The 57,671-nt window shown below is 71.9% G+C and carries 35 protein-coding genes and 1 tRNA gene (2 of these 36 running past the window's edge); 19 read left to right on the forward strand and 17 right to left on the reverse strand.

Features of this window, described 5'->3' with window-relative positions; translation table 11 throughout:
* Window positions 1-1,518, forward strand: partial view of a biosynthetic peptidoglycan transglycosylase gene (locus tag WMF36_RS12925; RefSeq protein ID WP_437579894.1) — the 3' portion only. It extends 852 nt beyond the left edge of the window; the window shows 1,518 of its 2,370 coding nt (coding positions 853-2,370); the start codon falls outside the window, past its left edge; its stop codon occupies window positions 1,516-1,518.
* A gap of 24 nt (window positions 1,519-1,542) precedes the next feature.
* Here the strand turns inward: WMF36_RS12925 and WMF36_RS12930 are convergent, their stop codons facing one another.
* The 3 genes from WMF36_RS12930 to WMF36_RS12940 form a co-directional block, all read right to left on the reverse strand.
* Entirely contained in the window at window positions 1,543-2,085 is a 543-nt protein-coding gene (locus tag WMF36_RS12930) for a nucleoside deaminase (RefSeq protein ID WP_437490116.1), read from the reverse strand.
* Between the two features lie 34 nt (window positions 2,086-2,119).
* A tRNA-Arg gene (locus WMF36_RS12935) sits at window positions 2,120-2,193 on the reverse strand.
* A gap of 832 nt (window positions 2,194-3,025) precedes the next feature.
* Window positions 3,026-3,442 (reverse strand): hypothetical protein, encoded by a 417-nt coding sequence (locus WMF36_RS12940; RefSeq protein WP_437579895.1) that lies wholly within the window; start codon window positions 3,440-3,442, stop codon window positions 3,026-3,028.
* 228 nt (window positions 3,443-3,670) lie between these two features.
* Here WMF36_RS12940 and WMF36_RS12945 point away from each other — a divergent pair, with 228 nt between their 5' ends.
* The 5 genes from WMF36_RS12945 (at window position 3,671) to WMF36_RS12965 (ending at window position 11,474) form a co-directional block, all read left to right on the forward strand.
* Window positions 3,671-4,525, forward strand: a complete 855-nt coding sequence (locus WMF36_RS12945; protein WP_437579896.1) for a redoxin domain-containing protein — start codon at window positions 3,671-3,673, stop codon at window positions 4,523-4,525.
* Between the two features lie 34 nt (window positions 4,526-4,559).
* On the forward strand, window positions 4,560-5,963 hold the full coding sequence (locus tag WMF36_RS12950) for a VWA domain-containing protein (RefSeq protein WP_437579897.1): 1,404 nt from the start codon (window positions 4,560-4,562) through the stop codon (window positions 5,961-5,963).
* Window positions 5,964-5,979: 16 nt separating this feature from the next.
* Window positions 5,980-7,512: an acyl-CoA carboxylase subunit beta gene (locus WMF36_RS12955; protein ID WP_437579898.1), complete on the forward strand. Its 1,533-nt coding sequence runs from the start codon at window positions 5,980-5,982 to the stop codon at window positions 7,510-7,512.
* Between the two features lie 118 nt (window positions 7,513-7,630).
* Complete coding sequence (locus WMF36_RS12960) at window positions 7,631-10,069, forward strand: S8 family serine peptidase (RefSeq protein WP_437579899.1); 2,439 nt, start codon at window positions 7,631-7,633, stop codon at window positions 10,067-10,069.
* 148 nt (window positions 10,070-10,217) lie between these two features.
* On the forward strand, window positions 10,218-11,474 hold the full coding sequence (locus tag WMF36_RS12965) for a pyridoxal phosphate-dependent aminotransferase (RefSeq protein ID WP_437579900.1): 1,257 nt from the start codon (window positions 10,218-10,220) through the stop codon (window positions 11,472-11,474).
* Here WMF36_RS12965 and WMF36_RS12970 read toward each other — a convergent pair.
* The 4 genes from WMF36_RS12970 to WMF36_RS12985 form a co-directional block, all read right to left on the reverse strand.
* On the reverse strand, window positions 11,461-13,089 hold the full coding sequence (locus tag WMF36_RS12970) for a L,D-transpeptidase (RefSeq protein ID WP_437579901.1): 1,629 nt from the start codon (window positions 13,087-13,089) through the stop codon (window positions 11,461-11,463). The two genes, WMF36_RS12965 and WMF36_RS12970, sit on opposite strands and share 14 nt — an antisense overlap.
* A gap of 75 nt (window positions 13,090-13,164) precedes the next feature.
* A complete protein-coding gene (locus WMF36_RS12975; RefSeq protein ID WP_437490124.1) occupies window positions 13,165-13,323 on the reverse strand; it encodes a hypothetical protein in 159 nt (52 codons plus the stop codon).
* A 184-nt stretch (window positions 13,324-13,507) separates the two neighbouring features.
* On the reverse strand, window positions 13,508-14,242 hold the full coding sequence (locus WMF36_RS12980) for an AgmX/PglI C-terminal domain-containing protein (RefSeq protein WP_437579902.1): 735 nt from the start codon (window positions 14,240-14,242) through the stop codon (window positions 13,508-13,510).
* A gap of 86 nt (window positions 14,243-14,328) precedes the next feature.
* On the reverse strand, window positions 14,329-15,165 hold the full coding sequence (locus WMF36_RS12985) for a metallophosphoesterase family protein (RefSeq protein ID WP_437579903.1): 837 nt from the start codon (window positions 15,163-15,165) through the stop codon (window positions 14,329-14,331).
* A gap of 242 nt (window positions 15,166-15,407) precedes the next feature.
* On the opposite strand from WMF36_RS12985, the gene WMF36_RS12990 reads away from it, so the two are divergent.
* Window positions 15,408-16,931, forward strand: a complete 1,524-nt coding sequence (locus WMF36_RS12990) for a cyclic nucleotide-binding domain-containing protein (RefSeq protein WP_437579904.1) — start codon at window positions 15,408-15,410, stop codon at window positions 16,929-16,931.
* Window positions 16,932-16,949: 18 nt separating this feature from the next.
* On the opposite strand, the gene WMF36_RS12995 is transcribed toward WMF36_RS12990, so the two are convergent.
* The 3 genes from WMF36_RS12995 to WMF36_RS13005 all read right to left on the reverse strand — a co-directional run bounded on the left by WMF36_RS12995 (window position 16,950) and on the right by WMF36_RS13005 (window position 20,054).
* Window positions 16,950-18,950 carry a DUF1565 domain-containing protein gene (locus WMF36_RS12995; protein ID WP_437579905.1) on the reverse strand — a complete coding sequence of 667 codons (2,001 nt, stop codon included), beginning with the start codon at window positions 18,948-18,950 and terminating at the stop codon, window positions 16,950-16,952.
* 255 nt (window positions 18,951-19,205) lie between these two features.
* On the reverse strand, window positions 19,206-19,556 hold the full coding sequence (locus WMF36_RS13000; RefSeq protein ID WP_437579906.1) for a hypothetical protein: 351 nt from the start codon (window positions 19,554-19,556) through the stop codon (window positions 19,206-19,208).
* A gap of 150 nt (window positions 19,557-19,706) precedes the next feature.
* The gene (locus tag WMF36_RS13005; protein ID WP_437579907.1) at window positions 19,707-20,054 is read right to left on the reverse strand and encodes a hypothetical protein; all 348 of its coding nucleotides are present in this window, start codon (window positions 20,052-20,054) and stop codon (window positions 19,707-19,709) included.
* Window positions 20,055-20,140: 86 nt separating this feature from the next.
* On the opposite strand from WMF36_RS13005, the gene WMF36_RS13010 reads away from it, so the two are divergent.
* Window positions 20,141-20,512 (forward strand): hypothetical protein, encoded by a 372-nt coding sequence (locus tag WMF36_RS13010; RefSeq protein WP_437579908.1) that lies wholly within the window; start codon window positions 20,141-20,143, stop codon window positions 20,510-20,512.
* A gap of 195 nt (window positions 20,513-20,707) precedes the next feature.
* Here WMF36_RS13010 and WMF36_RS13015 read toward each other — a convergent pair whose 3' ends face one another.
* On the reverse strand, window positions 20,708-21,139 hold the full coding sequence (locus tag WMF36_RS13015) for a hypothetical protein (RefSeq protein WP_437579909.1): 432 nt from the start codon (window positions 21,137-21,139) through the stop codon (window positions 20,708-20,710).
* 220 nt (window positions 21,140-21,359) lie between these two features.
* Window positions 21,360-22,097, reverse strand: coding sequence for a hypothetical protein (locus WMF36_RS13020; RefSeq protein ID WP_437579910.1), 738 nt, complete (start codon window positions 22,095-22,097; stop codon window positions 21,360-21,362).
* A gap of 111 nt (window positions 22,098-22,208) precedes the next feature.
* Here WMF36_RS13020 and WMF36_RS13025 point away from each other — a divergent pair, with 111 nt between their 5' ends.
* The 3 genes from WMF36_RS13025 (at window position 22,209) to WMF36_RS13035 (ending at window position 28,410) form a co-directional block, all read left to right on the forward strand.
* Window positions 22,209-23,267 carry a 3-oxoacyl-ACP synthase III family protein gene (locus WMF36_RS13025; protein ID WP_437579911.1) on the forward strand — a complete coding sequence of 353 codons (1,059 nt, stop codon included), beginning with the start codon at window positions 22,209-22,211 and terminating at the stop codon, window positions 23,265-23,267.
* 334 nt (window positions 23,268-23,601) lie between these two features.
* Window positions 23,602-27,834: a TOMM system kinase/cyclase fusion protein gene (locus WMF36_RS13030; RefSeq protein ID WP_437579912.1), complete on the forward strand. Its 4,233-nt coding sequence runs from the start codon at window positions 23,602-23,604 to the stop codon at window positions 27,832-27,834.
* A 108-nt stretch (window positions 27,835-27,942) separates the two neighbouring features.
* Window positions 27,943-28,410: a BMA_0021/BMA_0022 family TOMM bacteriocin gene (locus WMF36_RS13035; protein WP_437579913.1), complete on the forward strand. Its 468-nt coding sequence runs from the start codon at window positions 27,943-27,945 to the stop codon at window positions 28,408-28,410.
* Between the two features lies 1 nt (window position 28,411).
* Here the strand turns inward: WMF36_RS13035 and WMF36_RS13040 are convergent, their stop codons facing one another.
* Both WMF36_RS13040 and WMF36_RS13045 read right to left on the reverse strand, forming a co-directional pair.
* Window positions 28,412-29,572, reverse strand: coding sequence for an amidohydrolase family protein (locus tag WMF36_RS13040; RefSeq protein ID WP_437579914.1), 1,161 nt, complete (start codon window positions 29,570-29,572; stop codon window positions 28,412-28,414).
* Window positions 29,573-29,610: 38 nt separating this feature from the next.
* Window positions 29,611-31,815, reverse strand: a complete 2,205-nt coding sequence (locus WMF36_RS13045; protein WP_437579915.1) for a TOMM precursor leader peptide-binding protein — start codon at window positions 31,813-31,815, stop codon at window positions 29,611-29,613.
* A gap of 137 nt (window positions 31,816-31,952) precedes the next feature.
* Here WMF36_RS13045 and WMF36_RS13050 point away from each other — a divergent pair, with 137 nt between their 5' ends.
* The 8 genes from WMF36_RS13050 (at window position 31,953) to WMF36_RS13085 (ending at window position 45,565) form a co-directional block, all read left to right on the forward strand.
* Window positions 31,953-33,065 carry a hypothetical protein gene (locus tag WMF36_RS13050; RefSeq protein WP_437579916.1) on the forward strand — a complete coding sequence of 371 codons (1,113 nt, stop codon included), beginning with the start codon at window positions 31,953-31,955 and terminating at the stop codon, window positions 33,063-33,065.
* 96 nt (window positions 33,066-33,161) lie between these two features.
* Window positions 33,162-34,541, forward strand: coding sequence for a hypothetical protein (locus tag WMF36_RS13055; protein ID WP_437579917.1), 1,380 nt, complete (start codon window positions 33,162-33,164; stop codon window positions 34,539-34,541).
* On the forward strand, window positions 34,538-35,926 hold the full coding sequence (locus WMF36_RS13060) for a hypothetical protein (RefSeq protein WP_437579918.1): 1,389 nt from the start codon (window positions 34,538-34,540) through the stop codon (window positions 35,924-35,926). Before WMF36_RS13055 ends, WMF36_RS13060 begins: the two co-directional genes overlap by 4 nt.
* Complete coding sequence (locus WMF36_RS13065) at window positions 35,923-37,647, forward strand: CHAT domain-containing protein (RefSeq protein ID WP_437579919.1); 1,725 nt, start codon at window positions 35,923-35,925, stop codon at window positions 37,645-37,647. Before WMF36_RS13060 ends, WMF36_RS13065 begins: the two co-directional genes overlap by 4 nt.
* An 18-nt stretch (window positions 37,648-37,665) precedes the next feature.
* On the forward strand, window positions 37,666-37,965 hold the full coding sequence (locus WMF36_RS13070) for a hypothetical protein (protein WP_437579920.1): 300 nt from the start codon (window positions 37,666-37,668) through the stop codon (window positions 37,963-37,965).
* 47 nt (window positions 37,966-38,012) lie between these two features.
* Complete coding sequence (locus tag WMF36_RS13075; protein WP_437579921.1) at window positions 38,013-38,813, forward strand: matrixin family metalloprotease; 801 nt, start codon at window positions 38,013-38,015, stop codon at window positions 38,811-38,813.
* A 296-nt stretch (window positions 38,814-39,109) separates the two neighbouring features.
* Window positions 39,110-43,228, forward strand: coding sequence for a TOMM system kinase/cyclase fusion protein (locus tag WMF36_RS13080; protein WP_437579922.1), 4,119 nt, complete (start codon window positions 39,110-39,112; stop codon window positions 43,226-43,228).
* Between the two features lie 108 nt (window positions 43,229-43,336).
* A complete protein-coding gene (locus tag WMF36_RS13085) occupies window positions 43,337-45,565 on the forward strand; it encodes a glycoside hydrolase family 3 N-terminal domain-containing protein (RefSeq protein ID WP_437579923.1) in 2,229 nt (742 codons plus the stop codon).
* Between the two features lie 63 nt (window positions 45,566-45,628).
* Here WMF36_RS13085 and WMF36_RS13090 read toward each other — a convergent pair whose 3' ends face one another.
* The 3 genes from WMF36_RS13090 to WMF36_RS13100 form a co-directional block, all read right to left on the reverse strand.
* The gene (locus WMF36_RS13090) at window positions 45,629-46,105 is read right to left on the reverse strand and encodes a hypothetical protein (protein WP_437579924.1); all 477 of its coding nucleotides are present in this window, start codon (window positions 46,103-46,105) and stop codon (window positions 45,629-45,631) included.
* On the reverse strand, window positions 46,026-51,803 hold the full coding sequence (locus WMF36_RS13095; protein ID WP_437579925.1) for an nSTAND1 domain-containing NTPase: 5,778 nt from the start codon (window positions 51,801-51,803) through the stop codon (window positions 46,026-46,028). Before WMF36_RS13095 ends, WMF36_RS13090 begins: the two co-directional genes overlap by 80 nt.
* A gap of 1,162 nt (window positions 51,804-52,965) precedes the next feature.
* Window positions 52,966-57,671, reverse strand: partial view of an nSTAND1 domain-containing NTPase gene (locus tag WMF36_RS13100; protein ID WP_437579926.1) — the 3' portion only. The gene runs 898 nt beyond the window's last position; only the last 4,706 of its 5,604 coding nucleotides appear in the window; the start codon falls outside the window, past its right edge; the stop codon is at window positions 52,966-52,968.

A 57,671-nucleotide genomic window follows, 5' to 3' on the forward strand; every position in this document is an offset into this window, starting at 1 on the left:
CTCAAGCGCAGGGCCGATATGCTCAACCTGGGACCGGGCAGCCTCGCCGTGCGACGGGAGGCAGGCTCGCTCGTGGTGGAGCTCTCGCCCGGAGAGGCGGCGATCGCGACCGCCGGCGCCGATGCCCAGCAAGCGCTCACCTTCCGGCTTCGCGTGCCCATCAGCGACGCAAAGGAGACCCCGCAGGAGATCGTCGCCGACGTGCAGGGGGGGCCCATCTGGCTCTCGACCCTCGGCGTCCACGAGGGCGACATGGGGCTGTTCGATGTGGCGCGGACCTCGATCGTGAGCCGCGCGCGGGTCGTCCTGTCGGCGGACGGTCAGACACTGGGCGTCGACGGCGAAGGGAGGCTGAAGAACCTCTCCCTGCGGAGCACGGCCCTGGCGGACGAGCCCATCGCCGGGCTCGATCTGGCGTGGCGAGCCAAGGCGAACGGCAAGCTCGACTTGTCCAAGCTCGTCGCCGAGGACGCCGAGATCGATCTGGGCGCGCTGAGGCTGATCGCGCGCGGCGAATACGAGCACGCTGGGGCTTCGCACCGGGTCCGAGGCAGCTTCGAGGTGCCTCTCTCGGCGTGCCAGTCGATGCTGGACTCGGTCCCCAAGGGGGTCGTGGCGAAGCTCCACGGCATGAGGCTCGCCGGCTCGTTCGGGATCGAAGGGAAGCTCCGCTTCGACACCGCCAGCCTGGATCGGACCTTCGCGCTGGACTGGGGCGTCTCCAACACCTGCCGCGTGACGGAGATGCCGCCGGAGCTGAGCGTCGACCGCTTCAAGCGCGCGTTCCGGCGTCTGGTCTACGGGCCAGGCCGCCAGCGCGTCGAGATCGAGTCGGGGCCGGGCACCGCCGAGTGGGTGCCCTACGAGGACATCTCCCGCTTCATGGAGGTCGCCGTGCTGACCACGGAGGACGGCGGCTTCCATCGGCACCACGGGTTCGACGAGGAGGCCATCAAGAACTCGATCCGCGAGAACCTCCGGAAGAGGCGGTTCGTGCGGGGCGCGAGCACCGTCAGCATGCAGCTCGCCAAGAACCTCTACCTCGAGCGGACCAAGAGCGTGGCGCGCAAGCTCCAGGAAACCCTGCTCACGATGTACCTCGAGCAGGAGCTCACCAAGGAGCAGATCATGGAACTCTACCTGAACGTGGTGGAGTTCGGGCCGCTGGTCTACGGCATCGGCGCCGCCGCGCGGCACTACTTCAACGCGTCGGCGGCGCAGCTCTCGCTCGGGCAGGCGCTCTACATCGGGTCGATCCTGCCGAACCCGAGCGTGCAGCACTTCAATGCCAGCGGCGAGGTTACGCCCGCGTGGAGCGGGTACCTGCGCAAGCTCATGCAGATTGCGCACAGGCGCCATCGGATCTCCGACGAGGAGCTCGAGAAGGGGCTGCAGGAGACGGTCGTGCGAGGCTCCCCCGCGCCCCATCTTGCGCCCCGGCAACCCACCGGGGACGGCAGCGAGGCCGTCGACGAGCGACCAGAAGAGGAGCAGGGCGGCGCCTGGATGGCGCCCTGACCCGCGCCCGGGCGGGCCTGGACGTCAGCGCCTCTGGGCAGCGGTCCGGAGCTTCGCGAAGAACGCGCGAAGCAGGGCGGCGCACTCGTCCGCGAGCACGCCCGACGTGACCGCAAAGCGATGGTTGAGCCGGGTGTCGCGCCCGATCGCGAAGAGCGTGTCGACCGCTCCTGCCTTCGGGTCCGGACAACCGTAAACGAGCCGCGCGATCCGGGCGTTGACGAGCGCGCCCGCGCACATGGGACACGGCTCCAACGTCGCGTAGACCGTCGCCCCTTCGAGCCGCCACCGACCCAGCTGCCTTGCCGCGGCCCGCAGCGCGTCCACCTCGGCGTGCCCGGTCGGATCCTGATCGATCTCGCGCCGGTTACGGCCGCGCGCCAGCACGACCCCCTCCGCATCGACGATGAGCGCTCCCACGGGCACGTCGCCGGCAGCTGCCGCAGCCTCGGCCTCCGCGAGCGCCTCGCGCATCCGCAGCGCATCGATGCCGCCGGCACCCTCGTCGCTGGCACCCTCCGATCGCGGTACGGCGGAGAAGAGCACATCGGCTCCGTCATCCATCATGACGGTCTCAGGATCTGTCACACAACCGATCAGGCGCGCCCAGGAAGATTCGAACTTCCGACCCCCGGCTTCGTAGGCCGATGCTCTATCCAGCTGAGCTATGGGCGCTCTGGTGAAGACAAGCAGCACGACGTGGCTACGCCACCGCACTCCTCGCGTCGCGCTCGTTTGCGCGAAGTGAGTGCCGGCGTTTATACGCCCCCGAGCGGCCTGTCAAAGGAAAAGTGATCGGAGCCTGAGGGCGCTCGCTCAGGTGCGTGACTTTCGCGGGCAAATGTCGCTCTTCTCGCCGCTCCCTCGGGTGGCTCTGCTCCCGCCTCGTGGCGGGCCATGTCCCCATGGCGGAGCTCGCCTTTGTCGTTGAGCCGTCCGCCCGACCGAGCGAGCGAGCGAGCGGTCCGCGCAGTACCCTCGTCGGCGACGCGCACGGAGCCGGCCGCCGGGGCAGCCGACCGGTGGACAAAAACAATGGCGCGCGGCGATTCCATCACGGAATGGCCGCGCGCTCTCACACGCTCTCGAAGGCAAGCGAAGCTCTGAAGCGCTAGAAGGGGCGAGCAGGCCAAGCAGACAGAACGGTAGAAGGCGTAAGCCAAGCAGCAGCTGAGCGATGGACGAGGCGAAAGAGCGCCAGCTGAACGACCAAGCGCAAGCTAATGAGGCCCGTCAGGAGGGAGGAGGACCGCGACACGCTGCAGCCCACAGCGAAGAACACGGTCAATTCCGCCTTGAGCAGCCTCCGTGCCATTTCGGCGCCTCGACCCCGGTGCGCGCTCGGCACGGAACGTCCTGCGGAATAGTCACGTTTCACCGCGGTTTCTTCGGTGGTCACGGAGTCCCCTCCGACGAGAGCTCGGGCGGCGATGTCGCGCTGGGCGCCGTGCTTCGCAATCTTTGCGGAGTTGAGCCACCGGCCACCGGCGGGGTGCGACGCACCGCGCTATCGCGGCCATCCGAAGAGACGATCGTGCGGGGCGTCTGCATGGCAACGCTTGCAGAGGGGTAAGGCGCCGCGGTGGGTGGACGTGCCCTGCGGTGTGAGGACGAGGTACTCCCAGTCGCCGCCGTCAGGGTCGTAGCCGGCCGAGCGCTTCACCATGGCGAGCAGCGTCACCGGCTCCGACGCGCCCACCGGGTAGTGGAGCTCGACGACGGCCGCGCCGGGCGGGAGAACGCGAGCCGGGCCGAGCGCCGGGTAGGGAGCGGCGGCTGCATTGATCCGCACCTCGGCTTCCATCTCGCCGGTGAAGTGCTGGGAACGAGCCCGGCCCGTGGCAGGCGTGAAGCTCGCGAGCTGGCCGGCAAGCTCCCAGGCCGACGGCGCCGCGGGCGCAGGCGCAGCGGGCGCAACGGTCAACGCGCGCGGCTCGGCGGCGGGACTGGAGCCGCGCCCGATCCACGCCGTTGCGCCCTCGGGGTGCGTCCGGGAACGCGTCGGCGCACACCCGAGCGGCAAGGGAGCCCACCCCCAAGGGGACCGCGCCTCCGTCGAGAGCATCGGCAAGGCCAGGGCCGCCGCAGCGAGCGCGCTCCACGCAGAGAGGCGGGGTCGGGACCGCACCGGTCGAGATGCTACACTGCCAGGATGCACCTGGCCCCTTCCAGGCGAGGCCGCGCCTGGCGCGCCCTCTTCGCTGCGACGCTGGTCGCGCTGTCGGGCGCCGCGCTGATGGGAGGTGCCTCACAGGCGGCCGCCGAGGAGGCGTCCCGCCGCGCCTGGCTGGGCGTGGAGCTGGAGCCCGGGCCGGCCGGGGGGGTGCTCGCGAAGCACGTCGTCACCAGCTCGCCGGCGGCCAAGGCCGGCATCGTGGACGGGGATCAGGTCGTCGCGGCGGATGGCGTCCCGCTCGAAGAACCGAAGCAGCTGGTCGCCCGTGTCGCGCTCGCGGGGCCGGGCAACGTGGTGAACCTCCGGATCCGGCGCGGCGGCCAAGAGCGGGACGTCGCGCCGACGCTGGTGCCGTTCCCAGGGCGCGATCAGATCCTTCGCCTCGACAAGATCGGCACCTTCGCGCCCGCCTGGAAGCCGCTCGCCACCGTCGCGGGGGCCGTTCCGGCGAACGTCGGGGCCCTGCGTGGAAACGTGGTGCTGCTCGATTTCTGGGCCACGTGGTGCGCGCCGTGCCGCCTGATGGCCCCGCAGCTCTCGAAGTGGCACGCGACGTACGCCGCGCAGGGACTGCGGGTCATCGGTCTGACGAGCGACAGCGTGGGCGTCGCGACGAAGACAGCGCAGGCCCTGTCCATGCGCTACGCGGTCGCCGCGGACGCCTCGGAGTCGACCTCCGCGGCGTACGGCGTCAACGCGCTCCCCACGATGTTCGTGATCGACAAGAAGGGCGTCATCCGCGATGTGGTGGTCGGGTACGACCCGTCCCGGCACGCCGAGATCGAGAAGCTCCTCAAGGCGCTGCTCGCGGAGCCTGCGCCGGCGCCGTAGCCGCCGTGGGGCCGCGCGGGACCGGTAGCTCCCCATGCTCCTCTCCATCGACGAATTTCTATGGGCGCTGCGGCGCGACGGCTTCGCGGTGTCGACGGCGCAGGCCATCGACGTCGCGCGCGCGTGCGCCCTCGTCGGGTTCGGCGACCGCGCGCGGCTGCGCGACACTATCGGCGCGGTGGTCGTCGAGCGCGCCGCCGATCTCCGCCGGTACCACGCCTCCTTCGACCGCTTCTTCTCTCCGGAGGGCGCGCACGTCGGCGACCTGTGGGCGCGCCTGCGGGAGCGCGGGTTCTCGGACGGGGAGCTCTCGGCCCTGCGCGATCTGCTGAGCGCGGCCGCGGAGCGGAGCGGCGCGTTCGGCGACGCGATCGGGTTCCAGGCGCTCGCGGGGACCGCAGGGGAGCTCGACCAGGCGCTCCGGTCGGCGGGGATCGCGCGCGCGCTCGCGCCGATGACGAGCTCGCTCCAGGTCGGGTTCTTCGCGCAGCGGGTGATGGATCAGCTCGGGGTACCGGCCGTCGCCAGCGCGCTGCGGAGGATCCGGAGCGCGCTCGAGGAGGCGCTCGGCGAGGATCGGGGGAAGGCCCTCGCCGAGGCGCTCGCCGCCGAGATGGAGCGGATGCGGCACCGCGTGCGCGAGCACGTGACGCTGGCGCTCCGGCGCCTCGAGGGGGAAGAGCCCGCGGCCCTCGGCCGCATGGACGTGCCGTTCGCCTCGCTCAGCGAAGGCGAGATGGACGAGGTGCGTCGCGCCGTGAGGGCGCTGTCCCAGAGGCTCCGGGGCGCCGAGAGGCTCCGGAGGCGCCGCGCGCGGCGCGGCAGGATCGATCCCCACCGGACGCTGCGGCGCAGCCTCCAGACCGGCGGCGTGCCCTTCCAGCCGGCCCGGCGGGCGCGCCGGCGCGACAAGCCGCGCCTCATGGTCCTCTGCGACGTGTCGGACTCGGTCCGCGTCGCCGCGCGCTTCATGCTCGAGTTCGTCTGCGCGGCGCAGGAGCTCTTCGACCGGACACGATCGTTCGTCTTCGTGAGCGAGCTCGCCGAGACGACCGAGCTCTTCGCGGCGATGCCGGCGAGCGCGGCGCTCGAGCACATCCAGCGCGGCGAGGTGGTGAGCCGCGCGCACAACTCGAATTACGGGCGCGCTCTCCTCGCCTTCGAGGAGCGGTACGGGCGTGACGTGGACCGGCGGGTGACCCTCGTGATCCTGGGCGACGGGCGCACGAACTACTTCGCGGACGAGGCGGAGGCCGTCAGGAGGCTCCGCGACCGGGCGCGGGCGCTGCTCTGGCTGTGCCCCGAGGGGCCCGGCGCCTGGGGGACGGGAGACAGCGCGATGCTGCGCTACGCCGCAGCGTCGACCAAGGTGCTGGTGGCCCGGACCGCGCGGGAGCTCGAAACGGCGGCGCGGGAGGTGGTCGCCCGGCGCGCTTAGGGCTATGGGTCGCGCCATGTCGCTCGATCAGAAGCTGAGGGAGCTCACGGCGCGCATCGAGAAGGGGGGCGCGCAGAAGTACCACGACAAGAACGCGGAGCAGGGCAAGCTGTTCGCGCGGCAGCGCGTCGCGCTGCTCCTCGATGAAGGGAGCTTCATCGAGGATGCGGCGCTCGCCAACGCGCTGGATCCCGAGCTCCCGGCCGACGGCGTCGTCACGGGCACCGGCACCATGGGCGGACGCCCCGTCTGCGTGATGGCGAACGACTCGACGGTGAAGGCCGGCTCGTGGGGGCGCCGCACCGTCGAGAAGATCCTGCGCGTGCAGGAGACCGCGCGGCGTCTCCGGTGCCCGCTGCTCTACCTCGTCGACTCCGCGGGGGCGCGGATCACCGACCAGATCGAGATGTTCCCCGGGCGACGCGGCGCGGGCCGGATCTTCTACAACCAGGTCGAGCTGAGCGGCCTGGTGCCGCAGATCTGCTTGCTGTTCGGCCCGTCGGCGGCGGGGGGCGCGTACATCCCGGCGTTCTGCGACGTCGTGTGCATGGTCGAGAGCAACGCGAGCATGTACCTGGGCTCGCCGCGGATGGCGGAGATGGTGATCGGCGAGAAGGTCACGCTCGAAGAGCTCGGCGGCGCGCGCATGCACTGCTCGGTCTCGGGGTGCGGGGACGTGCTCGTGAAGACCGAAGAGGAGGCGATCGCGTTCGCGAAGCGCTACCTCGCGCTGATGCCGCAGAGCTCCGCGGAGGCCTCGCCCCGCGTCGAGCCGAGACCGGAGAAGCCAGGGCAGCGGCCGCTCGAGGATGTGATCCCCGCCGACGAGAACAAGCCGTTCGACATCATGGCCGTGATCGACGCGGTCATCGACGAGGGCAGCTTCGTCGAGATCAAGAAGCTCTACGCGAAGGAGATCGTCACGGGGCTCGCGCGCATCGAGGGGCGCGCGGTCGGGATCGTCGCGAACCAGCCGAAATACAAGGGCGGCGTGCTGTTCGTGGACTCGGCCGACAAGGCCGCGCGGTTCATCTGGCTGTGCGATGCCTTCAACATCCCGCTGCTGTACCTCGCCGACGTGCCCGGCTTCATGATCGGGACGGTCGTCGAGCGACAGGGGATCATCCGGGCCGGCGCGAAGATGATCGCCGCGGTGAGCGAGGCGACCGTGCCGAAGCTGTCCGTCGTCGTGCGCAAGGCGTACGGCGCCGGGCTCTACGCGATGTGCGGGCCGGCGTTCGCGCCGGACGAGTGCATCGCCCTGCCCTCGGCGTCCATCGCGGTGATGGGGCCGAGCGCCGCGGTGAACGCCGTTTACTTCAACAAGATCCAGGCGATCCCGGCGGGGCCCGAGCGCGAGGCGCTCGTCCAGAAGCTGCGCGACGAGTACCGCGCCGACGTCGACCTGGAGAAGCTCGCGAGCGAGCTCGTGATCGACGCGATCATCCCGACGGCGAACCTCCGCCGCGAGGTGGCGCGCCGCTTCGAGCGATACGCCGGCAAGGTCGAAGAGCGGCCGCGCAAGAAGCACCTCGTCCCGCCGGTGTGAGCGGCGCGCCCGCGCGTTGCGCGTGGCTCCGCGGCGCGATCCGGAGAGCGCGCGGCGAGAGCGGCGTGCTCCGCAGGCCCGGCCGCGTGGGAAGAAGAAGGTGGTGTAGACTCGTCGCGTGCTTGCCCGCAGGCTCCCGCTCCCCCTAGCGCTGCTCGGCCTCGCTCTCGCGCCGGGTGATGCGCGCGCCGACGTCTCGGCCCCGGCGGTGGCGCGCCTGCTCAGCTCGCGCCTTGGCCGGCACCCGCTCGCGGATCCGCGCGGGCGTATCCCCGTGCTGGTGCCGCTGCCCGCCGGCGCCGACGCGCGGTCGCTCGGGCTGCTCCCGGTCGCGCCGGGCTTCGGGACCGTCCGGCTCGCACCCGGCGACGTCGGCGCCTTCGCCGCCGCGCACCCGGAGCTCTCGCTGCTCACGGGACCGCCGCGACAGCCCCTCCTCGATCGATCCAAGCGGTGGATCCGCCTCGAGCCGTACCGGAAGGCCACCGGAGCGGACGGCCAGGGGGTGATCGTCGGCGTGGTCGATACCGGCATCGACGTGACCCACCCGGATTTCCGGGACAAGAACGGCAAGACACGGATCAAATGGGTGCTGCAGGCCGGGCGCCCCAGAGGGCTGCACGAATCGCTCGAGCAGCACTACGGGTGCGATGATCCGGCGCAGTCCTCGTGCGCGATCTTCTCCGGCGCCGACATCGACGCCATGCTCGCGCAGGGGGATACGGGCATCCTCCGCGACATCGCGGGGCACGGTACGCACGTGGCCTCCATCGCGGCGGGAAACGGCGGGCCGATGCTCCCGAAGCTGTCGCGGTACGTCGGGGTGGCGCCCGCCGCGACCCTGATCATCGCCGCACCGTCGCGCCCCGGTGAGGGCTTCGAGGATCCGGACATCCTCAACGCGGTGAGGTTCATCTTCGATCGCGCCGAGGAGCTCGGCATGCCGGCGGTCGTCAACCTGAGCGTCGGCAGCGACTTCGGGCCCCACGACGGGACGAGCCCGCTCGAGGCAGGGCTCGCCGCGATGGTCGGCGACGCTCACCCGGGACGCGCGATCGTCGTGGCCGCCGGCAACAGCGGCGCGATGTACGAGCTCGACGGCGAAGGACCGATGGGGATCCACACCGAGGCGCACATCTCGAAGTACGGCGAGACGCGCGTGCCCATCCGCACGCCGAGCGCGTCGAACGGGCAGGGATACGTCTGGATCACCTTCATGCCCGGGGACGAGGTGTCGGTCGGCCTCGAGGGGCCGGGCGGCGAGACGTGGATCGGCCTGGTCGATCCCGGAGAAGACGCCGGCTACACCAGCGACGACGGCGAGACGACCGGCGCCGTGATCAACCGGCTCGCGAACGGGAAGTCGCCCATCACGGCGGGCACGAACAGCGCCGTCGTGGCCTTCAGCGGGGCGTGGAAGGCGGGCGAGTTCGCGATCCGCCTGCAAGGCCACGGGGACGCGCAACTCTGGGTGACGGGGCTCGGCGACGTCTCGGTATCGCACGATCTCGGGCTCCAGTTCACGCGCGGCATCAAGCAGGGGACGATCAACGTGCCCGCGAGCCACCCCGGCCTGCTCGCCGTGGGATGCACCATCAACCGCGTCCGCTGGGAGCCGTACGAGAGCTCCACGATCGTGCGCTTGATGAGCCTCGACGGCGAGGCGATCGAGGAGGGTAGCGCCTGCTACTTCAGCGCGACCGGCCCCACGCCGTTTGGGGTGGCCAAGCCCGAGATCAGCGCGCCCGGCGGCCTTGTCGCCGCCGCGATGGGGAGCGAGGTCGACCCGCGCGACCGACCCGGAGGGCTGTTCGATACGCCAGGGTGCCCCGACGACACGCCCTGCTTCGTCGTCGACGACTACCACGCGATCGCGTCGGGCTCGTCGATGGCGGCGCCGCAGGTCGCAGGCGCGATCGCGCTCCTCTTCCAGAACAACCCGAACCTGAGCCAGGTAGAGGTCACGGAGGTGCTCCAGGCCGGCGCGCGGCGCGCGGAGGACGCCGAGCCGTTCGACGCGCAGCTCGGGCCCGGCGTGCTCGATCTGGAGGGCGCGCGTCTCGCGCTGGAAGCCGCCGAGACCGGGGACACCGCGCCGGCGCTCGACAAGAGCTGGTACGTCCTGTCGAGCACCTACGCGAGACCCGACCCGTCCTGGCCGGTCTGGGGGACGATCGAGCTGCGGCGCGCGGACGGAGCCCCGGTGAGGGTCCCCGCCGACAAGCTCACGGTCGGGCTCCGCGGCGGGGTGATGCACACGCCGCTCAGAGAGGTGCGCCGCGGGCTGTGGAGGTTCGCGGTCGCAGCGCCGCGCGGCTCCGGCGGAACCTCGCTGGCCGTCGACGTGCTCTACGACGGCGCCTCGCTCGGCGCGCACGAGCTCCCGGTCGGGAGCGACGTGTGGATGGCGAACGGGGAGCTCGAGGCAACGAGCGGCGCGTGCGCCTGCGCTGCCGCCGGTGCGGACCGCGCGCCGCCGTCGAACCGCAGCATCGCCTTCGGGCTCGCAGGCGCCCTCGCAGCGGCGCTCGCGGCGCGACGGCGGCGCCGCGGTTGAGCGCCCGCCGGGCCGGCGCTCGACCGCGGCCCCAGGAGCTTGCGCGCGGCTGCAGTCCGGCGGCGTCCGTGTCACCGTGGCCGGGCGGGCGGCAGGGCAGGGCAGGCAGACCACGACGACGATGGATCAAGGGACCATGGAGAGACAGGTGAACGCAGATCGACCTCCCACGGCAGAGGCGGACGCGGGGCGCATGCCCGCGCCGAGGCCGCTCCGGTTCGCGGCGCGCACCGGCTGGGATCTCTCGGAGAACCGGCTCGCGTCCGTCCTCGTCGAGGCCCGCCGGGCAGGGCGCGCGCTCGTCGACTTCACCGAGTCGAACCCGACGCGATGCGGGATCATCGAGACGGAGCCCCTCATCGCGCGGCTGGGCGAGCCGCGCGGCTCCAGGTACGCGCCGCTGCCGCTCGGCGACCCCGCCGCGCGCGCCGCGGTGTCGCGCTACTACCAGGAGCGCGGGCTCGAGGTGGATCCGGCGGGCGTCGTGCTGACGGCCAGCACAAGTGAGGCGTACGGCTGGCTGCTCAAGCTGCTCGCCGAGCGGGGCGACGACGTGCTCGTCCCGGTGCCGTCGTACCCGTTGCTCGAGTACCTGGCCTGCCTGGAGGACGTCGCGCTCACGCCGTACCCGCTCCTCAAGGAAGAGGGGTGGCGCATCGATCTCGGCGCGCTGGAGCGCGCCGCCGGCGAACGGACGCGCGCGGTGGTGCTCGTCCACCCGAACAACCCGACCGGCTCCTTCGTGCGCCGCGACGACGCCGCGGCGCTCGAGGCGTGCGCCCGGGAGCGCGGCCTCGCGCTGATCGTCGACGAGGTCTTCGGCGACTACGCGCACGGAGACCTCGCTCAGGACCGCCTGCCGAGCTTCGCCGGAAGGCGGCAGGCGCTGACCTTCGTGCTGAGCGGGCTCTCCAAGGTGATGGCGCTGCCGCAGCTCAAGCTCGGCTGGATCGCGGTCTCGGGACCGCCGGAGCTCGCCGCCGCGGCGGTGGAGCGGCTCGAGATCATCGCCGATACCTACCTCTCGGTCGGCACCCCGGTGCAGCTCGCGCTGCCGGAGATCCTCGCCGCGCAGGCGCCCGTCCAGCGCGCGATCCTGTCGCGCGTGCAGGCCAACCTGGCGGCGCTCGACGCGGCGATCGCGGCGCGCGCCGGGGGCGCGGTCCGGCGGCTTCCGATCGACGGCGGATGGTACGCGACGCTGGAGGTCCCGCGCGTGCACGACGAGGACGGCTGGGTCGAGCTCCTCGTGCGCGACGAGGGGATCATCGTCCACCCCGGCTACTTCTTCGACATGCCGCGCGACGGCTTCCTCGTGGTCGGCCTGCTGCTCGAGACGGAGGTGTTCGCGGAGGCCGCGCCGCGGCTCGTGGACCGGATGGCGCGCGCGATCAGCGGTGAATGAGGACGACCGTGGAGCGGCCGGCGTCGCGAGAGGCCCGCAGGCCGTGCCACCCCTCCGGAACCGGCGGGTCGGTCCAGGCGAACATCTGCTTCGCGTCGATGGGGGAGAGGTTGACGCAGCCGCCGCTCTTCAGCTCGCCCCAGGCGTCATGCCAGTACGCGCCGTGCAGCGCGTGAGGGCCGTGGAAGTTCTGCACGAACTGCACCTCGGAGTGGACGATGTTGTCGTTCGAGCTCGACACCATCGTCGCCGTCACGAACTTCCCGTCGATGCGGAAGCGCCCCGTCGGCGTCGCCGCGGTCTCGATGGCGGGGATGCCCTTCTGCGGGACGCCGCCGCGCCCCGGTGAGATGAGCGTGGCGAAGACCGGGGTGAGCTCCTCGTAGGCGACGAACCAGCCGCCGAGCACGCTGATCTCGATCCACTTGCGCGGCGGTGAGGAGGGCTCGTTCTCGCCCTCGAGCGGCGAGCGCTTCGCCGCCTCGATCACCACGGCGTCGTCCGCGTGCACGTAGACCCCCGGCTCCTGCGTCTCGAGGAACCGCTCGCCGTCCTCGACCTCGGCGCGGCTCGTGAGTCCGACGGAGGCGAGCCGCGCGAACGACGCGCCCATGGGCTCGAAGCGGCCGCCGGCGCCCCGCTGGTACTTCGGTCGATCGGTCTTGCGGAAGAACGCGAGCGGGAGCGAACGCTCGCCCTTCAGCCACACACCCTGGAAGCTCGAGCGCGGGTACGGCCTCAGCCGATCCTTCGGCATGTACGCCTGGTCCGACGTCACCACCCAGGTCCGATCCTGCGCGTCGAACACCCGGGTGAACGCCACCGTCGAGCCGTTCACGATCCTGTCGCGCCCCTCGCGCACGAGGTCGCCGAAGGGAAACAGCGCCGGCGCGGCGACGCCCGCGAGCTTCAGATCGACCCCGACGAGGGCCTGGTCGATCTCCCCGATGGCTTCCTCGCTCAACCCCTCAGCGGCGCGTACCTTCGCGGCGTTCGCGAGGTGCTTCTCGATGTCCCACTCGGAGCGCCGCTGCTCTTTCGCGCTCGGGAGCTGCCGGTAGCGCGGCGCGCCGGTCGACTCCGCGTAGTCGTAGGGCCACGGCGAGTCGAGCCTGGGCGCGTGCGGGCGCAGCGCGGCGACGACGGGGTCGTCCGGGTCGACCGTGGCGCTGGCGCCGGCGCAGACGTAGCCCCGCGGCTCGACGGCGTACCACGCGTCGCAGCCCTCGCCCGGCGTCCGCGCGGCCTCGACGCTGCCGCCGCGGAGCGCGACGGAGCCGCCGAGCCCCAGGTAGCCGCTCCAGCCTCGTGTCGGGTACGGGCCGGGGTTGATCCAGGCAAACCGCGCCTTCGAGTGCATGCGCGCGCCTTCCTTCGCCGCGCTCGGCGAGGGCGTCGCGCCGGCCTCCGCCTGGACCGGGGCGGGTGCCGTCGCGAGGTGCACCGCCTCGACGACCGCGGCGCGCGGCGCCTCGGCGGCGGCGCGCGCCGCGTCCGCCTCGAGCGAGGCCGGCGCCGCCAAGGCGGGGCTCTCTTCGGAACAAGCGGCGGTGCCCCCCGACGCGATCACGCACGCCAGGGCGGCGAGGAGCAAGGAGGAAGTTGAGCTAGCCATGCAAGCGGGAGAGACTACTTGCCGGAAGCCGCCGCGGACAAGCCAGCGGCGCCCGCCTGTCCCAGGAGAACCGCCCTACAGCCTGCCGAGCACGGCCACGACGAGCAGGATCACCCCGACGAGCGCCACGGTGAGCATCATGAACCTCGTCAGCCGCGGCTTCAGCCACCTCCACAGGACGAGGCGAGCCACCTTCCACAAGAGCACCAGGATCTGCCGGAGGACCTTGCCCACGACCGGAGCGTAGCTCAGTCCCGTGGCGCGCGCCCCCAGCAAGGGCGGGAGATTTCGCGCCCAATGGACAGGCCCAGCGACAGCCCTCCGCGCCGGACGGGGCCGGGACACGGCGGCAGGCGGGGCGCTGGCTGGCCCCTCCGCCGGCGCTGGCCAGCGGGCGGGCGGCCGGCAGCGAGCGGCGTCAGTCGATGTCGACGCTCACCTTCGAGGCGTAGCTGCCAGGGGAAGGGAAGGTGATCTCGCGGAGCGCGCCGGCGACACACTCGGCCGCCTCCTCGCCCCGTTCGTCGGCGCTGGAGACGCCCACGCTGAGCGGCTTGCCGTCGGTGTCGATGTAAAGCGTCGCCTTGAGCTGGGTGCCGCCCGCCTGGCTCCGGCAGGAGTTGAGCGCCGGCTGCGCCTTCTTGTACGGCGTCCCGAGCTGGTCGGGCGTCCACGGCACCGGCGGGCGCTCGTCGCTGCTCGGCTCGAAGGTGAAGCTGTTCTCCGCCAGGCCCTCTCCGCCGACCGGCTTCGGCCAGCGCGTCGCCTTCAGGACGCCGAGCATGCACGTCTCGGTCTCGCGGTCTCCCAGGGTCGAGTCCTTCACGAACGCCCAGCGCGCCGTGCCCTCCTCGGTCACCCGGACCTTGAAGCGGATCTCGCCGCCGAGATAGGGGAGCCGCTGGACGCCCCTCTGGTAGCAACGCGAGAGCCGCGGAGCGGCGCGCTCGAACGCCGCCTGCACCTTCTCCTCGTTCATGCCGCCGATCTCGGACCGCGAGCTCATCGTCGAGCGCGACGTCTCGATAGGCTCGGCGTCGCGCATCACCGGCGCCGCGGGCGTGGGGTCGGCGCCGCCGCAACCCGGGAGGGCCGCGAACGCCGAGACAGCAACGAGGGGGACCGTGCCCCTGAGCAAGCCAATGAATTTCATGATCCGGCGAGGACTCTATACGAGCCACGTCTCCGGCGAAAAGAGGGCGGTGAGGGGCACCGCGCCTCCAGTGCATGTGAGAGATTCTACGCCAGCGCGAACGCCGACGCGCCGCGCCGAACGCGCGTCCGCTCCGAAAGAAGGCGCCCGTGACGCACACGGTAGAACCGCAGCGGAGAAGCTCCGTCGACGAGCGCCTGTGCGCCGAAGATGCGAGGGGGCGCGCCGGCGCGCACCGGCGCGTCATTTTCGCGGTGCGTGTGGCCGTGGATCACGTGAAGATGATCGTGCTCGTGGAGCAGCGCCATGAGCTCGGCGCTGTTGATCAGCCCGTCCAGCCACTGCATCGCGCCGATCGAATGCCGGAGCGGCGGATGGTGCTGGGCGAGCACGAGCGCGTCGCCGGAGCGGCGCGTCTCGGCGGCGAGCGCGGCGACGCGCGAGAGCTCGCGGGCCGCGATCGCCCCCGCCGAGCGGGTCACCGGCTGCATCATGGCCGTCGACACCGCGGTCACGAGGGCCCCAGGGAGGGCGACCGCCGTCTCACGCCCGCTCGTGGCCGCGAAGGGGCAGAGACAGCCTCGAAGGGCGCGCTCCCACGCGTCGCCCCCGGCATACGCGTCGTGGTTGCCAGGCACCAGCGTGACGCGGGCCGGGTCCCAGCCGCTCTCCGCCAGCACCGCGGCGAGCACCTCGAACTGGGCAGGCGTCCCGTCCTCCGTGAGATCGCCGGTGAGCACCAGGTGGTCCGCCCCGCTCCGCCATGCCTCGACCAGCACGGCCAGGGCGCGACGGCGGCGTTGCGCTGCGTCGATGGGGCGGCCGAAGCTAAGATAACGAAGCCGCCACCGCTCGGCGCCGCGGCGGCGGTCGTGATCCGCCTCGAGGAGATGAAAATCCGTGAGGTGGGCGATCGTCGTCATCGGCGCCATCGTGCGACCTGACCGACGTCGTTCCGGCGACATCGACGCAAGCTCTCGGCGACGCCCTCCGCCGCTGCGCGAGGCGCCCCGGAGCGCGCCGGGCGAGCGCGGCGCGCTCCCGGCGACCTCGACAGGACGCGCCCCCCTCCGCGCTGCCGACGACGAGGCGCGCCGTGACGCCCGCACGGCCCGCTCGCGACGCGGTTGTGACAGGGGCCGGCGGCGCTCTACCATCGGCCGCCATGCGGGGTGCCGCAACCATCTCGGACGTGCTCGTGCGGGTAGCGTCGTCGGGCGCCATCGGGATCGGCATCGCCGCCGCGCTGCTCCTCGCGCTGCGGCTGCTGATGCCGCCGGCGCAGCGCGGGAAGCTGCGCCTGCCGGTCGCGCTGCTCGGCCTCCACGTGGCAGCGCTGCTCGCCCGGCTCCCGCTCGATCCGACCTCGTCGCTTCGCGTGGGGCTCTCGGCCGTCGCGCTCTTCTTTCTCCTGACCGCGCTCGGTCGCGCCGCCTTCCTCCTCGTCGTCGACCTGATCTTCGTGGTGCGCCTCGGGCGGCCGATGTCCCGGATCATCCGCGACATCATCCAGGGGCTCGTCTACGCGAGCGTCGCGCTCATCACGCTCCGCGCGGCGGGGGTCGAGCCGGGCTCGCTGCTCACCACCTCCGCGCTGCTCACCGCGGTGATCGGCCTGTCGCTCCAGGAGACGCTCGGGAACCTGTTCGCCGGGCTCGCGATCCAGGCGCAGCAGCCGTTCGAGGTGGGGGACTGGATCCAGATCGAGCCGGATCCGAGGCTCATCGGGCAGGTCGTCGAGATCAACTGGCGCGCGACCAAGGTCCTCACGAACGATCAGGTCGAGCTGACGATCCCGAACGGCGCGCTCGCGAAGAGCACGATCCGGAACTTCACGAAGCCCACCGTGACCGCGCGGCGGACGATCGAGGTGCGGGGCCCCTACGACGTGTCGCCGCGGCTCGTGGAGCAGGCGCTGCTCGGCGCGGTGGCCTCCGCGCCGGGGGTGCTGCTCGCGCCGCCGCCCTTCGTGCTCGCCGCGAGGTTCGACGAGAGCAGCATCGGCTACCAGGTCTGCTTCTTCACCGACGACTTCGCCCGCCGCGACCGCGTCGATTCGGATGTTCGTCAGCGGATCTGGTACGCGTTCCAGCGCGAGGGCATCGCGGTCCCGTTCCCCACCCGCACCGTCCGGATGGCCGAGACGTCGACCGAGTCGCAGGCGCGCAGCGAGGCCGACGAGCGACAGCGCCGCCTGCAGTCGCTGCGCGTCGTCGACTTCCTCGCCGCGCTCCCGCCGCCGCTCCTCGACCAGCTCGCGAGGCTGTCGACGACCTGCAGCTACATGACCGGTGAGGTCGTGATCCGGCAGGGGGCCGCGGGGCACGAGCTGTTCATCGTGCAGTCGGGCGAGGTCTCGGTGATCGTGGGGCGCGAGGGCGGCAGCACGGCCGAGGTGGCGCGCCTCGGCCCGGGCAAGTTCTTCGGCGAGATGTCGCTGATGACCGGGGAGCCGCGCAGCGCGACCATCCAGGCGGTGAGCGATTGCGAGCTCGTGAAGGTCGACAAGGAGGCTTTCCACGAGATCCTGGCGGCGGCGCCGGGCCTCGCCGAGAAGATCACCGAGGTGCTGGTCGCGCGCCAGTCAGCGCTCGACGAGAACGTGTCGGTGCGCCGCGCCCGCGCCGGCGCGGAGGAGGCCAAGACGACCGCGCTCCTCGGCAAAATCCGGCAATTTTTCTCGCTTTAGTCACACGGCGGGGGCACGTCACGGGGCGGACGCGGCGCTGCTCGGGACGGGGAGAGCGCCGGCGGTGACACGATCGCTCTCCTGGTTGCCCTCGAAGGTGTTGTCCTCCGAGAGCTTCGGCGCCCGCGCGCCCTGCAGGACCAGGCCGAACCGGTTGCCCGTGGCGCGAGAGTGCGCGAGCGCGCCGTGGCTGTCGCTGAAGAGCAGCCCGGCGCGCGCGCAGCCCTCCGCCTGCACCGAGCTCACCTGCGCCGCCGAGCGGAGGACGAGGAGGCCGTCGCCGATGTCCGCCACCGATTCCTCCTGCCCGCCGACGCTCGGGGTGGAGAACGTCCCGCTCTCGACGCCCCGGATGACCGTGTCCTCCACCGTGCTCGGCGACGCGAGCAGCAGCATGCCCGCCACGCGGCTCTCCAGCACCGCCGACCTCCGGACGACGACCCCCGCCGCCCCGGCGCTCAGCAGGCCGACGCCGCCGGTGCCGTCGCGCTCCTCCGACAGCGCGCGCTCGATGAGGCTGTCCGTGAGCTCGAGCTCCGCCCCCCGGGATGCGCTCACGCCGGCGACATGGGCCTCCAGGACATACGTCGACGCCAGCGTGGCCCGCGCGCCCTGCACCACCACGCCGGCAGCGCGATCCCGGTGGATCGGGCGCGCGCGCGTGCCCGCGATGACCACGCCCCTGGCCGAGAACGTCCCGCCCGACACGAACACGCCCGCGTCGCCGGCCTGACGCACGAGGCTCGACGACAGCGAGAGCGCTCCGTCCCGCTGCTCGATGGCGTACCCGAGGCGGCCCTCCTCCGCGGCGGCCGCGCCCTGGAAGAGGGTCCCGGATACCTCGACCGCCGTGCCGGCGTCCGCGACCACGAGCTGCGCGTCGCACGCGCCGGACAGCACGCTGGACTCGAGCGTCGCGCGAGCGCCCTGCTCCACGATCACGTCGCCGGCCTCCGGCGCCCCCTCGGGCGGGGCGGCGATGAGGCTGCGCGTCGCCACGAGCTCGGCGCCGGAGCCCGTCACCAGCACGCCCAGGCGGTGGTGGACGAGCGCGTTCGCGTCGAGCCGGAGCGTGCCCGCGTCGAGGAGCACGCCGACCGCGTCGCTCGTCTCCGTCTGCAGGGCGGTGGCCTCCAGCAGGTTGCCCTCCGCGACCACCTCCGCCGCCTCGGAGGTGATCCGCAGGCTGACCGTGCCGTCGACCAGCGCGTTTTCCGTGAGCCGCGCGCGCGCCCCGGATGCGACCAGCACGTTCGTCCAGAGATCGCCCGTGCCCTCGCCCGCCCACGACGCCTGGACCAGGCTGCGCGACATGTCGAGGCTCGCGCCCGGGAGCGCGACCACGACGCCGTTGCCGCTCCCGCCCGTCACGCGGACGTCGCGCACCGATACCTCCGCTGCCTGGATGAACAGCCCGATGGAAGGGCTGATCACGCTCACGCCGCGCACGCCGGCGCCCTCGATATCATGAATCCAGACCGCGCTGACGTTGCCGCTCGCATCGTCCTGCTCGCCCCGGAGCACGACCCGGGACGCGCACCGCCCGACGAGCTCGATAGACTTCATGATCTCGACCGGCTCGTCGTACTCGCCCTCGGCCAGGACGACGCGCCCCCCCGCCTGCACCGCCGAGAGCGCCCCCGCCAGCGTCGTGAACGGCCTGTCCCGCGACCCGTCACCGTCGCCACCCGCGTAGGTCAGATCGACATGGATGTCGCCGGGCACCTCGGCGACTTGGCCCCACGGCCCCGCGCCGCAGCCGTCTGGGCCGTCGATGGAGATACACCCCTTCTGCGGGACCGCGAAGGTCCCTTCCGGGCATCTGGCCATGGTGGGATGACAGCCGTCGGCCTCCACGAACTCCGCCGCACAGCCGGGGATCCCGACTTCGACGCAACCCTCGTCCACCCTCGGGACCGTCCCGGGCGAACACTTCTCGAGCGCCGGACGGCAGAAGCCGTCCTCGCCGACGAAGTCGCCGGCGCAGCCCTGAATGCCCACCGAGACACATCCGTTCACGCCGCTGAGTTGCCCCGGTGCACACCCGGGTCCGCCGGCGTCGTCCCCCGGCAGGTGAGAATACGGCGGGAGCTCGGAGCCCTCGCAACCGAGGAGCGATGCGGCGCACAGGCTGACAGTGAAAGAGAAGAGACACAGCAGCGCTGAGAGTCCAAGCTTTGCGCACAACACCCCATCAACGTAGCAGATGAACCGACGCGCATGCCGGTAATGCGCCCTTTTCCTCGTCGCTCCCAGCCGCTCGAGACCGGACATTCACAGGCGTGACCCGGACAGCTGCACGTCAGCTCGCGCCCAGGCGCGCTCGAAGCGCTCGTGTGCGGCGGCTGCCTCCTCTTCCCTGCCCTGTGCGCGCAGGCTCTGCTCGAGGCCGCGGAGCGACCAGCCATTGTCGGGGTTCCGGGCCAGATCCTCCCGGTACGTCGCCTCGGCGTCGCGCGGGCGACCCGCCTTGAGGAGCGCCGCGCCGAGCGTGTGGCGGACCGGCTCGGGCCAGTCCGGTGGCTCGAAATAGAGCAGTGTGTCCTCGACGCGTACGGCCGCCTGGAGCATGCGAACGGCGGCGCCGGTCTCGCCGCGCTCCGACGCGATCTGGCTCTCCAGCACGAGCGAGGCGATCTCGAGCAGGTCCTGTGCGCGGTTCCTGCCGATCGTGACGCCGGCGCGCTCGGACGAGCTCGCCCGGAGCGCCGCCGCCTCGCGCGCAGCGTCGTCGGGGCGCCCCGTCGACGCGAGCGCGCGGCCGCGCGCATAGCGTCAGGTCCCCGTCGTGTAACGCTGCTCGGACGGCGGCGCCGGCACGGCGAGGACGTCCTCCCAGCGGCCGAACCGGACGAGCGCGAACAGCAGCGCAGGCCGGAACATCTCGAGCCTCGGCATGTGCCGGACGTTGTGGTCGGGCACCGCGGCGTCGAGCTCGCGGGCCGCGCGCTCGGCGACGGCGCTGCGCCCATCCATGCTCGCAGCGACCGAGAGGAAATGGAGGTTGTGGGGGAAGTACATCATCGGATAGATGCCCTCCGGCGTGAGCGCGGAGGTCGAGCCGGACGACGGGTCATGCAGGCGCGATTCCCGCCGGCCGGGAAGGCAGCGCACAGAGGACACGGCGTGCGCCCGGGCCGATCGTCGCGCCCGCTGCATCAGCGCGGTGCGCGATGGACGGACGGCGCGACTTGCGGCAACCTCGAGGCATGACGACGTGCAGGGATGAAGCTCTTCGCTGGGTTCACCGCTACGCGATTGGCGGCGCTGCGTTCGCCGCGCTCCCGCTCCCGATCTCGACGTCCACCGGGCTCGTCGCGATCGAGACCCACATGATGGCGATGGTCGGCGAGATCTACGGCGAGACCGTCGGATCCGTGGTGACGACCGCCGCCGGCGGGAGCTTCGCGATCCTCGGGCAAGGCTTGAAATTCCTCGCCACCCGGGCCGTCGGCTTCGTCCCCCTGATCGGGCCGGTCATCAAGATGGGCATCGCCGGGCTCACGATCGAGGCGATCGGCCGCGGCGTCGTGGTCCATTTCGAGCGCAAATACCCGGGCAAGCTCTTCCAGGAAAGGTGAGCTACCCGCGCGCGAGAGCCGCGCGCGGGACGGGGGCGCAGCGTGCGCGCAGCAGGCCGTCGCGGCGCGCGCGACAGGCCGTCGCGGCGCGCGCAGCAGGCCGGGAGGCCCGCGCACGGCACGCAATGCGCCGACGCGCTGCGCCCCCGGATCGTCCGCGCACGCCGCGCGCCGCCGCGTCGCTATCGATGTCCGTCAGTTCTCGCAGCCGCTGCAGGCAAGGGGGCAGGTCCCGTTCACCGGCGCCTGGCAGTGCACGTCAGGCGCCTCGGCGCTGGTCCCGTAGTCGCAGCAGATCGTGCCGTCGGTGCAGCACGTCACCCCGCAGCAGATGCCCTCTTCGCACCCGAAGTCGGGGTCGCAGGGATCCTTGCACTCGCCCTGGATGCACGCCTGCGTCTCGGCGCAGCGCGTATCGCACGAGCCGCAGTTGAGCGGATCGTTGGCCAGGTTGACGCAGGCCGGGCCACAGCACGAGAGCCCGGCCTCGCACGTGCAGGCCATGCCTCCCGCGCCGCCCTCGCCGCCCGCGCTCGTCGTGGAGACGGTGGTCGTCCCGACGTCCTCCCCGCCAGCGCCCCCGCCGGAGGAGCTCGATACGCTGATGTAGTTCGGCAGAACGTTCACGGTGCCCGGGTCAGCTTCACATCCAGCAACGGCGAACAACGCGGCCAACGACATCAATGCGATCACCCGATGACAGGGCATGAGCACCTCCAAACCAACCATGACACTACCACGGCGGGTCGCGGTCACACGAGGGGCATGGCGCAGGACGCTCGGCGCGCTGTACGCGCTGCGTCGCGCGGCGCGCGTGACGCGGGCGAACGCAGCAGCGCCTGCGACATCAGGGGTTGATGAGCTTGCAATCCGACAAGAGCCCCGTGTACCAGTCATCGGTCCGGTCGAGCCATGCGCCCTCGCTGGTCCAGCGGATGCCGGGCCGCTTCATCTTGCCTTCGACGGTGTAGGTGCACTTCACCGCGAACCGTGCGGACGGCAGCTTGCCCCCGGTGAGGGCGGGCTCGCTCCAGAGGCCGGCGGCGAGGAACTGGACGCGGTCGGTCGTGGTGTAAGGACGGAGCAGCTTTTTATCGTCCGCATCCCCCTTGGACCAGCCCTTGGTGGCCGATTCGAACGCACAGTGCCGGCCGGCGACCTCCTCGGCCGACCAGCAAGCGAGCTCCTTGATATCGCTGGACACCAGGGTGATCTCGACCTGCGCCTTGTCCCCGGGCTTCCACTTGGGGCCGGCCGCGCCGGGCGCGGGCTCGCGCCCGAAATAGGCGAAGGCCGCGGCCAGGCCGCCGATGATGATCAGGAACAGGATCATGCTCTTGCCGAGCGATCCGCCCTGCGGGTGGGTGGCCGCTCGCGGCCGCGCCCCGGGCTTCTTGCCCGCCGGGCGCCGGGCGGCGCTTGCCTGCTTCGCCGGATGCGAGGCCCTGGTGGGGCTGGCGGGGGCCGCTGCGTCGGCGCGACCCTCGCCGTCGTCCTCCTCCCTGCTGGTGTCCTGCGCGTCGGCCTCGCCGGAAGGTGCGTCGTCCGTGTCGGGGCGGTCTTTGTCTTCGGAGCTCGTAGCCATCGCGGCGCTTTATGTACCGGAGCGCGTCCGCGACTCAAGCATTCCGTGTACCGGGCCCGGCGCGCGATCGCCGGTCCCAACGCGCAGCCCATGATGTAGGCTGCGCTCCCGATGACTTTCGATGCCAGAAATCCCCGCGCGCGCATCCTCGGCACAGGCCGGTCCCTGCCGCTCGCCGCCCCGGAGAGCGCCGCGCCCGCAGGCGCGCCGCCGGCGGACGGCGCGGCGGGCGGCGCGAGCGCGGGCGCGGCGGGCGGCGCGAGCGCGGGCGCGGCGGGCGGCGCGGGCGCGGGCCCAGGCGACGCGCGGCGCCGCGGCGCGGCCGGCGAGACGACGAGCGATCTGGCGACGAGGGCGGCGAAGGCGGCCCTCGACGCGGCCGGCCTCGGGCCGCGCGACCTCGAGATGATCATCCTCGCCACGTCGAGCGGCGACGCGCCGATGCCCGCGACGGCGGTGTACGTGCAGCAGAAGCTCGGCGCAGAGCTCATCCCGTCGTTCGACCTCTCCGCGTCGCTGACGGGTCTCCTCTACGGGCTGTCGGTGGCGAGCCAGTTCGTCATGGCGGGGACCATGAAGCACGTCCTCGTGATCGGCGCGGACCTGCTCTCGCGCCGCATGGATCCGCGCGATCGGGCCTCGGTCCAGCTCTTCAGCGACGGCGCCGGCGCGGTCGTGGTCGGGCCGGCGGCCGGCGACGGGCGCGGGATCCTGAGCGTCAGCCTCCGGGCCGACGGGAAGAGGGCCGACGTGCTCCAGGTGCCCGGCGGCGGATCCGCGGAGCCGCTCACGCTCGAGCGGCTCGCCGACCGGCGGCAGTACCTGCGCGTGAAGCAGCCCGAGCTGCGGCAGGCGGCGGAGGAGCACCTCGGCGCGCAGGCCCTCGCGGCGCTCGGGGCGGCCGGGCTCGCGCCCGCGGACGTCGACTGGGTGATCCCGCACCACGCCGACCCCCAGCTCGCCGCGCACCTCGCCGATCGCCTCGGGTGCCCTCGGCAGCGCGTCCTCGGCGCGCTCGACGGCGAGGGCGCGGCCGGCGCCAACGCCGGCTCGGTCGCCATGGTGCTCGACGAAGCGCTCCGCGACGGGCGGATCCTGCCCGGGCATCACGTGCTGCTGTGCGCGCTCGGCGGCGGGCTCACGTGGGGCAGCGCGGTCGTCCGCATGTGATTCGACCGGGGTGAGGCCGAGCGCGGCCCGCCCGGCGCGCGCGCGCACCCTGGAGGAGGCGCGCGCGCTGCGCTCCGCAGAACAGCTGCCGGGCGGCCGCGAGACGGCCCGGGCCCGGGCGCGCACGGCTCCGCCAGCGTCGGCGCGCTGCTGGGGGCTCCGGTGGGGCGCCTCCATCTCATCACGAGGACGGGGCGATATTACAAAGCAACGATGAGCCGTGCGCTTCGCCGCATGCGCACCGGGTCGGCCCTGGAGCCTGAAACGAGCTCCGTGGCAAGGGTCCGGTCGCTCGAAGGCGCCGCAGGTCGAGGCGTCGGCCTTGGGGGGCACGATGAGCATCGAGACCGTCGCTCCAGAGAGCGTGTTCCAGAGCCGCTACGAAGTCCTCTCTTTGCTCTACAAGGATGGATTCGCCGCGCTCTACAAGGCGCGGCAGCTCGCCACCGGGCAACTCGTCGCCATCAAGGTCGTGCGCCTGGGCCGGGACGACAGGTCTCCGGACGTGGCGCGCAGGCGGAGCGCGCGGTTCCGGCGGGAGATGCGCTTCTGCGCGCGGCTCCACCACCCCAACATCGTCCGGCTCATCGACTCGGGGCAGACGGACGCGGGGCAGCTCTATACCGTCTTCGAGTTCGTGCCAGGGCAGAGCCTGGCCGAGCTCGTGGCGGCCGAGGGCGCGCTGGCGCCGCAGGAGGCGCGGCACCTCATGCTGCAGGTCCTCGACGCGCTGGGCTGCGCGCACAGCCAGGGCGTGGTCCACGGGGATCTCCGGCCCGGCGCCATCATGATCGTCCCGACGGGGGCGCGGCGGAACGCGCTGGTGCTCGACTTCGGCATCGGCGCGGCCGTGGCGGGCGCGCGCGGCGATGCGGACGAGACATCTGCCGGCGCCGCGCCCGTCTACGCGGCGCCCGAGCAGCGCCGCGGGTTCCCGCCGACCGCGCGCTCGGATCTGTATGCCTGGGGGCTCGTGTTCCTCGAGTGCCTCACCGGCAGGCCCGCGGCGATGAGCTGGCCGGCGCCGGACGGAGCGCTCCAGAATGCGCGCGTCGAGCCGGTGCGGATCCCGCCGGCGCTCCTCGGGCACCCGCTCGGCGTGCTCCTCCGGCGGACGATCCTCGAGGACGTCGGGGCGCGCTCCGCGTCGGCCGAGGGCCTGCTGCGCGAGCTCGACGATTGCGGCGTGGAAGGGCTGCGCCGCGAGGACCTGATCAGGCCAGCCGCGCCGTTCCTCAGCGCGGAGGGAGGAGGGGACGAGGAGGAGAGCCGGAGGGCGACCGGAGCGACGGAAGACGTGCTGTGGACGTCGTGGGCCGCAGCTCCGCGGCAGCCTGGATGGCTCCTCGCGGACGCGCCTGCCGGCGAGACGGAGGGCGCAGCGCAGAGCGACGGGGGCTGGCCGGGGACGTCCGTGCGGCCGGCAGGGCTCGATGCCGCGGCGGCGGCGCGCCCGAGGGAAGCGGAGCGGCGGCCGCTGACCGCTGTGTGCTGCGTCCTGACCGCCACGGGGACGGGGATCGCGACGATGGACGTCGAGGAGGTCGATGAGCTCTTCGGCGAGGTGCAGGAGCTCTGCGCCGAGGTCGCGCGCCGGCACCGCGGGCGCGTCGCGGGCGCGCTCGGCGATCAGGTGCTGCTGCACTTCGGCTTCCCGGTGGCCCAGGAGGACGATGCCCCGCGCGCCGCCCGCGCGGCGCTGGAGATCGCGGCGAGGATCCGCGCGCGGAGCGCTCGCCTGGAGGCGGAGCGCGGGATCGCCTTCGCGGTCCGCGCGGGCATCCATACCGGGGTCGTGATCTCGCGGGAGGGACAGCGGCAGCTCCAGCACCTCGGGATGACGCTGCAGATCGCGACGCGGCTCGGCGCGCTCGCGGCCCCGGGCGCCGTCGTGGCCAGCGCCGATACGTGCCCGCTCCTCCGCGACGCTTTCGCGATCGAGGAGACCGAGCTGCGGGTGAGCCTGGGAAGCGCGCGCCCGGTCCCGGTCTACCGGGTGCGGGAGGAGCTCTCCCGGCCGACGTCGCCGCGGTTCAGCCCGGGCGGCGAGGCGTCGCCGCTGTTCGGCCGGGAGCAGGAGAGCGATCTCCTGCTCCAGCGCTGGCGGCAGACCCGGATGGGAGCGGGGCAGTGCATCCTCGTGACCGGCGGGCCGGGGATCGGCAAATCGCGGCTTGCGCTGGAGCTCGTACGCAGGCTCCGCCAGGAGTCGCTCGACTGGCTGGAGTGTCGCTGCATGAACGACCGGCGGCACAGCGCGCTCCATCCCATCGTCGACTGGCTCGAGCGGCTCCTGGAGCCGGACGCCGGCGACACCTCCCGGAGCAGGCTCGAGCGGCTCGAGGCGCTGCTGTCGAGGTACGACTTCGACCTGCGGGACGCGGTGCCGGTGCTCGCGGCGCTGCTCTCCATCCCGCTCCCGGAGCGCTATGCGTCGCCCGCGGACCCGCCCTTGCGACAGAAGCAGCGGGCATTCAACACGATTCTGTCGTTGATCTTCGAGCTGGCGGAGAAGCGTCCCGTCCTGTTCGTGATCGAGGACCTGCACTGGGCCGACCCGGTCACGATCGAGCTGATCGGCGCGCTCGCGGCGGAGATCGTCTCGGCCCGGGTGCTGGCGCTGATGACCGCGCGGCCGGACTTCGTGCCGCCCTGGCCGACCTCGGGCATGCTGCAGATCCAGCTCGGCCGGCTGGAACGCGCGCACGTCGAAGCGATGGCCGCGCAGATCGCCGGCGGGAGGGCGCTGCCCGGCGCCGTGCTGGAGCAGATCGTGCGCCGGGCGGACGGCGTGCCGCTCTTCGTGGAGGAGCTGACGCGGATGGTGCTGGAGTCGGGGGCGCTGCGGGAGGAGGGCGGCCGGTACGCGCTGGCAGGGCCGCTGTCGGAGATGGCCATTCCCACGACCCTGCGAGGGCTCTTGATGGCCCGTCTCGACCGGATGGGGCGGGCCAAGGAGACCGCGCAGACCGCGGCGGTGCTCGGGGGCCGGGAGTTCAGCGAGGAGGTGCTCGGCGCGGTGAGCCAGCTCGGCGAGGAGGCGGTGAGGGAGGATCTCGACAAGCTGGTCGCCGCGGACCTCCTCCAGCACAGGCACCGGGCGAGCAGCGCGGTGTACATGTTCAGGCACGTGCTGCTCCGGGAGGCGGCGTACGAGTCGCTGCCGCGGCGCAAGCGGCAGCGGGTGCACGCGCGGATCGCGCGGGTGATAGAGGAGCGCTTTCCGGAGATCGCCCAGACGCGGCCGGAGCTGCTCGCGTTCCACCATGCGGCCGCGGAGCAGAAGCGGCAGGCGATCGCGTACGCGGAGCGCGCTGCCGAGCGCGCGCTCCAGCGGCCGGCCGGAAGTGCCGACGAGACCGAGGCGGTCACGCATCTTCATAACGCGCTGGGCTGGCTGTCGGCGCTCCCGGACGACCGGGAGCGCGCCATGACCGAGCTGCGCCTCAACAACCTGCTCATCCAGGCGCTGCTCGGGCGCTGGGGATACCTGGCCCCGGAGCTCGTCGCGGCAGTCGGGCGCTGCGAGGAGCTGACGGGCACGCTCGGGGATACCCCGCTGACCACATCCACGCTGCGGGCGATGTTCGAGTACCACCACATGCGGAGCCACCGCCAGCAGGCACGGTCGGTGGCCGAGCGGCTCGTCAACACGACCAAGCAAGCGGCGGATACCGGTCAGATCCTCCTATCGCTGCTGGCGCTCGGACAGAGTCTGTGGATCGAAGGCGAGCTCCCGGAGGCTCGCCTGCACCTCGAGCGCGCCCTCGCGCTCTACGATCCCGCGGCGCATCGCGGACGGGTGTTCGTCTCCGGAGTGGATGCCAGGGTCTGCGCGCATGCCACGCTCTCCGTGGTGCTGTGCCTGATGGGATACCCCGACGAGGCTCTGATCCATGGAGACGCCGCTGCGTCGTGGGCTGCTGAGATGGACCACTGGACCAGCACCGGCATGGCGGTGCTCTATCGGCTCCTCGTCTACCACCACTCCCAGGCGTGGGATAAGCTGAACCAGGAGAGCCGCTTGCACGCTGAGGCGCCCCAGCAGGAGAGGGTCTGGTTCGAGGACTACTGCTGGATCCTTCATTGCTGGGTGGAGGGGAACCTCGAACGGCTCACGCAGCTCGTCGAGTTGCTTCGAGGCTCAGGCATTCTGCTGGGCATGACGTACTACGCTTCGCTTGCGGGGGAGCTGAGGGCCGCACGCGGGGAGCACGAGGCGGCCATCGAGCAGCTCGATGCATCTCTGTGGATCGCGGAGCAGACGGGGGAGATGTACTATGCGCCGGAGATTTACCGCCTGAAGGCGGCGTCTTTGCTGGCGCGCGACGGCTGCGCCTCCGAGGTCGAGGCATGCCTCGGTAAGGCCATCGCGCTCGCCCGCGTCCAGTCAGCGCGGCTGCTGGAGCTTCGCGCGATGCTCGCGCTCTGCCGCGTCCTGCTGGCGCAGGGGAGGCGCGATGACGGGCGCGCCCTGCTGAGCGAGATCGACGGCTGGCCAGCCGAGCACGTCGCAGTGCCCGAGCTCGGGCAGGCCCGAGCGCTGCTGCGAGAGCTCTCCGGTTGAGACCTGCGACGCCCGACAAGCGTGGCGCACACTTACGGCGCCGTGCCGGCAGCTCGATACAGTACCTCGGTTGTGTGGTGTGTCCGACGGCTGCACGGGAGGTAAGGCATGTTCAAGGACGAATCTACGGTGCGCGAAAGCCAGGTATCGGAGGTAGATGGTAACTCGGGAGGGTTCCACGATCCGGACTCTCCTGCGCCCTGCGACCGGGCGTCCCCGTGCGAGCGAGGATCGTCGGCGAACGCGCTGGAAGCTTTCCAGCTTGCCTGGCTGCGGGCGACTGCGCTCGTATGGAAGGACCCCAACAACCTGGAGCTGCTGAAGAGCGATCCGAGGCGTTTTCTGAGGACGTCGTGCGAATATGATCTTCCTCGGAACGTCGAGCTGACCGTCTGCGCTTCACAGCAGGTCCCTCCGGCAGGCCGCCGCTGGGGATGGGACGCCCGGCACGGCATCTGGAGTCTGCCAAGGGCACAGGTCACCCTTTACATCCCGCCTCCGCCGGAGCTGGCCGAGCAGGCGGTCGCGCTGGCCGAGCTCGGTGACCCCGACAAGCTGCCGCCTCTATGCTGCTGATTCAGCCCTCGATCCCGTAGAAGCGGGCAGGGTTGTCCCAGAGCAGCTTGCGAACGACCTCGCCGGGCAGCTTGTCGCGGAGCGAGAGCGCTTGCCCGACGAGGCCCGCGCCGTGGTCCAGGTGGGGGTAATCCGTGCCGAAGAGCAGGTTGTCCTCTCCGATGCGCGGGACGATCTCCGGCAGATAAGGCTCGTCAGGCTCGATCCCGACGAAGCACTGGCGGCGGAAATAGGCGGACGGTTCCCGCTGGACGTGCGGTGCGACCTCGCCGGCCAGGTGGCGGTACTCGACCTCGTCGAGCCGCCAGAGCCAGTAGGGCAGCCACCCGCAGCCGGCCTCGAGAAAGGCGACCCGTAACGCCGGGTGGCGCTCGAGCACGCCGCCCTCGATCAACGCGAGGAGCGCCATCATCTGCTCCATCGGGTGCGAGCAGGCGTGCAGGGCGAAGCGGCTGTGAAAACGATCGGCCCCGGCCGCCGGCAGGTGCGCGTGCGTGCCCTCGTGCACGGCCACCGCGATCGAGCGCCGCTCGCACTCGGCCCAGAAGGGCTCGTAGGCGGGATCGCCCAGCGTCCGGCCCCGGACCGGGTTGGGTCGAACTACGACAGCCCCGAAGCCGAGCGCCGCCGCGCGCGCGAGCTCGACCACCATCGACGCAGGATCATGAGGGCTCATCAGGCCGACGCCCCGGAGCCGCACGGGATCGCGATCGCAGAAGTCCCGCAACCACGCATTGTAAGCCCGGGCGAACGCCGTCGCGAGGGGAGGATCCAGCGGAGACATGCCCACCAGATACAGCCCGAGGGTGGGGTAGAGAAACGCCACGTCGATCCCTTCCCGGTCCATGTCCGCGAGCTGCGTCTCGGGCCGCTCGACCGGTCCGTCCTGCCCACGCCGCCGCCAGGCCGCCAGGGCGAGCTCGCGAGAGGCCCGCGCGCTCAACCCGTGAAAAAGCGGGCGCCCGTCCACCACCGGCTGCGGCGGGAGCGGCAGCCATCCGTCCGGGCCTCGACACGCCACGCGATCCAGCAGGTCGCCCTCGCCCACGTACGCATAGCGAGGCGCGTGCGAGCGGTGCTCCGGCTCCAGGTAAGCCCGGAAGAGGTCGAGCGGCTCGATGACATGGCGATCCGCGTCGAGAATGCGATACCCCTCGCGCATGCGCTTTTCCTCCCATCACCACCCTTGTCGCCGCCTCGTCAAACGACGAGAGGCACCGGATTGAGATCTTCCTCGCGCGCCGGACGAGCACGCCACCCCAGACGGACCGGCACGTCGAACAGGCGCCCTGGGCCGAAGCGAGGCCAGATGTGCCGCAGCCCGGGGACAACCACCTTCACCGCCGAGAGCCCGGTGTCCGGACGCGTCTGATCGAGCACCACGGTCTCCAGGCCAGCGCGGGCGGCGCGCTCCACGCACGCGCGGACATCGTCGAGGAGATCGTCGCCCGGCGCGCTCTCGTAATCGCCGCGCCCCCGCGGCGAGGCCCCCTCGGCCGGCTGCACGTAGGCCGCGTCGCCGGGCACGGCGTCCTGCCACGCGGCGCGGGCGCGATCCCGCGGATCGAAGAGCTGGTTCAGCTCGGTCAGCGCTCGTTGCACCCCGAGCCGGGCCTCGAGATGGCAGCCGAAGCCCATCGTGAGCCGGCCGGTGTCGGCCGACCGCGCCACCGCGACGAACGCCGGGATGCCCAGGTCGGTCGTGACGTCCAGCACCCAGAGCCGCCGGCCAAGCGAGCTGTAATGCGCCGCGAGCGCCTCGAAATAGGGTTCCTCGAAGCGCTGCAGATCGACCGCGGGCCGCTCCGCGCGGTTATACCACCAGAGCGCGACCGCATCTCGCTCCACGAGCTCCAGGAAGCCTTGCAGGATCGCCTCCTCGAGGCAGTTGCCCGCCGCGTGGCCGCTCGGGCTCAGGGAGGCAAACCGCTCTTCCGGGGGCACCGGGAGATCGAGATAACAGTACGCGGCGGGCAGGAAGCGCCGCTCCTCGCGCGTCAGCGACCACGCCGGAGCCCAGTCGATCGCCGCGTCATCGTGGTAGGGGAGGGGGACGGCCTGACGCGGATCCGCCACCGAGGCGTTCACGGCCTGCCGGCCGCGGCGCTGCGCCTCGCTGAAGTTCTGGAGATCGTGCGGATGGATCGCGGCGCCCCCGAGCTCGGCGCGCCGCGCGCGGATGAGCGGCTCATCGCCCTGGAAGATGGCGCTGTAACGCTCGATTGCCTCGCTCAGCGCGCCCGCGCGGGCCTGCGCGGGCGTCTTGCCCTTGCCGCCGCTCGCGCGGTGGAAATCGTCGAACGACGGAGAGCCCGCCGCGGGACAGACGCGGTACGTGGCCCCGTACACCGGCCGGAGCGGGTGATCGCGCCCGTCCACGGGCCCGAGGCTGGCGACGATCCCGCTGATCGGACTGACCAGGTGCCGGGTGCGCGCGAGGGTCTCCTCGGGAGAGATGACGCGGTGGCCGCCGTCGTCGGTGAACCGCTTCGGGCGCCGCTCGAGCCGCACCGGCGCGCCCGCGCGCGCCCGCGCGCCCTCCGGATCGCCGCAGGCGGGACACTGGGGGCGCCGCGCCACGACGTGCTCCGCGGTCTGCGCGCGGGCGAGGTCGAGCGAGACGAGCCGGTCGTCGAGCAGGCCGGCCCCGCCGGCGGCGATCCACCGGGCCACGAGGACCGCGGCGAGGCCGAGCGCGGCGGCGCGACCGGCGGGCAGGCCCACGAGGGGCGGCAGCAGCGGCCCGGAGAGGCCGCGGCACCGCTCCAGGTAGGCCTCCACGGGGCGGTTGTGCCGCAGGCGATGCGCCAGACACGCCCAGCAAGGCCCCGCGCCAGGCCGGAACACGGGCCCGACCCAGGGCTCCACGCCGCCGGGCTTGACCGGCACCCAGCGCACCGCCTCCCGGAGCGCCCGCCGGTTCCAGGCGTCGAGCTCGGCGGCCAGGTAATCGCCGGCTACGACGACGACGAGCGCCGACGCGCTCACCACCGTGACGCCCGCCCCCGCGAGCGCGCGGGACATCGCGCACAGCGCGCTCGGATCCTCTCCCCCGGCCGTGATCACCGAGACCGGCGTCGCTGCGAGCCGCTCGGCCGCGCGCCCGGCGCTCTCCCCGAGCGCCTGCCAGAACCCCGCGCAATCGGGCGCGGGCGCGGGCGCGGCGAGGTCCCCGTGCTCCTCCAGCCTGTCCAGCGCATAGCGGACCTCGGCGGCCGACGCCGCGCCGGAGAGCGCCGCGATGAGCTCGGCCTCCGTCCGGCGCCCGTCGAGCAGCGGCACCAGGAGGCGGTAGATCCGACCGCGGAGCATGAATCGCTCCCGCTCGCCGATGAGGAAGACCGTCTCATCATCGCCGGGCTCGACGCGCAGGTGGTGCTTTATCGCAGGACACCTGTCCTCCATGAAACGACCCCCCTGAGCGGGCACCCTAGCACGCCGATCGCACGGCCGCGCGACTCCCCCCTGTGGACCCGATCGACCGCTGGAAGCGAGCATGGAGGAGCGTGCGCTCCTGCTGCAGCCTGCCGAGGTCATCCCGTGTGATCCTCGGAGATTCGGAGACGGCGCCCGGCACGCCGCCCGACGTGCGCTCATCCAACGAGCTCATGGCAGGACCGGAGCCAGCGAAGCCGTTCAGGGGAGCCATCCGGACCTCGGTGTCGACATCGACGGACGGGCTGGTCGCAGGACAGGAGTTCTCCCTCTTCGTCACGGTGCAGAACCCGTTCGAGGCGCCGCTCGCGCTGTGCCGCGTGAGCACGAGCCTGCCCGCCGAGCTCATCGACGTCGACCGGCAGTGGACAGAGCAGCGGATCGAGAGGCTCGAGGACCGACTCGCCGGGATCGAGGGCGCCGCGCGGGCGCTCGCGCCGGGCGGCGACTCCCTCGGCTCGCGGCTGCGCCGCTCCGTCCGGCGGCTGCTGCGGCGCCGCCCGCCCGGGCGCGGCGCGGCGCCGAGAGCGCCCGCGATCGCGCGCGATCTCCGCGGAGCAGGCGGCGAGGCCGCGCTCGCGACGCTCCACCCGCCGCTCCGGCACAGCGCGGGCCTCCGGGGCCGGGGACCCACGGCGGGCGCGTGGAACGAGGACGGCGAGGAGGGGAGCGCCGCGCCCGAGGGGCTCCTCGGCGACGACGCAGGCGCGGTCCGGGGCGCCATCCTGTCGTTGTGGGCCCCGGATCCTCCCACGGTGCTCCAGGCCGGGAACTCGACGGCGCGGAGCTTCACCGTGCGATCGCGGCGCACGCTGTGGTTCCGCACCGCGTCGTACCGGCTGCTCATCGAGGTCGAGTACGAGATCGACGGCGCGAGCAACGTCGACACCATCGAGCACGTCCTCGAGGTGAGCTCGTCGCTGGCGAGCATGATCTGCGGCGCCGTGCTCGGGGGCGTCGGGGGCTGGTTCGCCGCGCGGGGCGGCGCCGCGCCGCTCGACGCAGAGGCCGGCTTGAGCCTCGCCGTGTCGCTCGTCCTGGTCGCGATGGCGGTCGTCCTGCTCGCGCGCAAGAGGGACGTGCAGCCCATCCTCGCGATCGAGGATTTCTGGGGCGGTGTCGCCGTCGGGTTCTTGATCGCCTATTCAGGACCGGGGCTCTTCGGAGGGCTCTTCGGCCTGCCCGCGCAGGCGCCGCCCGCGTCGAGCGCCCTCATCTGACAGCGGTGCTGCCGAGCTCGTGCACCGTCGGGAGAAGCGAAGCGCAGGCTTTACATCCTGCCCTGCGCCGTTAAGCAGACCTGGAGAGGAGGGGCCGTGTCCACTCTGCGTGCCAGGGCGACCGCCGAGCTCCAGCGCCGGATCGACGTGCTCCCGCGCGACGTCGCGCGGTTCGAGGCGGCCGCCGCGGCGAACGCGCGAGGGTTCGGGATTCACACGAGCCAGGTGCTGGCGCTGAAGATCCTCATGGACGAGCTGATCCAGCGCCAGAGAGGCATCCTGGAGCGGCTCGGAGCGGACCTGTCCGACGCCGACTTCGCGGACGGCTTCGTCAAGCTCCTCGTCGAGATCGCGGGCGCGCACGGGGTGTGGAGCATCTTTTCTCAGACGCTCGCGCAGCGGGAGCAGCCGGCGCTCGCCCCCCCGCTCGACGCGGCCGACCTCGTGGCCGCCGAGTGTTACCAGGCGTGCATGAACAGGGCGCGCAACTGGGGCCTCGTCCCCCGCGAGTGGATGCGCGAGCCGCCCCTGGTCTGCCTGGAGGCGCACTACGGGCCGGTCGCCGTGAGCCGCCAGAACCCGCTCCGCGTCCTCCGCAGCTCGCTCCGGAGCTACCGCGACCTCCGGCTGCCGATACCGATCGTGCTCCTGCCGGCCGATCAGACCGAGTGCGCCTGGCTCCTGACCATGCTCTGCCACGAGGTCGGCCACAACGTCGATCAGGATCTGGCGCTCTCGAGCGAGCTGACGAGGGCGCTGCTCCTCGGCACCGACGGGGAGATCCCGTCCGACCGGCAGGCGATCTGGTTCGGCTGGACCCGGGAGATCCTCGCCGACGCGATCGGTGTCCTCCTCGGCAACGCCGGCTTCGCGCTGGCGCTCGCGTCGCTGAGCCTCGTGCTCGCGCCCGGGAGCCAGCAAGGCGAGCTTGACCGGCACGATCCTCACCCGCACCCGATGATCCGCGTCCCGCTGCTCGGCGCGCTGCTGCGGCGGCTCGGGGTCGCGGCGCTCGCCGAGGCGGCCGACCGGATGGAGCAGGACTGGCGGGCGCTGCCCGCGCCGGCCTGGGCCGCGCCGTTCCTGGGCGACCTCGGCGCGATCGCGGGCACGTTCCTGGAGAGGAAGCTGGACGCGCTCGGCGGTCGCGCGCTCAGGGAGCTCCACCCGGATGTCGCGGCCGACGTGAAGCGGGCAGACGCGCTCGCGCGCTTTCTCAGGAGCGGTGAGCTCCGCCCGGCGCCGGACAAACCCTCGTATTTCCCCTACCGCCTCGTGCCGGTCGCGGCGCAGCTCGTGGTCGCCTCGGCGCCGTCACCGGTCGATCTCGGCGCCGTCCAGCGGCGATCGATGGAGTTCTTCGCGGCGATCCCGCGGCCGCCGATGCTGGCGGGCGCGGCGTCGCTGTCCCCGCAGCGCGCCGCGTCCTACGCGCGGATCGCGCGGTCGGTCGACTTCGCCGGAGATGGCGGATGACCACGAGGCCGAGCGCGCAGCTCTCTCGATATCCAGAGATCCTCGTCCGCATCGCCCCGCTCGGCCAGGCGGAGCCGGTCACGCCGCGCGCGACCGGCCGCCGCGTGCGCCGGCGCTACCACGCGTGGATCTACACGAAGCTCGATATCTCCTCCCTGCTGCTCGGGGACCCCGGCGCGGTCGAGCCGGGCGGCGCGCCGCCGCCGCCCGAGATGGAGGGGCTGCCGCTCATCGGCCATGAAGAGATCTCCGTCACCTGGCTCAGCTACGCCGAGTATCTGAGCATCTTTTACGGGGGCGAGGAGGCGCTGCTCGAGCTGCGGCGCCGCCTCGTCGGGTCGATCTCCCGCGGGCTCCAGGCGATCCTGCGGCTCCGGCCGCACGCGCCCCGGCGGCTGCGCATCTGGTGGTCGACCGAATCGCCCGAGCTCGAGGAGCTTCCCTGGGAGATCCTCTTCCTCGGCGTGCACCGCCCGCCGTGTCTCTCGGTCGTGCGGGGAACCCCGGGGCGGGTCGTGCCGCCGCTCTCCCTGCGAGAGGGACAGCCGCTGCGCGTCGCCGTGGTCGACCCGACCGGCGGCGCGCCCACCTCGCTCTCCGAGGCGCTGGAGGGCCTGGGCTCCAGCATCGAGGTCGCCTGGATCGAGGAGGACGATGCGCGCAACGCGCTCTCCGCGGCGATCCAAGCGGGATTCGAGGTGATCCACGTGGTGGCCGACGGCATGGTGCCGCTCGGCCTGGAGGGCCTCCTCGAGTTTTCGGGGGACGAGGACGACACGCTCTCGCCCCTGGAGCTCACCGCCATGCTGCGCGGGTCGAGCGTCACGATCCTCTCGCTCACCCCGCCGGAGATCCCCCGCGTGGGCCACGGCGGCATGCCCACCGTGTACCACGCGTTCGCGCACTTCGGCCACCAGAGCGGCGATGGCCCCACGATCGCCGCCCAGCTCGGTCCCATGCATCCCCGCGTGTACCGCGAGTTCTGGCGCGCGTTCTACGAGCGGCTCGCGGCGTCGCTCGACGTGGAGGACGCGATGATGGCGGCGTCGCAGCGCCCCCTCTTGACGCCCGTCGTCCTGTTCCTCCGGCACCGCTTCGGCCGGCAGTTCACCCGGCAGGGCGACGAGGCGCGGCGCTCTCCCACGTGGCCGACGTTCGGCGCGGGGCAGACCCCGGAGGGCGACGTGCCGCTCACGCCGGCGCAGGTGACCGCCGATCTCTCGTGCTCCCGCGACCTGCTCGACGCGGCGAAGATGCTGGAGGCCCGCTACGCGTCGCTCGGGCTCGAGTTCCCGGGCAAGGGCCTCATCGAGCGTGAGGGCCAGCGGCAGGCCGCCCTCGATGAGGCGCTCGAGCAATCCCTGTCCGAGGACACGGAGCCATGAGAGCCCCCGAGTTCGTTGTCGACATCGAGCCTGGCGGGGGCTCGCGCCTGCGGCTGTGCGTCCACGCCAGCCACCTCGCGCCCATCGATGACGAGCTCGAACGGCCCTTTCCGAGCCTCCCGCCCGCGGAGCTCGACGAGCTGCGGAGCGGCTACGGGTCGGAGCGGATGACCGAGTCCCTGGCCGAGCAGGTCACCGGCTGGCTGCTCCAGAGCGATCTCCGCGGCCACCTGGGCACCGCGGTGAACGCGGCGACTCAGCCCTTCCGGATCGTCTTCCGGCCGCACCCGGCGGTGCTTCCGTACCTGCACGACGTCCCCTTCGAGCTGCTCAAGCTCGACGCCGACCGGCTCGCGCTGCACCCCTGGGTACGGGGGATCGTCCACTCGTACAAGCGCCACCGCGGGGTGGCCGCGCCGCCGGCGCTGCGCTGGAGCTGGCCTTTCCGCGTGCTCTTCGTCCGCACGAACCCGAAGGACCTCGGCGGGGACGTGCCGCCCGTGCTGCCCATCCGCGATCGCGTCGTCGCGATCGCGCGCGGGTGCGGGCTCGCCGACGTCGTGGAGGTCGCTGTGCTGAGCAGCGAGGCGGGCGCAGGCGGGCCCGTCACCTACGATGCCTTCCGCGCCGAGCTGCGCAACGTGCGCTACGATCTCCTCGTTTACCTGGGGCACGGCGACCTCCAGGAGGTCGGGTTCGAGGGGTTCCCCCCGATCGGCGTCCTCCTGTTCGAGCTCGACGGCAGCGACTTCGCCAACCCGATCCGCGCCGATCAGCTCCGGAGCGAGCTCCTGAACCGGCCCGTGCCGGTCGTGGTGCTCGCGGGCTGCATGACCGCGGCGGGCGACGTGCTGCGCGAGCGGCTGCCGCAGTGGATGCGCGGCAACCAGAACGTGGCGCACTCGCTGATCCACGGCGAGTCCGGCGTCCAGTGCGCGATCGGGATGCGTCACCGGCTGGAGGCGGCGGACGCCGAGCGCTTCCTCCAGGCGTTCGTCCTCAGCCTGCTCAAGCAGAGCCCGGGCGACGTCGAACGGGCCGTGCGGGCGGGACGCGAGGAGATGTTCGCGCAGAAGCCGTACCCGCCCAGCTGGTCGGCGCCCGTTGTCTTCCGCGCGGCGAACGTGGAGCCGCTGTTCGACTTCCTGTGCACCGCGCCGACCGCGTTCGACCCGCTCGACGAGCACGACCAGGCGCTGCGAGAGAAGGCCTGGAAGACGCGGAGCGAGCTGCCGGCCACGCTGCCCCCGGAGGCCCGACATTTCTCGAGCTTTCTGCTCGACACGGTGGAATCGGCGTTCCTCGACCGCAGGCGGCAGCGGGGGGCCACCCTGGTGTGGCCTACGCGGAACGAGGCGAAGCCCGGCGATACCGTGAAGGTGTCTGTCCAGCACATGGGGTCGGTCTCCGTGTCGCGCCTGGAAGGACGGCTGTCCTTCGCCGAGGCGATCACGGTGCGGGCAGCCCGGCCGGCGTCGGCGCTCAAGGCCGCGGGGCTGCGCGCGTTCTTCGCCCTGGATCAACCGGGCGAGGTGCGGTTCGTCGCGTCCAGCCCTTCCGGAGAGCCGGTGACGCTCGGCGCTGGTCCGCTGTTCGAGGTCGACCTGACGCTGCCCGGCGTGTTCCCCGCCGTGTACGAGTTGCGGGTTGACGCGCTCGCATCCGAACCGAGGTTGTTCCTGTGCGGCTGGAACAATGCGATCGTGGTGCCGCTGCCATGAGGCCGCGCCGGGGTCGATATGAAAGCGATCAGGCCGGAGGAGCCGCCGCGACCCTCGTTGCTGGAGGCTCACGCCGAGCTGCGGGCGCTCCTCGACCGGTCCGAGAGCTTCCGCCGTATCGAGGAGCGCCATCGCATCGAGATCGAAGGTCAAACGCTCTACCTCGTGCGGGGAGACACGCTCGGCTCGCGCGAGGATCTGCTCATCGACGCGCTCGTCCGCGGCTCCGCGCCCGAGAGCGCCGACCCGCTCAGCCGCGCGCTCTTCCTTGAGCTGCCCGGACACCTTCAGGAGGTGATCCGTGGTCTCACGCGATAGGAACCATCACCCAAGAGCCCGGGTGCTCCGGGCCAAGGAGAATCGCCATGGCCATCACCGACCCGGCCATCGCGCAGGAGGTAGGGGCGCTCAAGACGAGGCTCCCCACGTTCGAGCTCGATGGGAAGCTGATGTATGTCGCGGAGGGCGACCTCCTGCTGGAAGAGGAGCAGCTCGCCGACTACGTGCCTCACGCCGCCAACGTGGAGCCGCCGAACCTGGACGCCGGCCCCGGAGGGGAGGGGCTGGTGGGCATCCTGCAGAACGGCAGGCCGGTGCGCTGGCGTCCGGGGTTCGTGATCACGTACTGCGTGCTCAGGGCGACCTTCCGGGACGAGAGCCAGTACGCGACGGTGCGCGCCAACATGCTGACGGCCACGCGCGACTGGGAGGAGACCTGCGGCGTGTCGTTCCGCCACGTGGCCGAGCTCGACGGGAGCACGACCCGCCCCGCAGAGGTCGTGTTCCCGGTGCGGCTCAACCTCTCCGGCGGGGATTTCATCGCCGCGGCCTTCTTCCCGAACGACCCGGTCGGGAGAAGGCAGATCCTGATCAATCCCTCGTACTTCTCGCCCTCGCTCGGGTTCAACGCCGTCGGCGTGCTCCGGCACGAGCTGGGTCACGTCCTCGGCTTCCGGCATGAGCACATCCGGAGCGGCGCTCCGCCCGTCTGCCGCCGGGAGGACACGTCGCAGACGATCGACCTCACGGCCTACGATCCCAGGTCGGTGATGCACTATTTCTGCGGCGGCGTGGGGAACCCCGAGCTCGAGATCACCGAAGTCGACGTGCAGGGGTCGCAGCGGGTGTACGGCATGCCGCTCTCCAGCTTCCGCCTGGTGGCCTGAAGGCCGGGGCGCGCACCGGCGCGGCGCCGACATCGCCCCTGAGCTCCTGAGCGGCGCCGGCCTCGTCCGGTGACGTGCCCTCTCCAGCGCGGCTGCCTGCGGCGCGCTCCCCGGGCGGCCGCGGCGCTCTTGCGCTGCGCGCCACTGGCGATCGGGGCAAGATGACACAAGCCACCGTGAGCCGGCGCCTCTCGCCGGATCGCCGCCGCGGGGCGGCGGGCGCCGGTTGCCCGTGCTTCGTCTCAGGCCAGCTGGGCGGCCTGCCGAGGTGCGAGCGGCACGGCGGGACACGAGCCATGAGCAGCCGCAGCGGGGAGAAGGTCGTCGGAGAGGTTCGATTCCATGGGGACTACGAGGTCCTGTCCAGGATCGGCGCCGGGGGGTTCGGCGTCGTCTACAAGGCGCGGCAGGTCGCGACGGGCCAGCTGGTCGCGGTCAAGGTCCTGAAGGTCGGCGGCCGGGAGGGAACGGCGGCCACGAAGCGCGTCGCGCGCTTCCAGCGGGAGATGCGGCTGGGCGCGCTCCTGCACCACACCAATATCGTCGGGCTCATCGACTCGGGGCAGACGCGCGACGGGCAGATCTACCTCGTGTTCGAGTTCGTCCCGGGCAAGGATCTCAAGGAGGTCCTGCGCCAGGAGGGGACGCTCGATCCGCAGGAGGCACGCCACCTCATGCTCCAGGTCCTCGACGCGCTGTCGGCCGCGCACGCCCAGGGGATCACGCACCGGGATCTGAAGCCCTCCAACATCATGATCCTGCCGACCGGCGCCCGGCGAAACGCGCTCGTACTCGACTTCGGGATCGGCGCGATCGCCGAGGACATCGGGATCGCGGGCGAGGCCGACCTCACCAGCGATGACGAGATGCTGGGCACCCCGGCGTACGCGGCGCCCGAGCAGCTTCAGGGGCACGTCGCGACGCCCCGCGCCGATCTCTTCGCCTGGGGGCTCGTCTTTCTGGAGTGCCTGACGGGACGTCCGGTCTTCGCCGGGCGGCGGGTGGCCGAGGTGCTGTCCAGGCAGCTCGGCTCCGAGCCGGTCCCCGTGCCCGCCGCGTTGCTCCGCCATCCCGTCGGTCAGCTGCTGTCGCGCGTGCTCGTCAAGGAGGTCGAGGCGCGCAACGTCACCGCCAAGGGGCTGCTGAGAGAGCTCGAGGTGTGCGCGGTGAGCGACCTCCCGCGGGGACTGCTCTCCGGGCCGGAGGTCGAGCCGGGCGCCGCTGCCCGCCCGGGGCAGGAGGCGGCGGCGACGGGCGCCCGCCGCGAGCCGCCGACGGAGCCCCGCGTTCCGCGGGAAGCCGCAGGGGAGCGCCGGGTGCTCACGGCGGTGTGCTGCTCGCTGCAGGTGTCCGCGCCCGAGCCGCAACGCCTCGATGTCGAGGAGCGGGACGAGCTCCTCCGCGTGCACCAGGAGATCTGCGCCGACGTCGCCCGGCGTTTCCAGGGGACCGTCGCCGGCGTGCTCGGCGAGCGGGTGCTGCTCTGCTTCGGCCACCCGGTCGCGGGCGAGGACGACGCCGAGCGCGCCGCCCGCTCGGCGCTGGAGATCGCGGCGAGGATCGGCGGGCTGAGCCTCCGCCTCGAGGCCGAGCGCCGGCTCAGCGTGGGGGTGCAGCTCGGCGTGCATACGGGGCTCGTGGTCGTCCCCGAGGGCGGCGACGCGAGCACCGTCGGCTCGGGGGCCCTCATGGGGACGACGGCGAGCGTCGCTGCGCACCTGAGCGGGATCGCTCAGCCGGGGGCGGTGCTCGTCAGCGGGGACACGTGCCGCCTGCTCCGCGATCGCTTCGTGCAGGAGGCGCTCGGCGTTCGCCAGCTCGGGGGCGGCGCCGGTCCGATCGAGGTCCATCGCATCGAGGGCGAGCGCCCGGCGTTCGCCGCGGTCGAGCCGCCGCCGATGTTCGGGCGGACGCACGAGCTGGCCCTCCTCTCGCAGCGCTGGAGCCGTGTCCGGGAGGGCTTCGGCCAGAGCGTCTTCATCACCGGGCAGCCGGGGATCGGTAAATCGCGCCTGGCGATGGAGCTCTACCGCGCGATCTCCGGAGAGGCGCATTCCTGGATCGAGTGCCGCTGCGCGCCCGAGGACCACAACAGCGCGCTCCGGCCCATCATCGAGGCGCTGGAGCAGATGGCCGACATCGAAGAGCGGCAGGCGCCCGAGGAGAGGGCCGGCAAGCTGAGCGAGCTGCTCACGGCGCACGGCTTCAGCGTGAGGGACACGATGCCGCTGCTCGCGTCGCTGCTCTGCATTCCGCCGGGCGACGGCTCCGCGCCGCTCGACCTGGCTCCGCAGCGCCAGAAGGAGCTGACGCTGGGCGCGCTGGTGTCGCTGCTGATCGAGACCGCGGAGCGGCGGCCGGCGCTGTTCCTGCTCGAAGATCTGCAGTGGGCGGACCCGACCACGCTCGAGCTCCTGACGCGGCTCTTGCCCGAGGTGCCGACGGCCCGAATCTGCGTGCTGCTCACCGCCCGCCCCGAGTTCTCTCCGCCGTGGCCGCTCTCCGGCACGCTGCAGATCCAGCTCAGCCAGCTGGAGAGCTGCCATGTCACGGCGCTGATCGCGAGCCTCGCCGCGGGCAAGGAGCTCCCTCCTGCGGTCGTCCAGCGGGTGATCGAGCAGGCCGACGGCGTGCCGCTCTTCGTCGAGGAGCTCACGCGAGCGGTCCTCGAGTCGGGCGCGCTGGACGTCCACGCCGATGGCAAGGATCGGGATACGCTCGAGCGGTCGTGCTGCGAGCTGTCGATTCCGACCACCCTCCGGGCGTCGCTCACGGCGCGCCTGGATCGGCTGGGGCACGCCAGGGAGACGGCGCAGCTCGCCTCGGCCCTGGGCCGCGAGTTCAGCGGGAAGGTGCTGGCCGAGATCAGCGCGATCGGCGAGGCCGCGGTCCAGGAGAACCTCGACCGGCTCGTCGCTGCGGACATCCTGTTCTTGAGGCGGCGGGCGCGGCAGTCGACTTACGTGTTCAGGCACGCCCTTATCCGGGACGCGGCGTACGAGTCGTTGCCGAAGCGGGCGCGCCAGCGCGCGCACGCGCGCATCGCGCGGGTGCTGGAAGGGCGCTTCCCCGAGACGGCCGTGGAGCGGCCGGGGCTCCTCGCGATGCACCACGCGAAGGCCGAGCAGAAGCGGGAGGCGATCGCCTACGGGCGGGTGGCGGCGCGGGGCGCGCTCCGTCGGTCGATGAACGCGGAGGCGGTCGGGTATGCCCTCCAGGCGATCTCCTGGCTGGACGCCCTCGGGGACCCGCGCGAGCGCGCCGAGGCGGAGCTCGAGCTCAACCAGATCATGATCTCCGCCGTGGCGTCGATCCGGAGCTTCGCGGCGGAAGAGGTCGAGTCGGCGACGCGGCGCTCTCAGCTGCTCCTCGAGCGCGCCGGCGACGGGCCGCACGCCCTCACGACGCTGTGGGCGCGGTTCAACCACCACTGGAAGCGGGGCAACGCCGATCTGGCGTACGCGCTGGCGCAGCAGTACGTCGCGCTGAGCGACCGCTCCGGCGACGCGCAGCACAGGGTCGCAGCCCACCTGGCGCTGGGATCGTCGTTCCTCATCGCTGCGCGGTTCGACGAGGCGCAGGCCGCCCTGGAGCGCGCCGCCGCGCTGTACGACCCCGCTCAGCACCGCGAGTCCGCGTTCGTGTTCGGCTTCGATCTCGCGGTCGGCGCCCAGGCCGCGCTCGGGGCGGTCCTCTGGTCGAGGGGTTACCTGGACCGATCCGCGGCATGGCTGAACAGCGCGGAGGCCATCGCCGGGGCGCTGCGACACGCGAACAGCACCTGCTTTCTGCTCGTTCACTCGGCCTCCGTGCACCATGGCCGGCGGGACCGCGATGCGGTCAGGCGCGCAGCGCAGCAGCTCCTCGAGATAGCGGAGCCCCTCGGCCTCACGCAGTGGCTGCTGCACGGCGGGCTCCTGCAAGCGTGGATTGACCGGGATGTGGAGAGGGCGGATCGGCTGCTCGCGGACATGCGCGCGGCCGGCATGGAACAGCCCTATCCCCGCTGGAGCTCCCTCGCCGCCGAGTCGGAGATGGATCTCGGCCGGTTCGACGCGGCGCTGGCCCGGCTCGACCGGTGCCTCCTCGTGGCCGGGGTCGTCAAGGAGCTTCGCTACCTCGCGGAGCTCCACCGGCTGAAGGGTGACTGCCTGCGCTGCCTGGGGGACGAGCGCGCGGCCGAGCGCAGCTACCGCGAGGCGATCGAGCTCTCGAGGCGCCAGGGCGCGCGGCCCACCGCGCTGCGAGCGTCGCTCCACCTGGCGCGGCTGCTCGACGAGGAGGGGCGAGCCGGCGAGATCCGCGACGTGCTGGGGCGAGCGCTCGACGGCTTCCCCGAGGGGCGTGGGTGGAGCGAGCTTGTCGCCGCGGAGGCGATGATGTGCGAGGTGGCGCTCAAGCTCTCGGCGGCGTGAGCCTCAGTCCTGATCTCCGAGCGATGCACGGTGCACGGTAAGAGGCCCGATCTTGCTCCGACGGTCGGACCTGTTATCGTGCGCCCTCCATCCCGATCAGGAGAACTCATGAGCGACGCTCCCCTTTACAAAGACGCCAAGCAACCCGTGGGCAAGCGGGTGGAAGACCTCCTGAGTCGGATGACCCTGGACGAGAAGGTCGGCCAGCTCATGCAGCTGGACGCGCAGGGAGATCTGGAGGACGCGATCGGGCGCATGAAGGTCGGCAGCCTCCTGCACTGCAACGGGAAGGACGCGGACGCGGCGATAAGGCGCGCGCTGGGCACCCGGCTCGGCATTCCGGTGCTGATGGCCGACGACGGGATTCATGGTCACTCGTTCTGGGCGGGCGCCACGATCTTCCCGACGCAGCTCGGCATGGCGTGCAGCTGGGACACGGGCCTTCTGGAGAAGGTCGCCCGGGTCACCGCCGCCGAGATGCGGGCGACCGGGCTCAAGTGGACGTTCTCTCCTGTCCTGTGCCTGACGCGTGATCTTCGCTGGGGCAGGGTGGGGGAGACGTTCGGCGAGGATCCCTACCTCATCGGCGAGCTCGCGTGCGCGATGATCAAGGGCTATCAGGGCAAGGGCCTCGACGATCCGGACGCGGTGCTGGCCACGGCCAAGCACTACGCGGGCTACTCGGAGACGCTGGGCGGCCGTGACGCGTCGGAGGCGAACATCTCGCGGCGCTACCTGCGCTCGTATTTCCTGCCGCCCTTCGAGAAGGCCGCGCAGAGCGGCTGCATGGCGTTCATGACAGGATATCAGTCCATGGACGGGATACCGGCCACCGCCAACCGCTGGCTCCTGACCGAGGTCCTCAAGGAAGAGTGGGGCTTCGAGGGGATCGTCGTGACCGACTGGAACAACGTGGGGAATCTCGTGCTCGATCAGAAGGTCTGCGAGGACATGGCCGAGGCGGCCACGGTGGCGATCCGGAGCGGCAACGACCTGATGATGGCGACCCCGGAGTTCTACGAGGGGGCGCAGGAGGCGGTGCGCCGCGGGCTCTTGGCCGAGGCCGAGATCGACGCGGTGGTGCGGCGCGTCCTCTCGCTCAAGATCTCCCTCGGGCTCTTCGAGGACCCCGGGTACAGCAGCGAGCGGCGGATCAAGGAGATCATCGGGTGCGCGGCCCACCGGGAGCTCAACCTGGAGGTGGCGCGGGCGTCGCTCGTGCTGCTGAAGAACGACGGCCTCTTGCCGCTCGCGGACGGCGCGGGGTCCCCGGCGGCGAGCGACGCCGCTCGCGGGGCGGGCGCGGCGCCGGGGCCCTTGCGGCGGATCGCGGTGATCGGACCCAACGCGGACGACCCGATCGCCCAGCTGGGCGACTGGTCGCTCGGGTCGGGCCAGATGAGCGGCGGCAACGGTCCCCAGCACCCGCGCTCGAGCATCGTCACGATCGTGGAGGGGATACGGGAGCTCGCGCCCTCGGGGTGCGAGGTGGTCCATGCTGCGGGCTGCTCGATCGTCAGCGAGGACGAGTCGGGCATCCCCGCGGCGGTCGAGCTGGCCCGGGGCGCCGACGTGGTGGTCCTGGTCCTGGGGGATCGGATCGAGCTCATCGGCGAGACGAAGAGCACGGCGACCCTGGAGCTCATGGGCGGGCAAAGGGCTCTGGCGGACGCGATCGCCAGGACGGGCGTGCCCACGGTCGTGGTCCTCGTCAACAGCAAGCCGCTGGTGATGCCGCGCTCGGTGCTCGGCACGTCGGCCATCGTCGAGGCGTTCAATCCGGGGATGATGGGCGGGCGGGCGGTGGCCGAGGCGCTGTTCGGGCGGATCAACCCCTCGGGCAAGCTGACGATCTCGTTCCCCTACCACGTGGGCCAGCAGCCGGTGTTCTACAACCAGGCCCGCGGCCAGCACGGGAGCCGCTACGCCGACCTCACGCAGGAGCCGGCGTTCGCGTTCGGCTTTGGCCTGAGCTACACGCGCTTTGCGTACGCCGACCTGAAGGTCCTGACGCCCAGCGTGGGGCGAGACGGCGTGGCCTCCTTCGAGGTGACGATCACCAACGCTGGAGAGCGCGAGGGGGTCGAGATCGCCCAGCTGTACATCGAAGATCGGGTGACGTCGTCCACGTGGGCTCTGAAGGAGCTCAAGGCGTTTCGCCGCCTGCGCCTGGCCGCGGGCGAGGCGCGCACGGTGCGGTTCGACGTCCCCGCCTCGGCGCTGTCCTTGATCGACGCCGAGGGGCGCCGCGTGGTGGAGCCGGGGGAGTTCCGCGTCCACATCGGCTCGTCGTCCCGGCCACAGGACCTGCTGAGCGCCGGCTTCGCCGTGGCGTAGAGCATGCGGGCGGAGGCCGCCGGCGGTGCGAAAATCCGCTGGGACGAGAAAAACTGTCCCTGGCTAGCGCCGCCTCGTGCTCTCCGGCGGTACCCTGGGCATGGCGGCCTCCGCCGGCTGGCCGCCGAGGTCCTGCGGCGTGGGCAGGTACTCGAGCGTCACCCAGGTCTCGCCCTCCGCCGCCCGCATCGACCCGCGGTACAGGTGGTAGTCCACGGCCTCGAACGTGGCCGAAACGGCTTCGGCCGCGGCGCCCGGCGCGGGGGCGAACGTGCTCTCGAACCGGAAGCTGCGGTGATCGATCGGGGTCACCACCCCCTCGATGCGCCGGGGCTCCCAGAGGCTCTCGAGCCGCCGCCCGCCGCCGCCCGGATCGGTGATCCGGCACGGGAGCCGCGGCTCCTCGCGCTCGCCGTGGTGGAACCGGCAGAAGAACTCGCCGACCCGACCCAGGTTGGGATCACCGGTCGGCCGAGTCGCTCGGACGGACAGCCGGTTCTGGTCGGGTCTCCGGGGTAGCGGCGCGAGCCTCCTCGACACGGCGCAGGCAGGCGTCTCGGTTCGCTCGGGCCATGGGCTCGGGCACGCGAAGGAGCTCTATCCTCCGCTCGACGGGCATGCAGTAGGTGGTCGCGGTCCACAGCTTCGGGTCGTCGACGCCGCGGAGCGGCTCGAGGTCGGTCCACACCCGCACGAGCTTGTCGTCGGACGCGGTGACGATGCGCTTGCCATCCGGGCTGAAGGCCACCGCATTGACCGGAGAGTCGGAGCCGCGGAGGACCACCAGGGGCTCGCCCGTGCCATCGGCGTTCCACACCCGCGTCGTCTTGTCCTGGGAAGTGGTGACGATGCGCTTGCCATCGGGGCTGAACGCCGCCCCCAGGACCCAATGCTCGTGACCGCGGAGGACCAGGGGCTCGCCCGTGCCGTCGGCATTCCAGACCCGTGCGGTCTTGTCGTAGGACACCGTGATGACGCGCTTGCCGTCAGGGCTGAACGCCGCGGAGTAGACCCCACCCTCGTGGCCGCGAAGGACCAAGGGCTCGCCCGTTCCATCGGCGTTCCACACCCGCGCGGTGTTGTCGTACGACGCCGTGACGATGCGCTTGCCGTCAGGGCTGAACACCGCGGAGTAGACCCCAGCCTCGTGGCCGCGCAGGACCAGGGATTCGCCCGTTCCATCGGCGTTCCACACCCGTGCGGTCCTGTCTCCCGACGCGGTGACGATGCGGTTGCCATCGGGGCTGAACGCCGCCGAATAGGTTCGATCCTTGTGAACACGAAGGACCAGGGGCTCGCCCGTTCCATCGGCGTTCCACACCCGCACGGTCTTGTCCGCCGACGCGGTGACGATGCGCTTGCCGTCGGGGCTGAACGCCGCCGAGTGGACCCGCTCCTGGTGACCGCGAAGCACCAGGGGCTCGCCCGTCCCATCGGCGTTCCACACCCGCGCGGTCTTGTCATAGGATGCGGAGACAATGCGCCTGCCATCCGGGCTGAATGCCGCCCCCAGCACTCCATTCTCGTGGCCACGGAGGCGCAGCGGCTCGCTCGTGACGTCGGCGTTCCACACCCGCGCGGTCTTGTCATAGGACGCGGTGACGATGCGCTTGCCGTCGGGGCTGAACGCCGCCGACACGACCGCTTCTTCGTGACCACGAAGGAGCAGCGGCTCGCCCGTGCCGTCGGCGTTCCATACCCGCGCGGTCTTGTCATAGGACGCGGTGACAATGCGCTTGCCGTCGGGGCTGAACGCCGCCCAGTAAACTGCATCCTCGTGGCCGCGAAGGACCATGGGCTTGCCCGTGCCGTCGGCGTTCCAGACCCGTGCGGTCTTGTCGTAGGACGCGGTGACGATGCGCTTGTCATCGGGGCTGAACGCCGCCGAGTAGACCACTCCCTGGTGGCCGCGAAGGACGATGGGCTCGCCCGTGCCGTCGGCGTTCCACACCCGCGCGGTACCGTCCTGCGACGCGGTGACGATGCGCTTGCCATCGGGGCTGAACGCCGCCGAAAAGGCCCCGTCCTCGTGGCCGCGGAGGACGAGGGGCTCGCCTGTACCATCAGCGTTCCACACCCGCGCGGTCCTGTCCCGTGCCGCAGTGACGATGCGCTTGTCGTCGGGGCTGAACGCCGCCGAGTAGACCACTCCCTGGTGGCCGCGAAGGACGATGGGCTCGCCCGTGCCGTCGACGTTCCACACCCGCACGGTCCTGTCCCATGATGCGGTGACGATGTGCCTGCCGTCGGTGCTGAAGGCGGCCGAAGCGACCAGATCGTCGTGACCACGAAGGACGATGGGCTCGCCCGTGCCATCGGCGTTCCACACCCGCACGGTCTTGTCCCATGACGCGGTGACGATGCGCTTGCTGTCGGAGCTATAGCGCGCATGCATGACCGCATCCGGATGGTTGAGCACCGCGCGAGCGATCCCGCTGTGCAGCGCCGACCGCGCCAGGACGTCCCACCCTCGCGGCACATTGGGCGGCTCGACCTCGCGCAGGATCGCGACCACGGTCGTGGAATCGGCTTGCAGCTCGCGGGCCGTGGCCATGCGGGTCGCGTTGCGCGCCTCCCGGGCTTCGACCAGCGCGCGAGCCGCCTCCTGGTCGGCGCGCATGGCCTGCTGATTGGCGCGCGTGGCCTGCTGATTGGCACGGATCGCCAGGCACGACACGATGACCGCGATCGCGCTCAACGCGACGGCCGTGCCGACGGCGAGCCGCCGGCGCAGACGCCGCGCGTGCTCGACCAGGCCCACGACGGCCAGCAGGTATCGCTCCTCGCGCTTGCCGAGCCCGACGTGCCAATCGGCTCCCCGGTCGGCGCGACGGCGCTCGTGCCACGCCCTCGCGTCCTCCGCCGCGCGGTCGCGCCAGAGCAGCCCCTCGGCCCGACCGCTCGCCTCCCACGACTGGGCCGCGGCGCGCAGCCGGGCCAGGAACTGCGCGTCTTGCTCGCTCTCGGCGAGCCACTGGCCGAGCTTCGGCCACCTGTCGATCAAGGATTCGTGGACCAGCTCCACCGTCGTGCGATCGCGCGCGCCGCCGGTCTCCTCGTCGCTGGCCTCGATGAGCAGGAGCCGCGCGCCCGCCAGGCGCTGGACCACCTGCGCGATCGCGTCGCCGGCAGCGCCCTCGCCGTCCTGCGCCGCCTCGCGGAGCTCGTCCAGGCTCACCACCGCGCGCGTGCGCTCGGGCGTGACCAGGCGCAGGAGCACCGCCCGGGCCAGCCGCTGCTCGCGCGACGGCAGCGACGAGAGCACCGCGTCCGCGTGGGCGGACAGCGCGCCGGCGACGCCGCCGAGGTGTTCATAGCTGTCCCGCGTGAGCAGCCGGCGCTCGCGATCTCGCGCCTCCCACAGCTTCGCGGCCGTGAACTGCAAGAGCGGGAGCGGGCTCCGCGTGCCCTCCAGCGTTCCCAGCATGTGCTCGATCATCCCGGCGGTCTCGAAGCGAACCCCGGCCGCCTCGAGCGGCCGCGTCAGGGCATCGCGCAGGCCATCGCGCCCCATGGGCCGCAGGAACCAGAGCCCGTGAGTCACGTCGGTCATGAAATTGCGGTCCTCGGCCACGCGCTCGAGGAAATCCGAGCGGACGGCGAGCAGGACGCGCAGGGGCGACGACGCGTCGTCGGCCGCGCCCTCCAGACAGGCGATGAACGCCGAAAGCTCCTCGGAGGGGGCGCCGAGCGTATAGAGCTCCTCGAGCTGGTCGACGAAGAGCACGATACGGCGCCTTTTCCCTTCATGGCGACAGCGCGCGCGAAGCCGGGCGCCCAGGACACCTGGCTGGGTGCGCAAGGTGGCGACCAGCGCGTCATGATCGGGGAGCTCGGGAGCGCCCGTCGCTGCCCCGCTCCCCGCCGTCGCCCCAGGCGTGGACTCCGCCTCGGCGACCTGCACGAGCACATCGGCGAGCGCGGACAGCGGGCGGCGCCCCGGCCGCAGGATGAACGCCTCCCAGCGGTCCTCGGCTCCCTTCAAGGCGGGGATCACGCCCGCGCGCACGAACGACGACTTGCCCGCCCCGGAGGGGCCGGCGATGACGAGGAGCTGCTGGCTCCGCACCCGCCTCGTCATGGCGGCGATGTCCCGATCGCGGCCGAAGAAGCGCGCGGCGTCCGCCTCCTGGAAGGCGGACAGGCCGGCGAACGGGCTCTCGTCCTCGCCCAGCAGGAGCGCCCTCCGGCCGGGCAGGAGCGCCTCGAGCTCGGCGAGGAGCTCCCTGGCCGAGCCGATGCGCTCGGCCTTGCGCTTCTTCAGGCAGCGGTCCACGAGGGCGCCGAGCGCGCCCACGTCCGGGCGCCTCTCGCTCAGGCTGGGCATGGGGACATCGACGTCGACGATGGTCGAGAGCCGCGCGGACGAGAACGGGTGCAGCGGGTGCTCCCCCGTGAGCAGCTCGTAGAGCAGGATGCCCACGGCCCAGAGGTCGGTGCAACAATCCACGTCGCTGCCCAGCAATTGCTCGGGCGACATGTACCCCGGCGTGCCGACGATCGCGCTCTTCCGGTGCCGGCCGGCGTCTCCGGCGAGCGCCGCCCGCGCGCTCCTGACCGAGGCGACCACGCTCGCGTCGAGCCGCTTGGCGAGGCCAAAGTCGAGCACCTTGATGCACCCGGCGTCGTCCATGCGGATGTTCTCCGGCTTGAGATCGCGGTGCACGATCCCGAGGTCGTGCGCGCAGACCAGCGCGCGAACGACAGGCACCATGACGTCGATCACGGTGCGGGCCGCCCGCGGGCCAGGCGGTAACTGGGCGGCCGGCGACCCGGGCGCGCTGGGTTGCTCGCGCTGGGCCATCCATTCGCGCAGCGAGCGGCCCTTGATGTACTCGAGCACGAGGTAGGGACATCCACGGATCTCGTCGACCTCGTGGATGACCACGATGTTCTCGTGCCTGCAGCGCGCCGTGGCCCGCGCCTCGTCCAGGAAGCGCTCGACCCTCTGCCCGGTGTAACGGAGGAGGAGCTTGATCGCGACCAGGCGGCCGAGCCTCGTGTCGCGGGCCAGGTACACGACCCCCATGCCGCCCTGGCCCAGCTTGCGGATGATCTCGTAGTGCTTGAGGACGTCGCCGGCCTTCAGGTGCATGCGGCCCGCGATGGGCTCCGCCGGCGCCCCCGCATCACCGGTCCGGAGAGGCACGGCGTCGCGCGCTTGCCCGCTGGATGTGGGGCTGGCCGGGACCTCGGCGAGCGCGCGCGCGGGCTCCTCGCCGGAGGTCCCGGGCGCGCCCAGGTCGTCAGGGTGGATCGCCGCCTCCCGTCCCGAGGCGGTCAGGGCGCGGCCGGCGGCCTCCACGCTCTTCGCTCCGGCGCCGCTCGGCGCGGCGTCCAGGATCAGGTCCTCCCGGCGGAGCCCGGCCACCTCGCAGGCGTCGAGCTCGCGCAGCAGGCCGTCCGCCGTGCCGGCCCGCGCCGCGACCTCCTCGAGCGTCGCCCGTCGCAAGATGGCCCCGAGCGGGTGATCGAGGAGCGCGCGCGGGATCCGGCCGGGCTCGCCGCCTTCCGGCGTGAGAGCGTCTCCGTCCGGAGACACTCTGCAGGCTGCCCGCCTGCCCGTGAGGCACTCGAGGAACACGAGCCCCCACGCGTACAGGTCCGAGCGCGTTATCGGCGCGAACCCCCGGCGCTGCTCGGGCGCCGCGTAGGCCTGCGCGCCGACGAGCTCGGTGCCGGAGGCGTGCGCTCCGTCCTCTCCGCCGCGCGCTCCGGCGGCGACCGCGGCGAAGCCGAAGCCGAACAGCAGCGCGCTCCGCTCTGCCCCCGAGGGCACGACCATCACGTGGGCCGGCCTGACGTCCCCGTGGACCATGCCCTGCCGGTGCGCGCAGGCCAGCGCGTCGAGGACCTGCCTCATCAGGCGTCGCGCCTCCTGCGGCTCGAGCGCGCCGTGGACCGACAGCAGCTCGGCCAGGCTCTGCCCGGGCGCGCGCTCGAACACGGCATAGAGCTGCCCCTCGTCCGTCTGTCCCGCGTCGATGAGCCGGACGATGTTGGGATGGCGGAGCCGCGCGCAGCGGTCCATCTCCCGCAGGAAGCGCGCGCGGCGGCGTCGCGCGATGCCCCCGGAGACCCCCTCCGGGAGGATGCGTACGACCTCGAGGACGACGGGCTGCCCACCCGCGATCTGCAGCCCGTGATAGATCGCGGCGTGGGGGGTCTCCCAGGGCGAGGAGAGGATCTCGTAGCGGCCCTGGAACAACGTCCTTGGAGCGAGGGTCACCTGGTTCATCATGGCCCCTCCGGTCGCGGCGCCTCGCGTGGCAGCTGCGGGCGAAACGCCCTCATCACGGGAACATCGGGTCAACGCGCCCATCCCGCGGTCGAGCCCATCCCGCGCCTGCCGGGAGAGCTCGACGAGGTGGCCGGCCCGATGCTCGGGCAGCCAGCCTCGCTGCCCTATCGCTTCTTCTTCGGGCAGCCAACCTCGCTGCCCATCGCTTCTTCTATAGAGTCGTCTCCGCCCCTCGTCCGGCACAAGCGTGTACCCGGCGCACCTCACGGCGCGCGTGCCGCCAGCCGCCCTGCCGGACGAGCATGGCATCAAGCCAGCTGGCGAAGGGAGCGGATGCAGAGGGCGCCTGGGGCAGAACGCGCGCGGCGCAGCGCAGCGGGCGCTCCGGCCTGGCCTTGTGGCGTCAGCCGCTGCAGGACTAGTACTTCGTTCCCTAAGTTCGTCCCGGGGGTCCGAGACGTCATATCTGCGCGAAAGCATGAGGCTTTCTGGCCGCGATAACCCGGGAGGAACTTAGGGAACGCTGTACTAGGCCGCTCGGCGTGCCCTGCCCGGTCCCGCTTCGCTCTCGCCTCGTGCGCTGCCGCCCTCGCCTCGCCGCCGCGCGTGCGACGGCGGGGCTCTTCTTCGTCGCCGGCCTGACCCTCGGCGCGCAGGGCCGCGCCGAGGCCCCGAGGCTCGATCGAGGCGGTCGCCGGCGCCGGAGGGCAGGGGGCGAACCCGGACGTGCTGGGCTCCGGCGGAGACGACGGGGAGGAAGGGGAGTCGCGGGGTTTCCGCCGTGAGGGCGTAGGGCGGCGCGAGAGGGGAGGCGGAACGGGGAGGTCGCGATGGGGTGGGGCAGCCTCGCGAGGGGGGGCGGGTGGGTCGGGACCGAAACGGGAGGCCTCGGAGGGGGAGGCGGGGAGGTCGCGACGTGGCGGAGCGGCCTCGCGAGGGGGGGCGGGTCGGTCTGAAACCGAAACGGGAGGCCTCGGAGGGGAGGCGGGGAGGTCGCGACGTGGCGGAGCGGCCTCGCGAGGGGGGTCGGGTCGGTCTGAAACCGAAACGGGCGGCCTTGGAGGGGGCGCGAGGAGGTCGCGACGCGGCAGCGTGCCATGGGCGAGGGGGGCGGCGGATCCGAGACCGGAATGGATGGCCACCGAAGGGCGGAAACAGCTCACCGCTGCTCCCGGGCCGCCGCGCGGGCCTCTTCGACGCGGCGCAGGCAGGCTTCCCGGTCGGCTCGAGCCATGGCCTCGGGCACGCGGAATAGCTCTATCCTCCGCTCGATGGGCATGCAGTAGGTGGTCGCGGTCCACAGCCTCGGGTCGTCGACGCCGCGGAGCGGCTCAAGATTGGTCCACACCCACGCGATGTTGTCGTGCGATGCGGTGACGATGCGCGCGCCATCCGGGCTGAACGCCGCGGTTTCGACCGGGGAATCGGAGTTGACAAGCACCAAAGGCTCGCCCGTGCCATCGGCATTCCACACCCGCGCGGTCGTGTCCTGGGACGCAGTGACAATGCGCATGCCGTCGGGGCTGAACGACGCCGCGTTGACCCAATGCTCGTGACCACGAAGGACGATGGGCTCGCCCGTGCCGTCGGCGTTCCACACCCGCGCGGTCTTGTCCTGTGACGCGGTGACGATGCGCTGACCGTCACGGCTGAACGCTGCTGCAACGACGATACTTTCGTGACCACGAAGGACGATGGGCTCGCCCGTGCCGTCAGCGTTCAGCACCTGCGCGGTCTTGTCCCAAGACGCGGTGACGATGCGCTTGCCGTCAGGGCTGAACGCCGCCGCAGCGACCGGAGCGTCGTGACGACGAAGGACGATGGGCTCGCCCGTGCCATCGGCGTTCCACACCCGCACAGTCTTATCCTGGGACGCACTGACAACACGCTTGCCGTCAGGGCTGAACCCTGCCCCCCAGACCTGATGCTCATGGCCACGGAGGATCAGAGGCCTGCCACGACCATCGGCCTTCCATACCCGAACGGTCTTGTCCTTTGAAGCGGTGACGATGCGCTTGCCGTCGGGGCTGAACGCCGCCGCCGCGACCGGAGCCTCGTGACCACGAAGGACGAGGGGCTCGCCCGTGCCATCGGCATTCCACACTCGCGCGGTGTTGTCCGATGAGGCAGTGACGATGCGCTTGCCGTCGGGGCTGAACGCCGCCGAAACGATCTCATCGAGATGGCCACGAAGTCCCAGTGGTTCTTGCTTGCCGTCGGTCTTCCAGATCCGAACGGTCTTGTCGTGGGACGCGGTGACAATGCGCTTGCCGTCGGGGCTGAACACCGCGCTGAAGACCCCATCCTCGTGACCACGAAGGATCAGGGGCTCGCCCGTGCCATCGGCGTTCCATACCCGCACGGTCTTGTCCCATGACGCGGTGACAATGCGCCTGCCATCAGGGCTGAACGCTGCCGAGAAGACTAGATCCTCGTGACCGTGAAGGACCAGGGGCTCGCCCGTGCCATCGGCGCTCCACACCCGCGCGGTGCCGTCTCCTGACCCGGTGACAACACGCTTGCCGTCGGGACTGAACGCCGCCGAAAAGACATCCGCCGCATGACCACGACGGACGAGGGGTTTGCCCGTGCCATTGGCATTCCATACTCGCGCAGTCTTGTCGATTGACGCAGTGACAATGTGCTTGCCGTCGGGGCTGAACGCCGCATCAAAGAGCCCTGCCTTGTGACCACGAAGGACGAGGGGCTTGTCCGTGCCATCGACGTTCCATACCCTTGCGGTACCGTCGTGCGACGCGGTGACAATGTGCTTGCCATCAGGGCTGAATGCACCCGAAAAGACGCCGTCCTCGTGATCGCGTAGGTCCAGCGGCTTGCCCGTGCCATCGGCATTCCACACGCGCGCGGTACCGTCATGCGACGCGGTGACAATGCGCTTGCCGTCGGGGCTGAACGCCGCAGAACGGACCCCGTTCTGGTGACCCCGAAGGATCAGGGGCTCGCCCGTGCCATCGGCGTTCCACACGCGCGCGGTACCGTCATCCGACGCGGTGACAATGCGGCTGCCGTCGGGGCTATAGTCTGCATGCCTGACTCCATCCGGATGGATGAGCACCGCCCAAGCGAGCCCGCTGTGTAGAGCCCAGCGCGCGAGTACGGACCACCCTCGCGGCACATCGGGTGGCTCGATTTCGCGCAGGATCGCGAGCACTGTCGTGGGATCGGTTTGCAACTCGCGCGCCGCGGCCATGCGGGTGGCGTTGCGCGCTTGCAGTGCTTCGGCTCGCGCACGACCCGCCTCCTGGTCGGCGCGCATTGCTTGCTGCTCGGCGCGCGTTGCTTGCTGCTCGGCCCGCGTGGATTGCCGGTCGGCGCGAATCGCCAGGTACGACACCATGATCGCTACCGCGCCGAGCGTGGCAGTCACGCCTGTGGTGAGCCGCCGGCGCAAGCGGCGCGCGCGGTCGGCGTGGTCCACGACGGCCAGCAGATAGCGCTCTTCGCGCCTGCTGAGCCCGACGCGCCCATCGGCTCCGCGGGCAGCGCCGCGGCGCTCGTGCCACGCCCTGGCGTCCTGCGCCGCGCGATCGCGCCAGAGCAGCCCCTCGGCCTGGCCGCTCGCCTCCCACTGCTGAGCGGCGGAGCGCAGCCGCGCCAGGAACTGCGCATCTTGCTCGCTCTCGGCGAGCCACTGCCCGAGCTTCGGCCACCTCTCGATCAAGGACTCGTGGACCAGCTCCACCGTCGCGCGATCGCGCGCACCGCCGGTCTCCTCGCCAGTTTCGATGAGCAGGAGCCGCGCGCCGGCCAGGCGCTGGACCACCTGCACGACCGCGTCGCCAGCATCGCCTTCGCCGTCCTGGGCCAGCTCGCGGAGCTCATCCAGGCTGACCACGGCACGCGTGCGCTCGGGCGTGACCAGGCGCAAGAGCACCGCCCGGGCCAGGCGCTGCTCGCGAGACGGGAGCGCCGAGAGCACCGCGTCCGCGTGGGCGGACAGGGCGCCGGCGACGCCGCCGAGCTGGTCATAGCTGTCCCGCGTCAAGACCCGGCGCGCGCGATCCCGCGCCTCCCAGAGCTGAGCGGCCGTGAACTGCAAGAGCGGCAAGGGGCTCCGCGTGCTCTCGAGCGTTCCCAGCATGTGCTCGACCATCTCCGCCGTCTCGAAGCGATGAGCGGCCTCCTCGATCGGCCTCGTCAAGGCTTCGCGCAGGCCGTCGCGCCTCATCGGCGGAAGGAACCAGAGCCCGCGGGTCGCGTCGTTCATGAAATGATGATCCTCGGCCATCCGATCGAGGAAGTCCGAGCGAAGGGCGAGCAGGACGCGCAGGGGCGACGAGGCGTCGTCAGCCGCAGCTTCCAAGCAGGCGACGAACGCCGCCCGCTCCTCGGGCGCGGCGCCGAGCGTGTAGAGCTCTTCAAACTGATCGACGAAGACCAGGATACGGTGCCCGGGTCCCGCACGGCGACAGCGCGCGCGCAGCCGGACACCCAGATAGCCCGGCTGGGTGCGCAGGGTGGCGAGCAGCTCGTCGTGATTGGGGAGCTCGGGCGAGCCCGTCGCCGCGCTGCTCGTGGACTCCGCCCCGGCGACCTGCACGAGCACATCGATGAGCGAGGACAGGGGACGGCTCCCTGGGCGCAGAACAAACGCTTCACAGCGGCCCTCGGATCCCTTCAAGGCCGGGATCACCCCCGCGCGCACGAACGACGACTTGCCTGCCCCGGAGGGCCCGGCGACGGCCAGGAGCGGCTGGTTGCGCAGCCGCGCCGTCGTGGCGGCGATCTCACGATCGCGGCCGAAGAAGCGCGCCGCGTCCGCCTCCTGGAAGGCGCACAGGCCGGCAAATGGGCTCTCCTCCTCGCGGAGGTCGAGCGCCTTTCGACCGGGCAAGAGCGCCTCGAGCTCGGCAAGGAGCTCCCTGGCCGAGCCGATGCGCTCGGCCTTTCTCTTCTTCAAGCAATGGTCGACCAGGGCGCCAAGCGCACCCACATCCGGGCGCTTCTCGCTGAGGCTGGGTATCGGAACATCGAAGCTCGCGATGTCCGAGCGCCGCGCGCGCGAGAACGGCTCCAGCGGGTGCTTCCCCGTGAGCAGCTCGTACAGCAGGATGCCCACGGCCCACAGGTCAGCGCGATGATCGACGTCCCCGCCCAGCAGTTGCTCGGGGGACATGTACCGTGGCGTGCCGGCAGCCGCGCTTCTCCGGCGCTGGCCAGCGCCTCCGGCGAGCGCCGCCCGGGCGCTCGTCATTGTCGAGACCACCTTGGCCTCGAGCTGCTTGGCGATACCGAAATCGACCACCTTGATGCATCCGGCGTCATCCAGGAGGATGTTCTCCGGCTTGAGATCGCGGTGCACGATCCCGTGCTCGTGCGCGCACACCAGCGCGCGAACCACCGGCGTCATGAGCTCGATCACGACGTTTGGCGCTCTCGGGCCGGGCGGCGTGTGGGCGCCGGGCGACCCGGGCGCGCTGGGTTGCTCGCGCTGGGCCATCCATTCGCGCAGCGAGCGGCCCTTGATGTACTCGAGCACGAGGTAGGGACATCCACGGATCTCGTCGACCTCGTGGATGACGACGATGTTCTCGTGCCTGCAGCGCGCCGTGGCCCGCGCCTCGTCCAGGAAGCGCTCGACCCTCTGGCCGGTGTAACGGAGGAGGAGCTTGAGCGCGACCAGGCGGCCGAGCCGCGTGTCGCGGGCCAAGTACACGACGCTCATGCCGCCCTGGCCCAGCTTGCGGATGATCTCGTAATGCTTGACGCGGTCGCCGGCCTCCAGGGGCATGACGCCCCTTGCGGGCCCAGCCGACGGTGGCGCAGCCGCCTCCTCCTGGGAGGGCTCAGCGTCGCCTGCTCGCTCCTCTGGCATCCGTGCCGCTGCCAGTCCCGGTGGAAGCG

Source organism: Sorangium sp. So ce887 (assembly GCF_051521455.1).
GTDB lineage: Bacteria > Myxococcota_A > Polyangia > Polyangiales > Polyangiaceae > Sorangium.

Coding starts and splice junctions, on each gene's coding strand:
- WMF36_RS12930 (WP_437490116.1), bottom strand. CDS start 2,085: ATGATGGATGACGGAGCCGATGTGCTCTTCTCCGCCGTACCGCGATCG.
- WMF36_RS12945 (WP_437579896.1), top strand. CDS start 3,671: ATGCACCTGGCCCCTTCCAGGCGAGGCCGCGCCTGGCGCGCCCTCTTC.
- WMF36_RS12950 (WP_437579897.1), top strand. CDS start 4,560: ATGCTCCTCTCCATCGACGAATTTCTATGGGCGCTGCGGCGCGACGGC.
- WMF36_RS12955 (WP_437579898.1), top strand. CDS start 5,980: ATGTCGCTCGATCAGAAGCTGAGGGAGCTCACGGCGCGCATCGAGAAG.
- WMF36_RS12970 (WP_437579901.1), bottom strand. CDS start 13,089: ATGGCTAGCTCAACTTCCTCCTTGCTCCTCGCCGCCCTGGCGTGCGTG.
- WMF36_RS12980 (WP_437579902.1), bottom strand. CDS start 14,242: ATGAAATTCATTGGCTTGCTCAGGGGCACGGTCCCCCTCGTTGCTGTC.
- WMF36_RS12985 (WP_437579903.1), bottom strand. CDS start 15,165: ATGACGACGATCGCCCACCTCACGGATTTTCATCTCCTCGAGGCGGAT.
- WMF36_RS12990 (WP_437579904.1), top strand. CDS start 15,408: ATGCGGGGTGCCGCAACCATCTCGGACGTGCTCGTGCGGGTAGCGTCG.
- WMF36_RS13010 (WP_437579908.1), top strand. CDS start 20,141: ATGACGACGTGCAGGGATGAAGCTCTTCGCTGGGTTCACCGCTACGCG.
- WMF36_RS13020 (WP_437579910.1), bottom strand. CDS start 22,097: ATGGCTACGAGCTCCGAAGACAAAGACCGCCCCGACACGGACGACGCA.
- WMF36_RS13025 (WP_437579911.1), top strand. CDS start 22,209: ATGACTTTCGATGCCAGAAATCCCCGCGCGCGCATCCTCGGCACAGGC.
- WMF36_RS13030 (WP_437579912.1), top strand. CDS start 23,602: ATGAGCATCGAGACCGTCGCTCCAGAGAGCGTGTTCCAGAGCCGCTAC.
- WMF36_RS13035 (WP_437579913.1), top strand. CDS start 27,943: ATGTTCAAGGACGAATCTACGGTGCGCGAAAGCCAGGTATCGGAGGTA.
- WMF36_RS13040 (WP_437579914.1), bottom strand. CDS start 29,572: ATGCGCGAGGGGTATCGCATTCTCGACGCGGATCGCCATGTCATCGAG.
- WMF36_RS13045 (WP_437579915.1), bottom strand. CDS start 31,815: ATGGAGGACAGGTGTCCTGCGATAAAGCACCACCTGCGCGTCGAGCCC.
- WMF36_RS13060 (WP_437579918.1), top strand. CDS start 34,538: ATGACCACGAGGCCGAGCGCGCAGCTCTCTCGATATCCAGAGATCCTC.
- WMF36_RS13065 (WP_437579919.1), top strand. CDS start 35,923: ATGAGAGCCCCCGAGTTCGTTGTCGACATCGAGCCTGGCGGGGGCTCG.
- WMF36_RS13070 (WP_437579920.1), top strand. CDS start 37,666: ATGAAAGCGATCAGGCCGGAGGAGCCGCCGCGACCCTCGTTGCTGGAG.
- WMF36_RS13075 (WP_437579921.1), top strand. CDS start 38,013: ATGGCCATCACCGACCCGGCCATCGCGCAGGAGGTAGGGGCGCTCAAG.
- WMF36_RS13080 (WP_437579922.1), top strand. CDS start 39,110: ATGAGCAGCCGCAGCGGGGAGAAGGTCGTCGGAGAGGTTCGATTCCAT.
- WMF36_RS13085 (WP_437579923.1), top strand. CDS start 43,337: ATGAGCGACGCTCCCCTTTACAAAGACGCCAAGCAACCCGTGGGCAAG.
- WMF36_RS13095 (WP_437579925.1), bottom strand. CDS start 51,803: ATGAACCAGGTGACCCTCGCTCCAAGGACGTTGTTCCAGGGCCGCTAC.